This is a genomic window from Pseudomonas sp. HP_08 (assembly GCF_055284095.1).
The window spans coordinates 1-57,478 of the sequence record NZ_JBTOQC010000013.1 but is presented as its reverse complement, the minus strand read 5'-3'; the positions used below and the strand labels follow the sequence as shown (position 1 = coordinate 57,478).

Below are 57,478 nucleotides of genomic sequence, written 5' to 3'. Positions count from 1 at the left end.
TGATGCAAGCGGTGGCTAATCAGGTGCGTCAGGTGGCCAGTCAGTTGCTGGCGCCGGTCTGCGCGATCGAAAACGACAAGGACGCCCGGGCAATGTTGCGCCTGTTGCAGGACAACGCCCGGCCGCTGTGCGTCTGGTGGCTCAAGCAACAGGCTACCGACCTGCGCGCCCTGCGTCTGAACCGTGCACTGCTGTGGTTGCCGATTGAAGTCTTGCCCGAGCGCAATGCCGAGCAGATCACGGCCTTGCGCGGACCGCCGGCCGACAAGCTGAAAACTTATCAAGAACGCTTTGCGGCGGGTCATTACGCCGACCTGCTGGTCGATCTGGATGCCAGCCTGGCCTGCGCGCCGTTCTGGTTCGACGGCCAGCGCATGGTCTGGGACTGCCTGCAACACCTTCGCGCCGAGCAAGCCATGCGCGAGGTCGAGTTTCATTTCGCGTTGTTATTGCAGCGCCTGCCGGCCCTGACCGGACTGCGCTTTCACGACGGCACGCCCTTCGCCGATCCGGCGACCCGTGCCTGGATCAACAGCCACGTATTGACCCATTTGCAGGCACCGGCCAGTGCGTCGGTTGCCACGGTTGAAGCCGGTGCGCTACCTCCCTGGGAACAGGCACTGCAAGCGGTCATGCCGGTGCTGGCCAAGGACGGCCTGAAGGCTGCGGTACAGCAGTTCAGGCAGGGACTGGATAGCGCACAAGGCGGACGTAACCGGGTTTTCTGGCAATTGAGCCTGGCCCGGCTGTGTTTTGAGGCCAGGCAATACGAACTTGCCAGGATCCAGCTCGAAAGCCTCGATCAGGTGCTCCAGCAAGCGGGCCTGCAAGCCTGGGAGCCGGAGCTGGTGTTGCAAGTGCTGCGCCTGATGTACGCCTGTTGCGAGTTGCTGCCGCAAAACCATGCGGTGCGAGAGCGCAAGGAAGAGATTTATCGCAGGTTGTGCCATCTCGATCTTGAGGTGGTACTCGAATAGGCCCTCGGGCCATCAGTACAGGAAAAAACACCATGGCCAAAGACGGCTCGGTAGCTCCCAAGGAACGCATCAATGTCACCTTCAAGCCCGCCACGGGCGGTGCGCAGGAAGAAATAGAGTTGCCGCTCAAACTGCTGGCAATCGGGGATTACACCTGTCGGGCAGACGAGCGCAAGGTCGAAGACCGCAAGCCCATCAGCATCGACAAGAACACCTTCGATGAGGTGCTGGCCAAGCAGGAACTGAGCATGACCCTGAGCGTGCCGAACCGGCTGCAGGACGGCAGCCCGAGTGATGAGCTGGCGATCGGTCTGCGTTTCAACTCCATGAAGGACTTCAACCCGGCCAGCCTGGTCGAGCAAGTGCCCGAGCTCAAGAAGCTGATGGAGCTGCGAGACGCGCTGGTGGCCCTCAAGGGACCGCTTGGCAATGCACCGGCCTTTCGCAAAGCCATTGAAGGGGCGCTGGCCGACGACCAGTCCCGTGCCCAGATCCTGAGTGAGCTGGGCCTGACCGCCGCCGCGTCCACCGACGCCTGAGCCATTTGCAGAGGAAAGCCATTTCATGAGTACCCAAGTCGCAAGCCAGAATCGCCCTGACCACAGCCAGGTCAGCATCCTGGACAGCATCATTGCCCAGACCCGCCTTAACCCCGAGGACGAAGCCTATGGCATTGCCCGGCGCGGCGTGTCGGCGTTTATCGAAGAGCTGCTAAAACCGCACAACAGCGCAGAACCGGTCAAGAAAGCCCTGGTCGACCGCATGATTGCCGAGATTGATGCCAGGCTCAGCCAGCAGATGGACGAGGTTCTGCACCACCCGGACTTCCAGGCACTGGAGTCGGCGTGGCGCGGCCTGAAGCTGTTGGTCGAACGCACCGATTTTCGTGAAAACATCAAGATCGAGATCCTCAATGTCTCGCGCGATGACCTTCTCGACGACTTCGAGGACTCGCCCGAAGTCATGCAGTCGGGCCTGTACAAACACATTTATACCGCTGAATACGGCCAGTTCGGTGGCCAGCCGGTCGCGGCGATCATCGCCAACTATTACCTGTCGCCCAGCGCCCCGGACGTCAAGCTGATGCAGTACGTGGCCAGTGTCTCGTGCATGTCTCACGCACCCTTCATCGCCGCCGCAGCGCCCGGCTTCTTTGGCCTGGAAAGCTTCACCGGGCTGCCCGATCTCAAGGACCTGAAAGATCACTTCGACGGCCCGCAATTTGCCAAATGGCAGAGCCTGCGCCAGTCCGAAGACGCGCGTTACCTGGCCCTGACCTTGCCGCGCTTTTTGCTGCGCACCCCTTACGACCCCGAAGAAAATCCGGTCAAATCCTTTGTCTACAAAGAGAACGTGGTCAGCAGCCACGAGCACTACCTGTGGGGCAACACTGCGTATGCCTTTGCCACCCGCCTGACCGAGAGCTTTGCCAAATTCCGCTGGTGCCCGAACATCATCGGCCCGCAAAGCGGCGGGGCGCTTGAAGACCTGCCACTGCACCATTTCCAGAGCATGGGCGAGATCGAGACCAAGATCCCCACCGAAGTCCTGGTCTCGGACCGGCGCGAATACGAGCTGGCCGAAGAGGGCTTCATTTCCCTGACCATGCGCAAGGGCAGCGACAACGCCGCGTTCTTCTCGGCCAGTTCGGTGCAAAAGCCCAAGTTCTTCGGTAACAGCAGCGAGGGCAAGACAGCCGAGCTCAATTACAAGCTCAGCACCCAGTTGCCCTACATGATGATCGTCAACCGCCTGGCGCATTACCTGAAGGTCTTGCAGCGCGAGCAACTGGGCTCGTGGAAAGAGCGCACCGACCTTGAGCTGGAACTCAACAAGTGGATTCGCCAGTACATCGCCGACCAGGAAAACCCCAGCGCTGAAGTGCGTGGCCGCCGCCCGCTGCGTGCCGCGCAGATTCTGGTCAGCGACGTAGAAGGCGAGCCTGGCTGGTATCGGGTAAGCCTCAATGTGCGCCCGCATTTCAAGTACATGGGCGCCGATTTCACCCTGTCGCTGGTCGGCAAGCTGGATAAAGAGTGAGGGCTGCACGCGCATGACAGGTTACGGCAGTCTTTTTGAACGCCTGGCCGGCGAGCCCGACCGCCGCGTCGGCCTGAGTCGTGAGGCGTGCGCCTTGCGCTCGGTGGCCAGCCATCTGTCACAGATGCTGGGCACTCGTGCCGGCAGTGTGCAGATCCAGGCCGACTATGGATTGCCGGACCTCAATGACCTGCGCCTGAGCCTGCAGGATGCCTTGAGCCAGGCGCGTGAGGCCATCGAGCGTTTCATCATCGCCTTCGAGCCGCGCCTGTCGCGGGTACGGGTCGTGGCGCTGCCGCGTGATCACGACCCGCTGCGGCTGGCCTTCAGTATCGAGGGCTTGTTGCAGGTGCCGGGCGTGCGCTGTCAGGTGAGTTTTCGCGCCTGCCTCGATGGCGGCGGGCGGGTCCTGATCGAGTCATGAAGTCCTCGCGCTTTCATCCATAGGTAAACGCTGTGTCTTTCAATCATTACTATCAAAGCGAGCTGAGTGCGCTGCGCCAGTTGGGGCAGCGCTTTGCCGATCGTAATCCGGCCATGGCGCCTTACCTGGGCCAGGCCGGTCACGATCCTGATGTCGAGCGTCTGCTTGAAGGCTTCGCCTTCCTGACCGGGCGCTTGCGTCAGAAGCTCGACGACGAGTTGCCCGAGCTGACCCATTCGCTCATGCATTTGCTGTGGCCCAACTATATGCGGCCATTGCCCTCTTTCAGCATCGTGCAGTTCGAGCCTTTGCAACAGGCCGGTCCCGCTCAGTATGTGGCGCGCGACACGCCCATGGAAAGCCGTCCGGTGGATGAGGTGCGTTGCCGCTTTCGTACCTGCTACGCCACCGATCTGCTGGCGCTGGAACTGCGCGCACTGAATTTCTCGGTCAAGGGCGAGGGCGCTTTGCTCAGCCTGCACCTGCAGATGAACTGCGCCGGTCATGTCGGCCAGCTGGATCTGCAACGGCTGCGTCTGCACCTGGCCGGCGAACGCTACATCAGCCAGATGCTGTACCTGAGCCTGTTGCGGCATCTGGTCGATATCGTCCTGGTGCCCTTGGGCGAAGACGGCACGCCGCTGTGCGATGCCGCTGGCGCTGCGTTGTCGCTGAAGCTGGCCGCAAAGCATGTGCAGCCGGTGGGCTTTGCCGAAGACCAGGCATTGATTCCGTACCCGCTCAATACCTTTCGCGGCTATCGCTTCGTGCAGGAGTACTTCGCCTTTCAGGACAAGTTCCTGTTCCTCGACATCGAAGGTCTGCAGGTGGTCAACAGCTTGCCCGAAGCGGTGCTGGGCAGCATGCATGGCTTTGAGTTGCGCTTTGATATTCGCAGCAAGGCGATCCAGCGCCTGCGCCCGACGGTGGACAACGTCAAGTTGTATTGCACACCCATCGTCAATCTGTTCAGGCAGGACGCGATACCGATCCGTGTCGATGGTCGCCAGGACGAATACCTGCTGCTGTCCGGCAATCAGGGACCGGAAGGCTGCGCAGTGTTCTCGGTGGACTCGGTGAGTGGCTGGAATTCCGGTGGCCTGGGCCATCGCAACTATGTGCCGTTCGAGTCCTTCGAGCACGATCCCAGCTTCGACATCGCCCATAGCCAGCCGCATTACAGCCTGCGCCAGCGACCCTCACTGCTGCATGAGGGGCTGGACACCTGGATGAGCTTCGGCGGTATCGACAGCCAGCCGGGCGAGACGGCTGACGAAAATGCAGGCGAAACCCTGTCGCTGGAGCTGACCTGCACCAACCAGAACCTGCCACGTCGCTTGCAGGTCGGTGATATCGACCAGTCCTGCGAGGGCACGCCGGAGTTCGCCACGTTTCGCAATATCGTGCCGGCCACCGCCAGCCATGCCCCGCCCTTGAACCGTGGTTTTCTCTGGAAGTTGATCAGCAACATGTCGCTCAACTACCTGTCGCTGGCCAATGTCGAGGCGCTCAAGGTCATCCTCGAAACCTACGATTTGCCGCGCTATCACGATCCGCATGCCGAAAAAGTCAGCAAACGCCTGCTCGCCGGGCTGCAGTCGGTACGCCATGAACAGGTTGACCGGCTGCACCGCGGATTACCGCTGCGCGGGGTGTGCACGGTGCTGGGCATCGATGCGCGCAACTTCATCGGTGACGGCGACCTGTTCGTGTTTGCCTCGGTCCTCAATGAGTTTTTTGCGCTTTACGCCAGCCTCAATTCCTACCACGAGTTGCGGGTCCAGACCACACAGGGAGACGTCTACCGATGGACGCCACGTATGGGCCAGCAACCCCTGCTTTGAGCAGGCTTGCCAGCACAATCCGCGAGTACTCGCTGTTCCAGGCCATACGAATGGTCATCGAGCGGCTGCGCGAGCGGCATCCCGAACTGGATGACGAAGCACTCTATGACCTGCTGGAATTTCAGGCGAACCCGAGCCTGGGTTTTCCTGGCAGCGATGTCGACCGTGTGGAGTTTTTCGAAGAGCACGGCCGGCTGCGCGCCCGTTTGCGCCTGAACCTGATCGGTCTGGCCGGTGCCAGCTCGCCGTTGCCGACGTTCTACGTCGAGCAGGCCTTGGGTGACAGTGAAGAGGGCAACCCGACACGGATCTTTCTCGATCTGTTTCACCATCGCTTGCAGCGCCTGCTATTGCCGATCTGGTCCCGCTATCGCTACCAGGCCAGTTTCAAAAAGGGCGCGCTGGACCGTTTTTCCGAGCAGCTGTTCGCCTTGATCGGTCTGGGAGGCGAGACCATTCGCCAGTCGCAGTCGCTCAACTGGAAGCGCCTGCTGCCCTACCTGGGCCTGCTCAGCCTGCGCGCCCATTCGGCGGCGCTGATCGAGGCGGTACTGCGTTACTACTTCAAGCATGCCCGGCTGTACATCGAGCAATGCGTGGCACGGCGCGTGAGCATTATCGACGAGCAACACAACCGTCTGGGGCTGGGCAACAGCCAATTGGGCGAGGACCTGGTGCTAGGCGTCCGGGTTCACGATTGCGGCGGCAAGTTCCGTATTCATGTCTGCCAGCTGGACTGGCAGCGCTTCCACGACTTTTTGCCCATCGGGACCGGTTACCAGCCGTTATGCGCGCTGGTGCGCTTCACCCTGCGAGACCCGCTCGATTACGACCTGCGCCTGGAACTGCGCCACGAAGACATTCGCGACCTGCGCATCGGCGCCGCCAACGAGTGCCGTCTGGGCTGGACCAGCTGGCTGGGCCGCGAGCGGGCCGACGGCCTGGTGACGCTGGGCAGCAAGATTCTTTAAAGGACTTATAAGCATGATCAATCTGGACCTGCAAAAACTCATTCAGGCGCTGGACGCCGATACCCGCCGCGACCTTGAGTCGTGTGCCGAGCGCTGTGTGATTCGTGGCGCCAGCCAGGTGCTGGTAGAGGATTTGCTCCTGTGCCTGCTGGAGCGTCCCGAGGGCTTGCTTGAGCGCGGGTTGCGCGATGCCGAGGTTGACCCCGGCCAGTTGCGTGATGCCCTGCAACCGCTGGGCGGGCAGAGCACTTCGCGCAACCCGGTGTTTGCCCAGGAACTGGTGCAATGGCTGCAAGAAGCACTGCTGGCGGCCAACCTCGATCTGGGTCAGTCCTGGGTGGGAGAGGCCGCCTTGCTGCTGGCTTTGTTGCGCAATCCGCTGGGGCATGCCGGCAGCCGTTACCAGCCATTGCTGGCACGAATGAACATCGAGCGGCTCAAGGATTTTGCCCTGTCCCGGCATAGTGACCCCGCCGCGCCACAGCCTGTTCGGGGCGATGACTCCATGTTGCAGCGCTTCACCCACGACCTTACCGAGCAGGCGCGCGAAGGCCGGATTGACCCGGTGTTGTGTCGTGATACTGAAATCGGCCAGATGATCGACATCCTTGCCCGGCGCCGCAAGAACAATCCCATCGTGGTCGGTGAGGCCGGGGTGGGCAAGACCGCGCTGGTCGAAGGCCTGGCGCTGCGCATTGCCGCCGGCGAGGTGCCGCCGGTGCTCAAGGATGTGCGCGTATTGAGCCTGGACCTTGGCCTGTTACAGGCCGGTGCCAGCGTCAAGGGCGAATTCGAACGGCGTCTCACTGGGGTCATCGATGAGGTCAAGGCTGCGCCGCTGCCGGTAATTCTGTTTATCGATGAAGCCCACACCTTGATCGGTGCCGGCGGCAATGCGGGTGGCTCCGATGCCGCCAACCTGCTCAAGCCGGCGCTGGCGCGTGGCGAACTGCGCACGATCGCCGCGACCACTTGGGCCGAGTACAAGAAATACTTCGAGAAAGACGCAGCCCTGGCGCGGCGTTTCCAGCCGGTGCAGGTGCATGAGCCCAGCGTGCCGCAGGCCGTGACCATCCTGCGTGGCCTGTCGCAGGTCTATGAGCAGAGCCATGGCATTTATGTACGCGACGATGCGCTGGTGGCGGCTGCCGAGCTATCGGCTCGTTACCTGTCCGGTCGCCAGTTGCCGGACAAGGCTGTCGATGTGCTCGACACCGCCTGCGCCAGGGTGCGCATCAGCCTGGCCAGCGCGCCGCACAGCCTGGAGCTATTGCGCGGCGAGCGCGCCGAAGGGCATCGCCAGTTGCAGGCCCTGAACCGCGATGAACAATCGGGCCTGAGTGTCGATACCTGTGCCATGGCGACGTTGCAGGCGCGCCTGATCGATGTCGAGCGTGAGCTCGACACACTGCAAACCGAATGGCACATCCAGCGCGGCCTGGCCGAGCGCCTGCTGGCGTTGCGCAGCCAGCTGGCTCAGGCGCGCAATCCCTTGCCGGACGCTGAGCAAGGCACTGCGTCGGTGGCCAGTCTGGAAGCCGAGTCGAGTGAAATCCGCAGTGCCCTGGAGCACGCCCAACAGGTGCAGCGGCTGGTCAGTTTTGAGGTCTGCCCACGGCTGGTCGCCGAGGTGGTGGCGGCCTGGACCGGCGTGCCGCTGGCGCAACTGGCCCGTGAGCACAACACCCGCATTGCCAGCTTCGCCACTGATCTGCAGGCGCGCATTCGCGGCCAGCAGCAAGCGGTACAGGCTCTGGACCGGGCGATGCGCGCTGCCGCTGCCGGGCTTAATCGCGCAGATGCGCCCGTGGGCGTGTTTCTGCTGGTGGGCCCCAGTGGTGTGGGCAAGACCGAAACCGCGCGGGTACTGGCCGACCTGCTGTACGGCGGCGAGCGTTTTCTGACCACCATCAACATGTCCGAATTTCAGGAAAAACACAGCCTGTCGCGGCTTATCGGCTCGCCGCCGGGTTATGTAGGTTATGGCGAAGGCGGCATGCTCACCGAAGCGGTCAGGCAAAAACCTTACTCGGTGGTGCTGCTCGATGAGGTCGAAAAAGCCGACCCGGATGTCCTGAACCTGTTTTATCAGGTCTTCGACAAGGGCATTGCCAACGATGGTGAAGGGCGCGAGATCGACTTTCGCAATACCTTGATCCTGCTGACCTCCAACCTGGCCAGCGAGCAGATCGAGGCCTTGTGTGCCCAAGACGCGCGACCCGATCCACAGGTGCTTGAAGCCCATATCCGGCCAGTGTTGAGTCGGCATTTCCGCCCGGCGCTGCTGGCACGCATGCACGTGGTGCCGTACTACCCGGTCAGCGGGCCGGTGCTGGCAGAGCTGGTTGTCCTCAAGCTTGAGCGCCTGAGCGAGCGGCTGCACCTGCGCCAACTGACGCTCAGCTATACGCCGCAACTGGTCGAGCACCTGGCCGACAGTTGCCAGCAGAGCCCGAGCGGTGCGCGGTTTATCGATCACTTGCTCGACACCCTGTTGATGCCGCAGCTGGTCGACCGGCTACTCGATGCCATGGCCGGTGGCACACCACTGAGTACGGTTCACGTCAGCCTCGACGATCAGGCCCGTGTCGTCTGCGGGTTTGCCTGACATGCACGGTTTTGCCGAACAGGCCGATGCCTTGTTGACCCATTGCGTGCAACTGGCGCGTGGTGACTGTGAACAGACCCTGTGCGACGACTTGCTGCGCGCGGCGCTGGCGGTCAGTGAGTGTGAGCTGGCACAAGTCTACTTGTTCGAGGCACCTGGTCGCGGCCTGTACCGGGCCGGTGAAACGCTGAGCGGGCGCTACACACCCGGCGAAAAGCCAGGTCAGACGCTGAATGATCATGGCTATCCGTTGTTGCAGTTTGTCTTGCAGCAGAACCGTCGATTGAGCCTGACGGACATCGATCCGGGGCTGCACGACACCGGCTTTTTGCCTGGCTCGGCGCCGCCCTGGCAATCGTTGTTGTGCGTGCCACTGCGCAATGCAGTTCCGCACGTGGCGGGCTTGTTGCTGTGTGCCACCGGCCAGCGCCGCGAGCTTCAGGGGCTGGCCGGGCCGCTGGAGCAATTGGGCGCGTTGATGCTTGCCCGCCTGGACATGCTCCAGCACAGTCGACTTTCCAGTGAGACGCCGGCCGCTTGCGCTGCCTTGCCGCAGGCGCAAGGCTATGGACTGATTGGCACCAGCGCTGCCATCGAGCAGACCCGCCAGTTGATCGGGAAGGTGTTGAACAGTGCCTGCACGGTGCTGCTTGAAGGTGAAACCGGCACCGGCAAAGAAGTCGTGGCACGCGCCATTCATGACCATGGGCCGCGGCATGGCCGGCCGTTCGTGGTGCAGAACTGCGCAGCCTTCCCGGAAAGCTTGCTGGAGAGCGAGCTGTTCGGTTATCGCAAGGGGGCTTTTACCGGGGCGGTGAAAGACCGCGCCGGTCTGTTCGATGCGGCCAACGGTGGCACCTTGTTGCTCGACGAGATCGGTGACATGCCGCTGGTACTGCAGGCCAAGCTGCTGCGGGTGTTGCAGGAAGGCGAAATCCGTCCGCTGGGCGCCAACAGCACGCACCGGATCGACGTGCGAATCATCGCCGCCACCCACCGCGACTTGCGTAAGCGGGTCAGCACCGGACGCTTTCGCGAAGACCTGTATTACCGGCTGGCGCAATTCCCCATGCACTTGCCAGCCCTGCGCCATCGCGAAGGCGACATTGCGCTGCTTGCCCGCCATTTTGCTACCCAGGCCAGTGCTGCCCTGCAGCGCCCGCCCGCCCAATGGTCGTCGGGCGCGCTTACCTACCTGAGCGGTCTGGGGCTGCCTGGCAACGTTCGTGAGCTCAAGGCGCTGGTCGAGCGTGCGGTGCTGTTGTGCGAAGACCCGCCACTGCGGGTCGAGCATTTCAGCTGTCACCCCGGCACGTTGCCGATGCCAGGTTCGACCATCCTGCGCGAACGCATGGCGCAGGTCGAACGTGCGCTGCTGATCGAAAGCCTGAACAACAACGGCGGCAACCGCACCCTGACCGCCCGCGAACTGGGGGTTGCCCGGCGCACGCTGCTGTACCGCCTGCAACGCCTGAACATTCAGGCAGGGCAAGGCTATGGCTAGCGGCGCGCACGCGCAAAACAGTCGCGCCGTACATCGCCATACCTCATTTCTCTCTAAAGGAACTCCCCTTATGTGTGCACGCCATTGGCACGCAGCACTGCTGGTCCTGGCCGTTTTCGTCGGCCTGGCCGGTTGCAGCGGCAATTACACCTTCGATGACAACGAGTACCGCCCTTTGGGTGATTCCCAGGCACTCAAGCGCGGCCAGTGAGCCCAAGGAGCAGCATGCAACTGGTTCTGGAAATTCGTGACCCCAGGCAACGCGAGTGGGTAAAAACACCGGGCAAGCGCTTTGCCGAGCATGGCGGTGTCATCGGTCGGCATCCCGCTTGTGACTGGATACTGGCCGACCCGCAACGGTATGTGTCCAAACAGCACGCGCTGATCAGTTATGAGGACGGCAGGTTTCTGCTGACCGACACCAGCCGTAATGGCACGCACGACGGGCTGACCGGGCAGCGCCTGCCCAAGGGCGTGGCGCAACCCATCGAGCAGGGCAGTTGCTACCTGTTCGGTCATCTGCGCATCCATGCCCGGCTGGAAAGTGACCTGCAAATTCAGGATGTACCTGTAGGGCAGCCAACGCAGGCTGGCAGTGTCATTCCTGACAATGCCTTTCTTGAATTCAACCCGCTTGCTAGATGCCCTGAGGAACAGCCTGATCTGTTGGGACGTCTGTTGGCCGTCGAAACATCGCGATTACCCGCGCTGCCGTCCGCGCTGGACGGGACCGGTGTCGATACGGAGAACCTGACCGTACCGCGCTTGATCACTGAAGCACCCGCGGTGACCAATACGCCGGACACTGCTGTTGCCGCCGGCCCCGATGAAACGTTCTGGAAGGGCTTTGCAGCAGCGCTGGGTGTGTCACTCGATGACCTGGCTCTTGCTGAGCGCGAACAACTGGCACTGACCGTGGCAGCGCTGTTGCGCCAGAGCCTGACCGGTCTGCAACACAGCTTACGGATTCGCAATGAACTGAAGAACGAGCTGCGCCTGGGGCTGAGTGACGCCTTTGTCGCCGGCCAGAACCCCCTCAAGCACGATCTGCACAGCACAGGGTTGCTGGCCTTGCTGCGCCGTGAAGGTTCACCTGGCCAGCCCGGTGCCGCGCAGTTGGCCGTAAGCCTGGCGATGCAGACCCTGCAAGCGCATCAGGTGGCGTTGCTCAATGCCAGTCGCACGGTCTTGCGCAGTGCTCTGGAGCAGGTCGCGCCGCAGCGAATGATCCAGCAGATGGAGCGCGACAGCCGACCCTGGCTGACCACCGATGGCCGACGCTGGCGCGCTTATGTGCGCCATCACCAGGGACTCAGCCGCGACGATGACTGGACCGAGCGCTTGCTGGCCCGGGATTTCTCCCGCGCCTACGCCGAACAGGTTCGCCTGATTACGGCCGTGCAAACCGACGCTTTTCATACCGAGTCCCTTCATACCGAACCCCTTCATACCGAACCTAAGGGATAACCGCCATGCTCCGTTCCATGATCCTGCCGCCGCAGCTGATAGTCGCCTGCGCAGCCTTGATGCTGCTGGCCGGCTGTTCTGCGCTATCGCCGTATTCCAGCCTGACCAAGCTGGACCTGACCCTGACCGCCAGTGACCGGCTCAACCCGGACCTGCACGGTCGTCCTTCGCCAATCGTGGTGCGCCTGTTAGAGCTGCGTCATCCGGTCGCATTCGAAACCGCCGACTTCTTCAGCCTCTACGAACGTGCGCGCGACACCTTGACGCCTGATCTGATTGTCAGCGAAGAGCTGGAATTGCGTCCCGGTGAAACCCGAACGCTCAAGCTGCGCATCGAGCAGGGGCGTTATGTCGGCGTGCTGGCAGCCTATCGCGACCTTGGCGAAACGCGCTGGCGGCACGTGCTGACAATCGACAGCGGTGAGCGCACGTATTTCGACCTGACGCTGGATCAGGACGGTATCAGCGTAACCCGCACACCGCTGGGCGGCGAGGAGGGCACGCGATGAACGCACACAAGGTTATCTGGCAAGAAGGCATGCTGCTGCGCCCACAGCATTTGCAGCACAACGATCGCTACTACGACCACCAGCTCAAGACCCGCACGCTGATGCTGGGCGGTCATCAATGGGGCTTCGTCAGCCTGGAGATCGACGAGCAGTTTCTCAACATGGGCAAGCTGGTGATCAGCCAGGCCCGGGGGGTGCTGCCCGACGGCAGCCTGTTCGATCTGGCCGGCGCCCCGGAGCCCTTGAGCCTGGATGTGCCGCCCAATACCACCAATACCGCCGTGTACCTGGCCTTGCCGCTGGTAACCGGCAACCATATCGAGGCCCGACGCCTTGATCAGGCCGAAGTACTGGCGCGCTATACGATGTACCAGACTGAGGTGGCTGACTCCAATGCCGGTGAAGATGCCAGCAGCCAGGTCAATTGTGCCCGGCCCGACCTGCGGCTGATGCTCGGTGAGCAGTCGGGCGATCAGGCCTGGGTCAGGCTCAAGCTCTGCCAGGTGCAAGAGGCCAGCGCCGGTGGAGTCATCACGCTGGCGACAGAATTCGTGCCCAGCTTTGTGCACGTCAAGTCATGCGCCTGGATGCTCTCGTGCCTCAAGGAAGTCATCAGCCTGCTGGCCCACCGTGCCGACACCATTGCCGGGCGGATTCGCTCCAGCGGGACGGTTGGCAGCGCGCAGATCGGCGACTTCATGATGCTGCAACTGATCAATCGCAACGAACTGCTGTTGCGCCATTGCCTGGGCCAGGAGCAGGTCCATCCCGAAGCCTTGTATCGCCTGCTGCTGGGCTTGCAGGGCGAACTGGCGACCTTCGCCAGCGACAGCAAAAGGCCCGGCTTGACCTGCACTTACCAGCACAGCGATCAGGGCGCGAGCCTGCGGCCATTAATGGATGCGATCCGCCAGGTACTGTCGATGGTGCTGGAGCAGCACGCTATCGAACTGCCGCTCGAACTGCGCCAGTACGGGGTGCGCGTGGCGACGCTGCATGACCATACGCTGCTGACCACCTGCAGTTTTGTGCTGGCCGTCAGTGCCCAGTGCGACGCCGAAGAACTGCGTCAGCGTTTGCCTGCGCACCTGAAGGCAGGTGCCGTGGAGCACATCCGCGACCTGGTCAATCTGCACCTGCCGGGTATCCGTCTCAAGCCCTTGCCGGTAGCGCCCCGGCAGATCCCGTTTCACGCCAACAAGACCTATTTCATTCTGGAACCGGCGGCTGAAGACCTGGCGGTGCTGGAGCGTTCCGGCGGTTTTGCCTTTCATCTGGCCGGCGATTTCGCAGGGCTGGAACTGACTTTCTGGGCGATCAGGAACTGAATGATATGAGCAAACAAGACCTTCATCCGCAGGACGACATGACCGTCCTGCTCGACCATGCAGGTGTAGGCCCCGCGCAGGCCCCGCTGACCGATGCCAGTGATGCGCCGCGTTTTGGCCGGCTCGAGGAGCGTATGGTGTTTGCCGCCCGCATGCCGGGCACGCAACATTTCAGCCTGAGCCTGAATGTCCTAGTAGCCGCCGCATCGCCCTTGTTGTCGAGCCTCAGGCATATCAAGTACCAGTCAAACGGGCAGACCATCGGCACGCTCAACACCCAGTTGTGCGAGCAGATCATGCAGTTCGAGCGCCAGGCACTGACCGGTGGAATCGACAGCGATCAGGTGGGGATCGCGCGTTATGTGCTGTGTACGGTACTCGATGAAAGCGTGGTGACTACTTCCTGGGGCGAGCAGAGCGACTGGGCGCAGAACAGCCTGCTGAGCCGCTTTCACAACGAAACCTTCGGTGGCGAGAAGGTCTTCAGCCTGCTTGAGCAACTGTCGAAAAATCCGGTACGACATTTACCGCTTCTGGAGCTGATCTACCTGTGCCTGGCACTGGGTTTTGAAGGCAAGCACCGGCGTGGCAACCGTGGCGCGGCGGAGCTTGAATCGATTCGCGATGCGTTGTACCGGCAGATTCGGCAATTGCGCGGTGACCCCAGCAGTGAACTGTCGCCGCGCTGGCAGGGCCTGGACGACCCGCGTCGTGCAGCGCCGAACATTGTGCCGTGGTGGCTGGTGCTGCTGTTTACCCTGGTGGGCCTGACGATGATGTATTCGGGCTTTGCCTGGGTGCTCGGCGAACAGCGCCAGACCGTTCTGCAACCCTGGCAGCAGCTCGAAACGAGCCTGATTCCTACCCGCTCGTGAGACCTCCTCAATGAAAGTATTGCTAATCAAGACACTGACGCTACTGGGCCAGACCTGGGCCTGGAGCCTGGCGCTGGTATTGGCCGTTGCGGCACTGGTGTGGTGGGTGGGGCCGATGCTGGCCATCAACGACCTGCGCCCATGGGCTGAGGTCGCTGCGCGGCTGATCACACTCAGCGCGCTGTTTCTGCTGTGGGGGCTGAGCATGGTCTTTGCCGGCTGGCGCGCTAACCGTCGGCAGCAGGATCGCAACGAAAACCCGGACAACCATTCGCAGGTGCTGCACGACGAGCGTCTGGACGACGAAGCCAAAAGCCTGCAAACGCGCTTCAACGAGGCGCTACGCACCGTCGCCACCTCCGGGCTGTATCGCGATCACCCGCAGCGGGTACGTGACGAACTGCCCTGGTATTTGCTGATCGGCCCGTCAGGCAGTGGCAAGACCAGCCTGCTGGAATCCTCGGGCCTGGAGTTTCCACTCAATCGTGCTGATCCGGCGCAAACCGGCACGTACATGGCCACCGAGCACTGCGATTGGTATTTTGCCGAGCACGGGGTTTTGCTCGACACCGCCGGACGTTATCTGACCCAGCCCGACCCGGCCCTTGATGCGCATGCCTGGACAACGTTGTTGGGCTTGTTGCGCAAGCGTCGCCGGGCGTTGCCGCTCAACGGTGTGCTGGTCAGTATCCCCGTGCCGTTGCTGCTTGAAGGCCAGGATGCGCAGCGTCTGACACTGGCCAATCACCTGCGTACCCGCCTGCAAGAGTTGTATCGGGTATTGCATGTCCAGGTGCCGGTGTACCTGATCCTGAGCCAGGCCGACCATGTGCCCGGTTTCGATGCGTTTTTCGATGCCTTGAGCCTTGAGCAGAACCGTCAGGTGCTCGGCGTCAGCTTCAGCCGGGAAAAACCGGCCAGCGAGCCCGGTGTGGTACGCCAGGAGTTTGAAGGACTGCTGCGCCACTTCGACGGTCAGCTCATCAATCGCCTGCACCAGCAGCGTGACACCTCCCGACGTAGCCTGATTCTCGATTTTCCGCACCAGATGGGCGTGTTGGGGGAGAGCCTGTGCCAGGTGATCGATACCGTCTTCAACCATCACCGTTACCAGAGTAGCCATCTGCTGCGGGGTTTCTACCTTACCTCGACGCAGCATTGCGAGCGCCAGCCGGGCGATGCTCAGGTTCTGGCGCAGCCCGGGGAGCAGGCCTACACGGCCCCACACTTCAGGAAACGTGCGCGTTTTATTTTCGACGTGTTCAGCAAGGTGATTTTTCCAGAGGCGGGCCTGGTTGGCCTGGACCCTCGCGAACGGCGGCGTATTCACTGGGGGCAGCGTGCGCTATTGATCGGCGGGCTGGCCACTCTGGTGTTGGGTAGCGTGCTGTGGGCCAGCGGCTTTTCCGCCAACCACGAGCGTCTGGAAACGTTGCGGGTACTGGCGGGCGACTGGCAGCAACAGCACAAAACCCTCAACCCCGGCGATGACGCCATGGCATTGCTCAAGGTGCTGGAGATCAGCGGGCAGGCCAGTCAGGTATTCCCGGCAGCGGGTGAGGCAGCCTGGCACGAGCGTAGCGGGCTTTATCAGGGCGCGATCAGTCAGCCAGTATTGCGTGGCGTTTATGAGCGCGAACTGCTTACCCACTTGCTGCCCCAGGTCACGCAGCTGTTAGAAGCCAGAATCGCGGCCAGCCTGCACGACCGCGAGGCACTGCTGGGCAACCTGCGCGCCTACCTGATGCTCAACCTGCAGGCACGCCGCGAGGGTGTGTGGCTCAAGGACTGGCTTGGCGCTGAATGGTCGCGGCTGTATTCGGGTCATGATCAGGTGCAGAACGATCTGAATCGGCACTTCGAGCAATTGCTGAGCCTGTCGTTCAGTCAGCCGCTCAATGAGACGCTGGTGGCACGGGCCCGTCAGACACTGCGCAGCGAATCGCTGGCCAGCGTGGTCTATCGCGCACTGCGTGAACAGGCTCGCAGTCTGCCGGACTACCGCCTCAGCCAGCATCTGGGCCCGCAACGCGAATTGTTTGTCGGCGCCGATCAGGCGATTCCGGGGCTTTATACCCGGCAAGGCTACCGTCAGTTTTTCTCGGTACAAGGCACCGCCAGGGTCAGTGAGCTGCTGCGTGACAACTGGGTTCTGGGCGAAGGTAACGAGATCAGCGGCCGAGACCTGCGCCAATTGTTGGTAGAGCTTGAGCAACTGTACTTTCGTGATTACGCCAGCCACTGGAGCGAAGCGGTCGGGCGCCTTGGGCTATTGCCGTTCGGCGATGCCGGTGAAGGCGCCGACCTTGCCGCCGGGCTGCTGTCATCCAGTTCGCCGGTGGTGCAGCTACTGCTACAGATTCGTGAAAACACGCGATTCCCGTTGCCCTCCGATGCGGTTGACACAAATCTTGAGCCCGGCAATGACAACGTCGCAGTGCTGGGCAAGGCCGCGACAGCGGTGGCCAGTAAGGCCAGCAAGGCCATCGCCTTGCCAGACAATGCACGCCGGGCCATGCAACTGCGTTTTGAGCCGTTGCACCGTTTGCTCGACGACAAGGACGCGCCGAGTGCCGACCTTGCCGTCGCCTTGCAAAACCTGGATGAGGTGCAACAGCAACTGGCCAGCCTGGCGCGGGCCAGCCAGCCCGAGCAGTTCGCTTTCGATATGGCCAAGGCCCGCATGGGCGGCCAGCGCGATGCCTTGAGCCAGTTGCGCAATAGCGCCGCGCGCCTGCCGCGTCCGGTCAGTGGCTGGTTCAACCTGATGGCTGAAGACGCCTGGCGGCTGGTGCTGGGCAATGCCTATCAGCACCTTAACCAGCGTTATCAAAGTGAGTTGCACAGCTTCTACGCCAAAGCCATCGAGCAGCGCTACCCGTTCAACGCGCACAGCGCCAGCGATGTGGCACTCAATGACTTTCGTGAGTTCTTCAAAAGCCAGGGCGTGCTTGAAAGCTTTTTCGAACAACACCTGAAAGCCTTTGTCAGTGGCCATCCGGGCAGCTACCGGCTGCGCAGTATCGATGGTCACAGTCTGCCAATGTCCCGCGTGCTGCTCGACCAGATGAGCGCCGCACACGCGATCCGCCAAGGCTTTTTTGCCGAAGATCCGAGCCAGCCGCAGGTGCGTTTCAAGCTCGAACCCTACAGCCTGGACAGCACGGCCAACCGCACCGAATTCCGCCTGGGCGAGCGTTTGCTCGAGTATCGCCATGGTCCTATCGTGCCCATGACCTTTACCTGGCCCGATGAAGCCGGGCAGGGCGGCGCCAGTCTGGTGGCCGAGCGGCTGGTCGGACGTCCTGTCGGCATCGAGAAAAACCTGGGGCCCTGGTCGTTGTTCCGGCTGCTTGACCTGATGCAGATCGAGCCGCTGAGCGGGCGTGATGTGCTGATACTCAAGGCTGATCTGGGCGGCTTGCGCGTCAATTACCTGTTGACCAGCCAGCGCATGCCCAATCCGTTCGACGTCAGCGCCTTGCGCAGCTTTCGCTTGCCGGCGCAGCTATGACACCGCGTGCCAACGTGTTCAAAAGTGCCGCCGGCAGCGAGTGTGGCAAGGTGCGGGCGCGCAACGAGGACGCCTTTCTCGATGCCCCGCAGCAGGGGCTATGGGCGGTGGCCGATGGCATGGGCGGTCATCACGGCGGACACATCGCCAGCCGGTTGATCGTCGATACCCTGGCCGGGTTGCCGGCCGAACCACGCCTGGACGTGCAACTGGCACAACTGCGTGAGCACATGCAGGTGCTCAATCGCCGCTTGTGTCTTGAGTTGACGCAAAGCCAGGGGCAGCCGCGGCGCATCATCGGCAGCACCCTGGTGGCGCTGTTGCTGCAGGGCGAACAAGGCGCCTGCTGCTGGGCAGGCGATAGCCGTTGCTATTTATGGCGTGGCCGGCGCCTGTATCAACTGACCCGCGATCACTCGCACGCCCGCGCGCTGACCCGCGCGGTGGGTGCCCGTCACCCATTGCAACTGGAACTGCTGCAGTGGCGAGCGCAGCCTGGCGACACGTACCTGCTGTGCAGCGACGGCCTGTATCAGGCACTGGACAGCGAAACGCTGGGCCAGGGCTTGAGCCAGCCGACAGTGGCCGCAGCGTTGGCGTTTTTATTCGCGCGCGCCTTGCAGGGACCGGCGAAAGACAACATCACCTGTGTGGTGGTACGCGCATGAGCCACCTTGTCGATACACCACAAGTGTTGTGCGGCCGGTATCGTCTTGACCGCTTGCTTGGGGTTGGCGGCATGGGCCTGGTATGGCGCGCCCGCGATCTTCTGCATGAGCAGTACGGCAATCCTGCACCGGACATCGCGATCAAGCTGCTTGGTGAAGCCTTTGATCAAGTGCCGGATGCCGGCTCTTTGCTGTACGGCGAATTTGCCCTGACTCGGCATCTGCACCATCCCGGCGTGGTGCGCTGCTACAGCTTTGAAGTCGACACCCGCCGCCCATGCGCGTTCTTCACCATGGAGCTGATGCACGGCCTTACTCTGGATCACTGGCTTTGCGACTGCCCCATGGGCCTGCCGGTGCGGGAGTTGTTCGAAGTGGTGCTGCCGCTGCTTGACGCTTTGTCCCACAGCCATGCCTGCGGCGTTCTGCACGGCGACCTTAAACCAAGCAATGTCATGCTCAGCGAAGAGGGGCTGCGCTTGTTCGATTTTGGCTTGGGCCAGGCGCAACCGGGGATTCTGCCCGGCCTGCCACAACTGCGTCGCGACACGTTCAAGGCCTGGACCCCGGCTTACGCCGCTCCGGAGCTGCACGATGGCGCGCCGTTATCCGAGGCATCGGACCTGTATGCAGTGGCGTGTCTGATTTATGAATTGGCCAGTGGCAAGCACCCGTTCGGGCGCTTGCCCGGCGACCAGGCCCGTGCAGCCGGGCAGGATCGCACACTGCCGATTCCCGGCCGCCTTCCCAGGCACTGCTGGCCAGCCTTGCGTCAGGCCCTGGCTTTCGACCCGGTGTGTCGGCCGAGTGCGGTGCAATTGCGCGATGCATTGCAAACCCGACCTGGCTGGTGGCACAGGATCTTGTCTTGATTCAATTGCTTATCCTGAAGATATTCAGGTGCTGATTAGCTGTCTCTTTGACGTGCTGTTACGAAAAAAGAGCTCGCCATGAGGTGTTTATAGGAAGAAAAGATTACGTCTTTCCGGGAGGCCAGGAACGAAAAGCCCGGCAAGATGCCGGGCTATCAGAAATCATCTAAAAGCTAGTTGCCCAGGAATGCCTTGGTCATCCCAAATGTAATAGCACAGGCCAGGCCGGTCATCGCGATGGCTGTACCCACGCACCATTTCAGCATGCCAAGTTCTGTATTGGCAAGATCCGCCTTGGTGGCAGAATGCTTATCGATAGAATCCACCTTGGCCAGGATCGCAGTGAGCTTTTCTTTGATATCTGGCAGGGTTTTCTCAAGATCGGCAACGCGCTTTTCCATCTCATTTCCCTGCGGGGGCTCAGATCCGCCTCCGCCTTTTCGTGTGTAATCACCAGCCAAGTCAGATGATATTTGCCTGTACTCATCCTTAAGGTAGCTCACTTTATCAGTCATGAGTAGCCTCCTGCTTTTTGTCCTGGATCTCCATTCCACGGAGCAACATACCGATACGCTCATCAAATTTATCAATGGCCTCGAAAATGTTACTCAACTCGTCAAAGGACTTGACTGCCTTGGATCTGCTCTCGCCATCGGGAAGTTCGTGAATGTGTAGTGCCAATGAGTTCATTGATGCACCGAAAAGCGTGAGTGCTGCGGAGCGCAGAGGCTGCACCAAAAGAACCAGGTCCATGCGTGACGCTGGCCCCTCCAGGAATGTTGCAAGCTCGTCGGTTATCTCAATGGGATTATCATCGTCGTCCATGCTACTCAAAGCTCCTGTCACTCATCATCGAGAAGGTAGTTTAAGAGGGAGCGAGAGCCGAGCTTGCGCAAGTCCAAATCCCTGTTGATCCAAAGTATCACCAGATTGACCGCGCACTCTAAACAAACAGTATCGAGTCTTGACTGCTCGGCCATTACGCCGGCAATTGCCCCGCCGGCCCGAAAAACTCGTAATGACTCTGCGCCTCGGGCACGCCCAACGCCTTGAGGTCGCGCCTGACGCTGGCCATGAACCCGACAGGGCCCAGAAAGTAAGCGTCTACATCGCGATTCTGTGGCAGCCAGCTGCCCAGCACTTCCTGATTCAGGCGGCCTTGAGCATCGAAGCGGTCACCGTTTTCAGGCTGGCTGTAGCAGAAGTGGCAGGCCAGTTGCGGGTGCTGGTCTTGCAACGCTTCAAGCCATGGCCGGAAGGCCTGGGCACTGGCATTGCGGGCACTGTGAATGAAGGTGATCGGCCGACCAGTTGGCAGAGCCGCTTCCAGCATCGCCAGTGTCGGGGTGATGCCGACGCCGGCGCTGATCAGCACCAACGGCCGTGTTGATGCCTGCAAGGTAAAATCCCCGGCCGGCGGGAACAGCTCGACACGGTCGCCCACCTGCACGCGGTCATGTAAATGCCTAGACACCACGCCCTGACCATCACGCTTGACGCTGATCCGGTAGCTGCGCCCGTTGGCCTGCGCCGACAACGAATAATTGCGCCGCACTTCCTGGCCATCGATGTCCAGCTTGATACCCAGGTACTGGCCTGGTGCATAGTCGACCACCGCGCCGCCGTCTTCAGGCTCGAAGTAAAACGAGGTGATCTGCGCGCTTTCCTGCTCTTTGTGCGCCACCTTGAACACCCGCGCACCGCGCCAGCCGCCCTTGGCGCTTTCGTTATGCTGATAGGCGGCCTCTTCGGCGCCGATCAGGATGCCGGCCAGTTGGCCGTAGGCCTCGGCCCAGGCGTCGATCACTTCATCGGTGGCGATCTCGGCACCCAGCACTTCACGAATGGCACGCAACAGGCAGGTGCCGACAATCGGGTAGTGCTCGGGCAGAATCTGCAACGCCACGTGCTTGTTGACGATCTGCCCGACCAGTGGCCCCAAGGCCTCAAGGCGGTCGATATTGCGCGCGTACATTAATACCGCATTTGCCAGGGCACGCGGCTGGGCGCCAGTGGCCTGGTTGGCCTGGTTGAACAGCGGCCGCACTTCGGGGTATTCGTCGAGCATCATCTTGTAGAAATGGGTGGTCAACGCTTCGCCACCCGACTCCAGCAGCGGGACAGTGGCCTTGATGATCGCGCGTTGTGGGTCAGTGAACATGGAAGCACTCCTCGGCAGTTAACAGTTGCCTGTACAGAGTCAACTTCCGTGCCAGAGCGTAAAGGCCCGGGAATCAAGGGTTACGCGAAGTCAGTGTCATAAAGACCACAAGGCCTTTGGAGTCGAAATGACTTCGATTGGTCATTTTGACTCCAGTGCTGCGAGCGCCCATCCTCATCTTGAGCGTCGCCCTTATCGTCGTGGCCCTTTAACGCTACGATGCCCGCTCTCCATCCCCTTTGGGCAATCACCCCGGATGTTCGAACTCTCCAGCTACCTGGGCCTGTTCCTTGCCGCCTTCGGCGCCGCAACCTTGTTGCCGATGCAATCGGAAGCCGTGCTGGTCGCCATGTTGCTGTCCGGGCATTACCTGACCTGGCTGCTGTTGCTGGTCGCCACGGCAGGCAACGTGCTGGGCTCGATGCTCAACTGGCTGATGGGCCGTTCGGTCGAGCGCCTGCGCCATAAGCGCTGGTTTCCGGTCAGTGAAAAACGCCTGGACCAGGCCCGTCGGCACTACGCCCGCTACGGCTACTGGTCGCTGCTGTTGAGCTGGGTGCCGGTCATCGGGGATGCGTTTACCGTGGTGGCCGGCGTCATGGGTGAGCCGCTGTGGCGCTTCACCCTGATTGTCACCGTCGCCAAGGGCGTGCGTTATCTGGTGGTGGCGCTGGTCACGCTGCACGTAATTTAGCGCGGTGGCGTCAGCGCAGCGTCAAACCATCCGGTGGCAAGGGCAGGGCGGTCTTGTACAGCACCTGCTTGAGCGCAAAGCTGGAGCGGATATTGGCCACGCCCGGCACTTTGGTCAGGTGCTCAAGAATGAAGCGCTCCAGCGCATGGATGTTCGGCACCAGGATGCGCAGCAGGTAATCGGCGTCCCCGGTCATCAAATAACACTCCATCACCTCCGGGCGTCCGGCCACGGCCGCTTCGAAGCGCTGCAAGGCGCCTTCGTCCTGCTTTTCCAGGCTGACGTGAATGAACACGTTGAGGTCCAGGCCCAGCACTTTCGGGTCGAGCAGGGTGACCTGGCCCTTGATCAGCCCGGCTTCCTGCATCGACTTGACCCGGTTGAAACACGGCGTGGGCGACAGGTTAACCGAGCGGCCCAGCTCGGCATTGGTGATGCTGGCGTCACGCTGCAGGCTGTCGAGCAAGCTGATGTCGGTACGGTCGAGCTTTTTCAAGAGAATAAACCTCTGCGAAATCGTATAGGCGCAGATTTTAATGCTTGAAAAACCTCAAGCGAAAGGTAAAGCAGGAAAAAAACTCTTGCGATGCTTGAATAAAATTCCCCTCTGACAGTAATCAGCCGTTTAGAGGGCAGCATGATCAACGCAAGCAAAACTGACACTGCAGTGCCCATGGACGGCATGCCCGCAACCAGTGGCCCGTGGACCTCGCCGCAAGCCAAGGGTGTGGCGCTGCTGGTGCTGGCGATCCTGATCTGGGGCGCCAACTGGCCCGTGATGAAAACCGGTCTGCAGCACATCACGCCGATCTGGTTCTCGGCTTTGCGCTTTGCCGCTGGCGCCTTGTGCCTGTTCGCCTTGCAACTGGCCACCGGCACGTTGCGCATCCCGACCCGCCGCGATCTGCCGTTGATCCTCAGTGTCGGCCTGTTGCAAATGCTGACGTTCACCGTGCTCGGTGCCATGGCCATGACCGAAGTGCCGGCCGGACGCTCGGCGGTGCTGGCCTACACCACGCCGCTGTGGGTGACGCCGATTGCCGTGACATTTTTTGGTGAGCGCCTGTCCCGGCGCCAGCTGGCCGGCACGCTGCTGGGCGGCATTGGCGTCGGTGTGCTGTTCAACCCACTGACTCTGGACTGGAGCAACACTGCGCTGCTCAAGGCCAACCTGATGTTGATCGGCGCCTCGTTGTGCTGGGCGCTGTGCATCCTGCACTTGCGCCACTCGCGGCCCGAAGCCAGCGCCTATCAACTGGCACCATGGCAGATGCTCACCGCAACTGTGCCGTTGCTGGTGCTGGCCTATAGCGTGGAAGGCGCGTTTACCGGCGACGGTTCCTGGGCGCTGTGGCAGATCATGTTGTTCATGGGCCCGCTGGCTACTGCGTTCTGCTTTTGCGCGGTGAATGCCGCGAGCATGTGGTTGTCCAGCACCAGCATGTCCACCGTCATGCTCGGCGTGCCGGTGGTGGGCTTGCTGATGTCGGTGGTGTTCATGGGCGAGCAACTGACCAGCGCACTGATCGTCGGATTGCTGGCGATTCTCGGCGGCATCCTCATCGTCACAGTCAAGCGCCCTCAGGCGTAGATCACTCAACCTCCGCCAACGGACTCTGTGTCGTACTCACGATCAAGGCCAGCCCAAAACCCGTAGGAGCGAGCGCCAGCTCGCGAAGGCTAAGGTGCAGTCACCGCAAATGTGTTGATTTCACTGGCGCTTTCGCGAGCTGCGCTCACTCCTACATAACTTGTGTCGTACTCAGTATCAAGGCCAGCCAAAAACCCGTAGGAGCGAGCGCAAGCTCGCGAAGGCTAAGGCACATTCACCGCAAATGTGTTGATTTCACTGGCCCTTTCGCGAGCTGCGCTCACTCCTACATAACTTGTGTCGTACTCAGTATCAAGGCCAGACCAGAACCCGTAGGAGCGAGCGCAAGCTCGCGAAGGCGTAGGTGCAGTCACCGCAAATGTGTTGATTTCACTGGCGCTTTCGCGAGCTGCGCTCACTCCTACATAACTTGTGTCGTACTCAGTATCAAGGCCAGCCCAGAACCCGTAGGAGAGAGCGCCAGCTCGCGAAGGCGTAGGTACATTCACCGCAAATGTGTTGATTTCACTGGTGCTTTCGCGAGCTGGCGCTCTCTCCTACGGGCCGGTGTTTGCGGCGCGACAGTGCGGCGAGTGATCCGCTACCGGTTTTGTGCAGTGCGCAGCCCAGCCATTTGGCAGACCAACTATAAATTTCGCTGAATCTATTCATCAGCCTCAGGTCGACTCAAGGGACCGGTTACTGGACAGGCTGCGACACGTATCGCAGCCCGCCGACCCCATGCGCCTCGTGAGCGCACCCTTGAACGGTGATCCTGATGAAAGAAACGCCACAGTCTCCCCCTCTGCAATCTTCCCGTCGCCGCTTCCTGCAGGTCGGTGCCTCGGGCATTGCCGTCGCCGGCATCGGCACTTGGGTGCCGGAGCAAACTGCACAGGCCGCGCAAACGCCGCCCGCCCCTGACAGCAACCACGGCCCAGCCCCCGGCGAGCAGACGATCGTGCTCAAGGTCAACGGCCAGAGCCATCGCCTGAATGTGCCGGCCAACGCGATTCTGCTTGATGTGTTGCGTGACCGCCTGTTACTGACCGGCACCAAGAAAGGCTGCGACCACGGTCAGTGCGGTGCCTGCACCTTGCTGGTCAATGGCGTGGCGATCAATTCGTGCCTGTCGATTGCGGTGCAACACGACGGCGACGAGATCACCACCATCGAAGGGCTCGCCGAAAACGGCAAGCTGCACCCGGTGCAGGAAGCCTTCTGGGAGCACGATGCCTACCAGTGCGGTTACTGCACCTCGGGGCAGATCATGAGCGCGGTGGCGATTCTCAACGACCCGAACATTCCCGCCGATGACGCCAGCGTGCGCGAGGCCATGAGCGGCAATATCTGCCGCTGTGGCGCCTACAAGAACATCCTCGCCGCCGTGCAGTCGGCGCGGGGCAAGCTGGGGAGGGCGGTCTGATGCGCACTTTCGACTATGCCCGCGCCGCCTCGCCGGCCCAGGCCGTGACCGCTGCCGGCGAGCAAAGCGTTTATCTGGCCGGCGGCACCACGCTGCTCGACCTGGTCAAGCTCGATATCATGCAGCCCGCGCAACTGGTGGACATCAATCGCCTGGCGCTCAAGCAGATCGAGCCACTCAGCGACGGTCGCCTGCGCATCGGCACGCTGGTCAGCAATACCGAGCTGGCCAACCATGCCAGTGTGCGTGAGCACTACCCGGTGCTGGCCCAGGCCATTCTGCAGGGTGCCAGCACCGCTTTGCGCAACAAGGCCACCACCGGAGGCAATGTCATGCAGCGAGTGCGTTGCAACTACTTCCGTGATGGTATTTCGGCCTGCAACAAGCGTCAGCCGGGCTCCGGCTGCGCCGCCATCGACGGCTTGAACCGCAGTGTGCACGCGGTGCTGGGCACCAGCGAACACTGCATCGCCAGCCATCCTTCGGACATGTGCGTGGCCATGGCCGCGCTGGGCGCGCAGGTCACGGTGCAGGGCAAGCAAGGCACGCGTGAGATTCCCTTCAGCGATTTTCACCTGCTGCCAGGCGACACGCCATGGCGCGAACACGCGCTGCAACCGGGCGAGTTGATCACTCACGTGACTCTGGATGCACCGCTGGCCGGCAGCCGCTCGGCCTACCTGAAATTGCGCGACCGCACCTCTTACCAGTTCGCTCTTGCTTCAAGCGCGGTCGTGGTGGTACTCGACGGCAAAAAAATCACCGATGCCCGCGTGGCACTCGGCGGCGTCGGTACCAAACCCTGGCGGGCAGTGGAAGCGGAACGTGCGCTGATCGGCCAGACAGCGTCGCTGCAATTGTTTGAAAAAGTCGCGCAAATCGCCTTACAAGGCGCCAAGCCTTACGAGCACAACGCATTCAAGATTCCGCTCGGCCAACAGGTCATCGTTCGCAACCTCCGTGATCTCACGGCCAAGGAGTTGTCATGAGTCAGTCCCCCATTGGTAAAGCCCAGAAGCGTATTGACGGGCGGCTGAAAGTGACCGGCAGTGCGCGCTATGCGGCGGACTATCCGCAGGACGGCATGCTGTTCGCCTACGGTGTCTACAGCACCGTGGCCCGCGGCCGTATTCTGGCGATCGATGACGCCGCCGCGCGGTCGATGCCCGGTGTGGCCGAGATTCTTCATCACGGCAACATCCCGCGCTTGCACCGCACGCCGGAAACCGCGATGAGCTTCGACACCATTCTCAGCGCCAGCAAGACCGATGAGCACCGCCTGCCGTTCGAGGACGATCAGGTTTACTACCCCGGCCAGTTCGTTGCCCTGGTGGTGGCTAACAGTTTCGAGCGGGCCCGCGCTGCCGCCCGTGCAGTGAAGGTGCGGTATGAAGCGCAGGACGCGGTCAAGTCGCTGGAGCAGGGCATGCGTGTGCACGGTGCCAAGGAAGCCGATGGCACGCATAAACGTGGCAAGCCGGATGACGCCTTCAAGGGCGCGGCCAAGCGCATCGACGTGACCTACACCACGCCGGTCGAAACCCATAACCCGATGGAAATGCACGCCACCACGGCGCGTTGGCAGGATGGCCGGCTGTACGTCGAAGAAAGTACCCAGGGCGTGGTCAATCACCGCAACTTTCTGGCCAATGTCTTCGACCTGAATCCTGAACAGGTCGAGGTGCGTGCGCCGTTCATTGGTTCGGGGTTTGGCGGCAAACTGTGGCCATGGCCGCACTCGATTGCAGCCTGCGCGGCGGCCAGGGTTACCGGTCGCCCGGTGCAGTTGATGCTGCCGCGTGCGCAGATGTTCAGCACCGTCGGCCATCGCCCGGAAACCCGCCAGCGTCTGCGCCTGGCCACCGATGCGGCCGGCAAGCTGGTGGCGCTGAGTCACGAGTCGTACAACAGCACCTCGACGGTGGATGTCTACACCGAGACCTGCGGTTCGGTGAGCAAAAGCCTTTATAGCTGCCCTAACGTGCTGGTCAGCCACCACACCAGCCCGGTCAATCGCGGCACGCCCACCTCGATGCGCGCACCGGGTGCTGCGCCGGGGCTGTTTGCCCTGGAGTCGGCCATCGATGAAATGGCCCTGGCCGCCAATGTCGATCCGCTTGAGTTTCGGACCCGCAACCTCGCCAGCCGCGATGAAAGCAGCGACCTGCCGTGGTCGAGCAATCACCTGCCCGAGGCCATCGAAAAGGCCGCCAAGCAGTTTGGCTGGCAGCAGCGCAAGCCGCAGGTCGGCGCCATGCGTGACGGCGACGAGATCATCGGCTACGGCATGGGCGCCTGTAACTGGGAAGCCTTTCAGGTGCCGACCGAAGCGCGGGTCAGCCTGCAGGCCAACGGCACGGCACTGGTGCAATGTGGCGTGCAGGATATCGGCACCGGCACATACACCATCGTCGCCCAGACCATCAGTGAGCTGACCGGCCTGCCAATGGACAAGGTCGAGGTGCAACTGGGCAATTCGTCCTTTGTACCGGGCCCGGTGTCCGGTGGCAGCTGGGTGACCGCCAGCATCATGCCGGCCCTGGCCGGTGCGACTCGCCAGGCGCTGGACAAACTGCGCAGCTATGCGGTCACCGAGAAAGGCTTCTTTGCCGGCGAAAAACCGGAAAGCCTCGAGGTGCAGGACGGTCATCTGGTCAAGGGCGAGCGCCGTATCAGCTTTGCCAAGGTGCTGGAGCAGCAACGCCTGGCCCGCGCCGATGGCACGCACCACAGCGAACAGAAGAATGCCAAGGAATTCTCGTTCCGCTCGTTCGGTGCGCATTTTGTCGAGGTGCGCTGGGACCCGGGCATCTCGCGCCTGCGCGTGTCGCGGGTGGTCAGCGCCATCGATGTCGGCAAGGTGGTCAACCCGCTGGCGGCGCGTAACCAGGTCGAAGGCGCAATTGTCATGGCCATCGGCATGTCGCTGTTCGAGGCCACCGAGTACGACCCGCGTACCGGCCTGGCGGTCAACGACAACTACGCCGAATACGTGGTGCCGGTGCACGCCGACCAGCCTGAAATCGACGTGATCCTGCTTGATTACCCGGACCTCAACCTTAACGAGTTCGGTGCCCGTGGCATTGGCGAGATCGGGATTACCGGGCTGGCCGCCGCCGTGGCCAACGCGGTGTACCACGCCACCGGCAAGCGCATTCGCGATTTGCCGATCACCAAGGAAAAACTCATGGCCGGGGTCTGACGCCGATGAAACAGCTCGACTTGCAAGTCGTGCAACAGGCCCGCGACTGGTTGGCCGCGGGCAAGCCGGTGTGGCTGTGCACCGTGCTCTCGACCTACGGCTCCGCGCCGCGCGGGCCGGGGGCGATGCTGGTGGCGCTGTCCAGCAGCGAGCATCGCGGCTCGCTGTCCGGTGGCTGCATCGAGGAGGATTTTCTCGAGCGGCTGGCGCAGGGATCGTTTGCGCCCACCAATCAGCAGGTGCGTTATGGCGCCGGCGGGCTGGCGCCGAACCTGGCCTTGCCGTGCGGCGGGGTGCTGGATGTGCTGGTCGAGTACCTGACGCCCGGCGACGCGATTCAGGCGCACTTGGCCCAGGTCGAACAGGCCTTGAGCGGTCGCGGGCTGCTCAAGCGCGTGGTCGGGCTGGGGCAGGGCAGCGCGCTGCCGTCGCTGAAGCCTGGCGAAATGGGCCAGGCGCGGATTCAGGTCGACAACGATACCGCGACCATCCGCATCGGCGCCGTGCAACGCCTGCTGCTGGCCGGGTTGTCGCCGGTCGCCGAGTTCTGTGCAGGCTTTGCCCTGAGCATGGGCTATGAAGTCATCGTCTGTGACCCGCGTCCCGAGGTGCTGGCCGGTTTTTCATTACCCGGTGTCGAGGTGTGCCCGGTGCTGCCGGCGGTGTATATCGCCGACGGCGGCTGCCATGCCTCCACGGCGGTGGTGGCGTTGACGCACGACCCGCGCCTCGACGACCTGACCTTGCTCGAAGCGGTGCGCACCGAAGCGTTCTATATCGGCGCCATGGGTTCGCGGCAAACCAGCCACAAGCGCCTGGAGCGGCTGACGCGCATCGGCAATCTGGACGAGACGGCGCTGGCGCGCATTCATGCGCCCATCGGCCTGAATCTGGGCAGCAAGACACCGGCCGAAATCGCTCTGGCGGTGATGGCCGATGTGTTGCGTACCGCCAATGGTGTTGACCGCTTACAGCTCTGAAGCAGCCGCAAGGACGTCCGGTGTGTCGGCATCCAGCAGCACGCCGGGGTCATCCGTCTGCATACGGATGCAGGCTTGCGCATGAGCGGCGATCACTGCCTTGGCGCCTTTGTCGCCGGTCAGGCCTTCGAGCAACGGCCAGAATGCCCGGCCGATGATCACCGGATGGCCTTGTTGTCCGTCATACACCGGCATGACGATGCGCTGCGGGTCGGCATGCGCAGCCAACTGCAATAACGTTTCGCGGCGCAGCCACGGCATGTCGGCGAGCAAAATGGCCACCGCCTGTGCATCCGAATCGCCCAGCGCTGCAATGCCACTCGCCAGGCTGTGGCCCATGCCCAGATCGGCCTGCGGGCTGCGCACCACCGGCACCGTCGCGGCGATGCCCAATGCGTCGATATCGTCGGTGTCGCGCAGCACCACATGCACCTGACTGAACACCTGCAATGCCGTGTCGAGACTGGCCTGCAACACGCTGCGCCCGCACGGCAGGCGTGCCTGACGCTTGTCGCTGCCAAAGCGCCGGCTGCTGCCAGCGGCCAGCAACAGGGCAATCACAGGTGTGGAAGGGATGTCATTGTTCATGATGGAAACGCTCTGAATGGCTGCACCTGTGGCATCTTTGCAGGTCTGAACAAGACTGCACATCCCGAGAGAGTATTGATGAACCCGCACATTCGCCCCGTCGAGCTGGAAAAAGCCTACCGCCTGCTCAACCATGGCCCGACCGTTCTGGTGTCGGCCACTCACGCCGGTGTCGACAACGTCATGGCCGCCGCCTGGGCCTGCGCGCTGGATTTTTCCCCGCCGAAAGTCACCGTGGTGCTCGACAAGATCGCCCATACCCGCCGCCTGGTCGAAGGCAGCGGCTATTTCGCCTTGCAGGTGCCGAACCTTGCACAGTTGCAACTGACCCAGGCCGTGGGCAGCCAGAGCCTGGCCGATGAGCCGGACAAGCTGGCGCGTTGTGGCGTGGACTTGTTGCACATGGAAGGGTTCGACACGCCGCTGGTGTCGGGTTGCTCGGCCTGGCTGATCTGCAAAGTGATCAATGAACCGCACAACCAGCAGGCCTACGACCTGTTCATCGGCGAAGTGGTCGCCGCCTGGGCCGACGACCGCGTGTTCAAGGACGGCCACTGGCAGTTCGAACACGCCGACCCGCAATGGCGCAGCCTGCACTACATTGCGGGCGGGCATTACTACGCCATTGGCGACGCGGCTATCGTCAGGGCTGAATGAACGCGCAGGACCTCGTAGGGGCTCGTAGGAGCTGCTTTAGCTGCGAAGGGCAACACCATAGATTTATGTCGCCTGCTTCCCGACTAAAGTCGGTCCTACGGTCCTGCGAAGCGGCAACCCGGGTTGCTTGTCAGTTGCGGTCCAGCCATACGGTCTGGGCGTTGCAGAACTCGCGCACGCCAAAGTGCGACAGCTCGCGGCCGAAACCGCTCTTCTTCACCCCGCCAAAGGTTACCCGTGGGTCGGAAGCGCTGTAGCCGTTGATAAACACACCACCGGTTTCCAGTTGCTCGGTCAGTTGCTCGGCACGTGCTACATCAGCGGTGTAGATCGTCGCGGTCAAACCGAACTCGCTGTCGTTGGCCAGCTCCAGTGCATGCTGGGCGTCGCGGGCGGTGATGATCGACGCCACCGGCCCGAACAGTTCCTGGCGGAACGAGGTCATCGTGTCGGTCACATCGCCCAGCACGGTCGGGGAGTAGAAGTTGCCGCTCCCGTCAGCCTTGCTGCCGCCCAGCAGCAGGGTCGCGCCTTCGCTCAAGGTGGCCTGCACTTGTTGGTCCAGTTCGTCACGCAGGTCGAAACGCGCCATCGGGCCGATATAGGTCGCGTCGCTCAATGGATCCCCGACCACCAGTTGCTGCGTCGCTTCGACAAAGCGCCGGGTAAATTCCTCGACCACGCCTTGTTCGATGATCAAGCGCTTGGCCGCCGCGCAGACCTGGCCGGTGTTCTGGTAGCGGCCGATGACGGCTGCCTTCACGGCTGCGTCCAGGTCGGCATCGTTGAGCACGATGAACGGGTCGGAGCCGCCCAGTTCCAGCACACATTTCTTCAGTGCGGCACCGGCCTGCGAGCCGATGGCGATGCCGGCGCGCACGCTGCCGGTCAGGGTCACGGCGGCGATGCGCGGGTCGGCAATGGCGCTGGATACGCCGTCCGGCGTGACGTTGATCACCTCGAACACGCCGTCGGCAAAGCCGGCTTCCTGCAAGGCATCACGCAGCAGGTAGGCGCAGCCCATGATGTTCGGCGCATGCTTGAGCACATAGGTATTGCCGGCCAGCAAGGTCGGCACCGCGCCGCGCAGCACCTGCCAGAACGGGAAGTTCCACGGCATCACCGCCAGCACCGGGCCCAGTGGCCGGTATTCGATCCGCGCCTTGCCGCCGGGCACTTGAGTCGGTTCCGGGGCCAGCATGGCCGGGCCGAATTCGGCGTACCACTCGCACAACTGCGCGCACTTCTCGATCTCGCCACGCGCCTGGGTGGCCGGCTTGCCCATTTCCAGAGTGGCCATGCGTGCCATCTCATCGGCCTTGCTGCGCAGCACTTTTGCCAGCGCCTGGATCAGTTCGACTCGTTGCGCCAGGGGTTTGCGTTTCCATACGCCAAAACCTGCCGCTGCCCGCGACAGCGCAGCGTCCAGTGCTGCGTCGGTTTCATAGGGATAGGCACCGATCTGCTCGCCGTTGGCGGGGTTGATCGAAATCGCGTGGGTCTGGCTGGAAACGCTGGTCATGGCCGCCTCATCATCGTGTCACAAGTGAAAGTGCGATCAGATTAGGGCCATGCTAGAGTCTTGAAAACTGAATAATACTGAGCAACTCGTTCACGTTTGGAGAATGATGTGGATCTGGTCCAACTGGAAATCTTCAAGGCTGTTGCCGAACACGGCAGCATCAGCGCCGCCGCCCAGCACATTCATCGGGTGCCCTCGAACCTCACCACGCGCATCAAGCAGCTTGAAGAGGATCTGGGCGTCGAGCTGTTCATTCGCGAAAAACACCGGCTGCGCCTGTCACCGGCGGGCTGGAATTTTCTCGATTACACCCGGCGCATTCTCGATCTGGTCGACGAGGCGCGCATGGCCGTGGCGGGCGATGAACCGCGTGGCCCGCTGGCGCTCGGTTCGCTGGAAAGTACCGCAGCGGTGCGTATTCCAGCCTTGCTGGCCGGCTATAACCAGGCCTATCCCAAGGTCGAACTGGCGCTGTCGACCGGCTCGTCGGGGACCATGATCGACGGCGTACTGGCCGGGCACCTGGCGGCGGCATTCGTCGATGGTCCGGTGCTGCATCCGGCGCTGGAAGGGGTGGCGGTGTTCGAGGAAGAAATGGTCGTGATCGCGCCGCTCAACCACGCCCCGATCGACACCGGCAGCGACGTCAACGGCGAACACATCTACGCCTTTCGCGCCAATTGCTCGTATCGCCACCATTTTGAAAGCTGGTTCAGCCACAACGCCGCCGTGCCGGGCAAGATCTCCGAAATGGAGTCCTACCACGGCATGCTCGCCTGCGTCAGCGCCGGTGCGGGCCTGGCCCTGATGCCGCGCAGCATGCTCGAAAGCATGCCCGGCTGCAGCACCGTCAGCGTCTGGCCGCTGTCCGAGCAGTTTCGTTATTTGCAGACCTGGCTGGTATGGCGCAAGGGCACGGTGTCACGCAGCCTGGCCAGCTTTATCGAGAGGCTGGAACAGCGCGTATAGGAGGCAGCAATTGTCTTTGCCCATGCCGGCCTCTTCGCGAGCAGAGCTCCCTCCCACAGGTCATGTGCCTGCCGCCGAATGGGTGGTTAACACCAAGCCTGTGGGAGGCAGCTCTGCTGTGGGCGGCACTCCGGCGAAGGCTGACGGCAAGCCACAGTATCGTTCAGACAAAGCGCCCATAGCGGCCGTTTGAGTACAGCAATGGTTCGCGGTCCGAGTACCAGCAATGCTCGACACGGCCGATCACCACCAGGTGCGAGCCCACGTGCGACAGCTCGGTCACCGTGCAGTCGAACCCGGCGCTGCTGGCGTCCAGGGCCGGGTTGCCGCTGGGCAGACGTTGCCAGGGATGCCTGGCAAAACGCTCCTCGGGCGGCAGGCCGCCGGCAAAATCGCTGGACAATTGCACGGCATCGGCTTGCAGCACATTGACGCAAAAGCGCCTGTGCTCAAGCAGATGCCGATAAATGCTTGCGCCGCTGTTCACCGCGATCAGCACGGTGGGCGGGTCGGCCGTCACCGAGCTGAACGCGGTGGCGGTCAGCCCGAAGTCACCCTCGGGCCCGCCACAGGTAATGATATTCACCGAGGCAGCGGTATTGCGCATGGCCAGCTTGAAAGCCGCCGCGTCGAAGGCCGGGGCCAGGGGTTGTTCGACAACAAGAACAGTCATGAAAGACTCACGCAGAGTTATAAGGGGGCCTAACGAAGGGCCAGGCGCTGGGCGCGCAGCGTATCGGCGATACGCTCGCGACCGTGCAATGCATCGATACTTTTCAGACGATTGAGCACCTGCTCGCTCCACGGCGGCGTGTTCTGCCCCTGCTCGCGGCTGAAGGCGCCGGCCACCGCTTCATAAGCGGCAATCCGTGCCGGCTCCTCGGCGGCCACCTGATAATGCTCGCGGTGCAGCACCACGCTTTGCGGCAGGCGCGGCTTGATCGCCGCCGGGCGCTCGGGGTCGGCGTAGCCCACGCACAGGCCAAACACCGGAAACACCAGCGGCGGCAGTTGCAGCACATCGATCACTGCTTGCAGGTTATTGCGCAGCGCGCCGATGTACACCGTGCCCAGGCCCAGCGCTTCGGCGGCGACTACCGCATTCTGCGCGGCCAGCGCGGCATCGAGACTGCTGACCAGCAAGCTGTCGAGCAGGGCTGGTACTTCCAGTTCGATGCCCTGTTGGTCGGCAATGCGCTGGGCGCGCGAGAAGTCTGCCAGCCAGACCAGAAACAGCGGCGCCTGGCGAATATGTTCCTGGTCATTGGACAGCGTCGCCAGGCGCGCCTTGTGCGCCGGGTCCTCGATGGCCAGCAGGCTCCAGGCTTGCAGGTTGGACGAGGTGGACGCCGATTGCGCAGCAGCCAGCAAAGTCTCCAGCGTGCCGGCGGGCAGTGGCGTGTTCAGGTACTGGCGCACGCTGCGGTGGGCCAGCAGGTGATCGATGACCGGATTGTCGACTGCCGGGGCGGCGGCAATCGGGTCGCGATAGCGTTGTTGCCAGAGGGTGTGCAAAGAGGTGTCGGGCATGAGGCTCACTAAGGTTCGGCGTTAGTCGCTCACCTTAGTGGCCTGGCCCATGCTTGTGAAATAACCAGTTGCGATATGTTAATAATGCTATTTATTTTTTATGCGTTTTTCTGATTTTGTCGCGGCCCGAATCACAGCCGGGCCTTGAGTGACTCGCCAAACAGAATGGAAACATCCAGTGCCTTGGCTATTTCCTGCTGCCCCAGCCAGAAACCGACCTCCTGTTGCAGCCCATCGCGGGCTTTCTGGTCGGGAGTGATGACCGTGCCGGTGTTGCGGGTGGTCAGTTCCAGGGCGATGTCCACAGGGATTTTGGCCAGTCTGGCGCTGGCTTCAGCCAGTTGTTGCGGGTGTTCGTTGGCATAGGCGCGGGCTTGCTTGAGCCGGGCGAAGTAGTCCTCTACAGCCTTGGCTTTGGCGCTGTCATGCAGGGATTTATTGCTGACCAGGTGCAGGTAATCGCTGACGTAATAATCGCCCAGCCAGGCCAGCAGTTGCGCATCGTGTTGGCGCTGGGCCATGGCCCGTTGCGGGTCCCAGGTCAGCCAGGCGTCGACCGTACCGTTGATCAATGCGGCCAGCGCTACATCGTTGGGCACGAACGACAGCTCGATATCCTTGAAGCTCATGCCGTGTTTTTCCAGCACCAGCGCCAGTTGATATTGCTGCAACGAGCCGCGCAGCAAGGCCACACGTTTACCCTTGAGGTCTTCGACGGTTTTGATTGTCGAACCGCTGCCGGTGAGGATCGCTTGCGAGCCTTTGGCGCTGCTGCGGGTGACCGCGACCACGCTGAAGTTGCGCGTGCCGGCGTTGGCGGCCTCGAAAATGACCCCTGTGGTGCCGCCCGCACCGATATCGATACTTTCACCGCGCAAGGCCTCCATCAGCGCAGGCGTTGCCGAAAACTCCGACCACTCGAGACGGTACGGCAAGTCCTTGTCCAGGCCCGCCGCCTGCAACAGCGCGCGGTCACCAAGTTTGTTGGGGATGCCGACCCGCAGCACGACCTCTTCGGGTTGGCTGCAGGCGGCCAGAAACAGCCCTGCAAGCATGCATAGCAAAACACGCAACATAGTGAGAATCCTTATGCCTGGCGGGCGGTGGAAAAATGATTGTGCGGCCTGTCGAGGCCCAGGTGCTCGCGCAGCGTGTTACCGCTGTATTGCTTGCGGAACAAGCCACGCCTTTGCAGTTCAGGCACCACGTGGGTGGCAAACTCTTCGAAGCCTTGCAGCAGCAGCGGCGAGAACAGCACGAACCCATCGGCCCCGCGTTCGACGAACCATTGCTCCAGGTCATCGGCAATCGTGCGGGTGTCACCGATCACGGTGTGATGGCGGTAGGAGTTGGCGACTTTGAGGTACAGCTGGCGAATGCTGAGGTTCTCGCGGCGTGCAATATCAATGGCAATCTTTTGCTGGCTCTTGGATTGATTGGTCTCGGGAAGCTCGGGAAACGGGCCGTCCAGCGGGTACTTCGACAGGTCGACGCCGCAGATGCTTTCCAGGGTGTTGAGCCCCACCTCCGGGTGTACCAGCGCCTGGATCTGCTGGTATTTGTCTTCGGCTTCCTGAGCGCTGGCGCCCCAGATCACCGAGGCGCCCGGCAGCACCTTGACCGCCTCGGGGTCGCGGCCAAAGCCTTCGGCCCTGGTCTTGATGTCGCGGTAGAAGGCTTGCGCCTCGGCCAGCGTCTGGCTGGCGGTGAAGATGATGTCGGCGGTGCGTGCGCCCAGCAGCTTGCCCGGTTCCGAGGCGCCGGCCTGGGAAATCACCGGATGTCCCTGCACCGGGCGGGCGATGTTCAGCGGGCCACGCACGGAAAAATGCTCACCCTGATGGTTGAGGGTGTGCAGCCTTGTGGGGTCGTAATACTGCGCGTGCTGTTTGTCATGGACGAAGGCGTCGTCTTCGAAGCTGTCCCAGAGCCCCTTGACCACATCGATGAACTCGCTGGCGCGCTCATAGCGTTTTGCGTGCGGCAAGTGGGCGTCGCGGCTGAAATTGAACGCCACTTCAGGGTTCTTGGTGGTCACCAGATTCCAGCCGGCCCGGCCACCGCTCAGATGGTCCAGCGAGGCCAGTTGCCGGGCGACGATGTACGGTTCGGTGTAGCTGGTATCGGCGGTATAAATCAGGCCGATCTTGCTGGAGAACGCCGACAGCACCGACATCAAGGTCAGCGGGTCGAACACGCTTACCCCCGGCAAGCGCTGGGTGACCGCCTTGTCGGCAGCAAACCCGCCATTGGAGTCGGCCATGAACACCGCATCGAATTTTGCCTGTTCCGACACCGCCAGGACTTTCTTGTAGTACTCAAGGTCCAGCGCGTTATCGGCTTGCACCGCAGGGTGGCGCCAGGACGAGGCCAGGGCGCCGGTGAACAAAAAGGTTGCCAGGTGAATCTGGCGGGTAGAGGTGGTCATGATCATCGTTCCTGATGAGCTTAAAACTGGATATCCAGGCGCGCGTAGTAATAACCCCCGGTCAGGCCGAAGGGCGAATACATGCCGTAGGCGCCTTGACCTGTGGTGTTGGGGTTGTCCTGTGCGCTTTTCTTGCGCGGGTAAACGTCGAAGAGGTTGTTGCTGCCGACGGCGACCTTGACGTTTTTCGACAGGCGTCGCTGGATATCCAGGTCGGTGATCCAGCGGGCGCCATAGTCGTAGTCCTGGCTGCTGATGGTCCCGTGCTCGGTGTATTTGCCATAGCGTGTCAGGCGCGCGCCGAGCTGCCAGGCATCGAGTTTCCAGTCCAGGCCCAGAGTGAATTTGTCCCGGGGTGTGGCGCCTTCGATAATCCCCTGGTTCTGTTGGCCGAAATACACGTAACTGCTGCCCAGATTACGCAGGGCCTCGGGTGTGTCCTTGATATCGGTGATCTCGGTCTTGTTGTAGTTGAAGCCCAGGCTCCATTTCAGGCTGCCGTATTGCTCCAGCGTTTGCAGATAAGAACCGGTCAGGTCGAAACCGTAGGTGCGCGTATCGATGCCGTTGGTGAAATACGAGACCAGGTCGGCCGGGCCGTTGTAACCGGCAGGACGGCCGAGCAACTGATTGACGGCATCGCCGGTGATCTGGCTGGTCGACACGATGCGATCGGCCAGCTCGATGTAGTAGTAATCGGCGGTGAAATTGAGATTGCGCGCCGGCTCATAGGTAAAGCCGAAGCTCAGGTCCCTGGACTTTTCCGGTTTCAGTTCCGTGGCGCCCAGCGCTTTGGAGACGGCATTGTCGGGCCTGAGGATCAGGGCGGTGACATCCTGCTCGACACCGTCCTGAATCCGCACCGCCGCATTGACTTGCTGGAAGGTCTGCACGGCCAGCGAAGGCGCCTTGAATCCGGTGCCCAACGAGGCGCGAAACGCCAGTTCAGGGCGTATCTCGTAACGGCTGGAGGCTTTCCAGGTGGTCGTGTCGCCCGCCGAGTCGGTGTAACGCTCATGGCGGCCGGCAAAGCCCAGGTAAAGCTTTTCGGTCGGGTTCAGGCCAACATCGAAATACACCGCATACACGTTGCGACCCTTGCTGCCGGCATAGTCATCGGTGACCAGTTGCACGCCCTGCGCATACGGCGAAACGCTCATGCCGGCATAGCGGCCGCTGCTGACCCGGTAATCACCGGCCGCCCAACCCAACGGGTCGCCCGCGCGCTGCTCATAGCTTTCGTGGCGCAGGTCCAGGCCGGTCGCAAACTGCAGCGGTTGCGCCAGGCCGATGTCGAAGGCATTGCTGAAATCGAGGTTGTTGACCCATTCGGTGCGCTTCTGGCTGCCGGCACTGAACGAGGTCGGGGTATCGGCGCCCAGCGAAGGGTTGAGGGTTTCAAAGGCGTTGTAGGTGCTGTCGCTGGCGCCATAACTGGTGCTCAGGTCCCACTTCCAGCCGGCCTGCAGATCACCCTTGGCCCCGGCCACGAACTGATAGTCCACTTCGTAGACTTTGACCTTGGGCGTGAAACCATCGGGATAGACTTCGGGAATGCTTTGCCGGTTACTGGGGACCCGAGGCGTGTACGGAATAATCGCGTCGCGATAACCCAGGGTCGAAAACGAATACAGCAGGGTGTCGTCGCCGACGGGCAATTCAAGGTTGTACGAGGCGTCGTAGGTTTCGTTGCGCGTCGAGCCGTAGCCTTCATACAGATTACGGTCGGCGGTCAGGTCGCGTTGGTCGCCATACAGGCTGCCGCGCGTGGGTGTGGAGCGATCGGCCCAGTCCTTGCGCTTGGCGGTCAAATCAAAGCTCAAGGCACCGCCGTCGCTGCCCAGTGCCAGCCCGCCGCTGAGTTCCTGCTGGACGCTTTCGCCATCGCCCTCGTAGTTCTGGCCGACCAGGCTGCTGGATTTGAAACCGTGGTCGTCGGCCTTGAGGATGATATTGATCACGCCTGCAATCGCGTCAGAACCATATTGCGCCGACGCCGCCTGGCGCATGACCTCGATGCGTTCCACCGAGGCACTGGGAATACGGTCCAGGTCGACCGGATTGCCCATGTTGATCCCGGCCCAGATGAACTGGGAAGAGGAGTGGCGTCTTTTACCGTTGACCAGAATCAGCGTGCGCTCAGGCCCGAGCCCGCGCAGCCCGCCGGTCCTGACGCTGGCTTGTGGAATGCCGGTGCTGACGATGGCCGGAATGTTGAACGACGGAATCAGCTTCTTGAGCGCATCGCTCAAGGTCGCCTCGCCGGTCAGTTTCAGTTGTTCGGTGCTGATCACATCGATGGGCACCGGGCTTTTCAGTGCGGTGCGTTCGACATTGGTGCGGTTACCGACCACCACGACGGTGTCCAGGCTCTCGGCTTCCTGGGCCCGGACATCAAGGGCGGCAACGGAAAAAACGGCGCAGGACACCGCGACTGACAATCGCGATCTGTTCTTCTTTGGGCAGGGCTGGACATCGGGAGGGGCAGGGCAGGCAAAGCGTTGCATGTGCGCTCATTCTCGTTTGGATCTACTGGCCGGCGTTGAATGAAGGACGTGCGGCCAGAGTGCAGTTAGGCGTAGCGTACGAAGGGATAACCTCCACCGGTAAGGGGTCGGAGCAGAGTTGTAGAATGTCGGGGTTTAGCTGGCGACAGCCTCTTCGCGTGGCGCCTGGGTTGCTTCAGCGGTTGCGCGCGTATGCCGATTCACCGGCACATCCAGCCCCAGGTGCCCACGCAACGTCGTGTGCTCGTACTCCTCACGGAACAGGCCGCGCTCGCGCAGGATCGGCAATACTTCATCGGTGAAACGGGCAAAGTCGGTGGGCGTGCCGACATGGATATTGAAACCGTCCACCGCGCCTTCGTTGAACCAGCGCTCGATTTCATTGGCCACGGTCAGCGGCGAGCCGACAAAGCTCGAGTACGGCTGACCAAAGCGCAATGCGGCCTGGCGCACGCTCAGTTGCTGTTCGCGGGCGACTTTCTTGATGCGTTCGGCGTGGCCGCGATAACCGTTGCTGCCCAGATCGCCCAGCTCCGGGAACGGCGCGTCCAGGTCGTACTGGCTGAAATCGTGGTAGTTGAACGGCCGGCCCAGCTGCACCAGCGCCTTGTTCAAGTCCAGCGTGCCCTTGCGTTGCAACTGAATGGCCTGGGCCTGTTCATCGGTGTCGGCAATGATCGGGTCGATGCCCGGGAACAGCTTCACCTGCTCAGGATTACGCCCGGCCTCGGCGGCGCGGCGCTTGATGTCGGCGTAGTACTCGCGGGCATCGTCGAAGTTGTCGACGCCGGCAAAGATGCCCTCGGCAATCGAGGCGGCCAGGCCGCGACCGGATTCCGAGACGCCGGCCTGGAAGATCACCGGCTGGCCTTGTGGCGAGCGCGAGATGTTCAGCGGGCCGGTGACCGAGAAGAATTCGCCTTGGTGATCGAGGCGGTGTTGCTTGCTGGTGTCGAGAAAGCGCTTGTTGGCGCGGTCACGCGGGAAGGCGTCGTCTTCATAGGAATCCCACAGCCCTTGCACCACTGCGACGTGCTCATGCGCGCGGCGGTAGCGCTCGCCGTGATCGATATGCTGTTCGAGGCCGAAGTTGCCGGCAGCGCCTTCAAGGCCGGTGGTGACGACGTTCCAGCCGGCACGACCACGGCTGATCTGGTCCAGCGAGCCGAACTGGCGGGCCACGTTGAAGGGTTCGGTGTACGAGGTGGTCAGGGTGGCGACCAGACCGATCCTGTCGGTGGCCCCGGCCAGCGCCGAAAGCAAGGTCAACGGCTCAAGACGGTTGAGAAAGTGCGGTGCCGAATCGGGTGTGATGTACGGGCTGTCGACGATGAATACAAAGTCGAATTTCGCCGCTTCCGCCGCACGGGCCTGCTGCTTGTACCAGTCGATATCGATGCTGGCGTCACCGGGGATTTCAGGGTTCAGCCATTCATGCTGGCTGGTGCCGACACCGGTGAGAATGGCGCCGAGGTGCAGTTTTCGTTGAGTCATGAGGGGCAATCCTTTGATGGCTGGGTGTGCTGTACCCGTAGGAGCAGCTTTAGCCGCGAATGGCACCACCCCCGAAATTGCGGTGTATGCGTTCCCGGCTAAAGCCGGTCCTACGAGGTCTGTGTCAGGCTTGAAGTCGTGTTAGCCGACCTTCACGGTACGCGCCGATTCCTGTTGCGCGACCAGCGCACGAATACGTGGCAGCAGGTCCTGGCCATATTCGGTGGCGTCGCGCAGTTGCTCGAAGCCGCGGAACAGGAAGGTGCTGACGCCTGCGTTGTAGTAATCCAGCGCGGACTCGGCGACCTGGTCGGCGGTGCCCACCAGCGAGGTCGAGTTCCCGGCCGCCCCGGTCAGCGCGGCGATTTCGGTCCACAGGCGCTTGTCGTGCACCTTGCGCTGGCTGGCCAGTTCTACCAGGCGTGCGGAGCCAATGTTGTTGATGCCGACCTTGTCGCGGCGCTTGCCCTGACGCAGGCCGATCAGGTGGCGGGCGTCTTCAAGAATGCGCTCGGCGCGCGCCCAGGCTTCGGCCTCGGTGCCACCCAGAATCGGGCGCAGCGACAGGCTGAAACGAATGTGCTTTTCGCGACCATAGTTAGCCGCCGCCTTGCGCACCTTGGCGATGCGCTCGCGCACCTGCTCCAGCGGCTCGCCCCACATCATGTAGACATCGGCGTGTCTGGCCGCGACTTCGACAGCGGCGTCCGAGGCGCCGGAGAAATAGATCGGCACGTGCGGCTTCTGTACCGGCTTGACCAGAGTCAAATTGTCCTCGACGCGGTAATGCTCGCCGTGGTGATTGAACGGCTCGGTGCTGGTCCAGGTCTTGCGGAAAATATCCAGGTACTCGTCGGTGCGCGCGTAGCGGGCGTCCTTGTCGATGAAGTCGCCATCGCGTTGCAGGTCGCCGCTGTCACCACCGGTGATCACGTTGATCGAGGCGCGGCCATTGCTCAGGTGATCCAGGGTCGCAAACTGCCGTGCGGCAAAGGTCGGCGCCTGAAAGCCCGGACGGTGTGCGACCAGCAGGCCGAGTTTTTCGGTGAAGGCGGCCGCATAGCTGGCCAGGATCATCGAGTCGGCGGAGCTGGTGCTGACCGCCAGCAGGGCCTTGTCGAAACCGCCATATTCCTGGGCTTGCGCGAGTGCCTTGACGAACGCCACGTCGACCACCGGGCCACGAGGTGCCTGTGATTCGCTGCCTTCCTGAGGGCCGATCAGGCCGATGAATTCGAGACTCATTACGAGGGAAACTCCTGTTGATTCGTTGGGGCGCCATCCTCATGGGGGCGGCGTCAGAGCGCACGGCAAAGCATGGATCGATACTAGGAGGGTCGGTTGTTGTATGCAAAGAACGTATAAAGATATGGTTATATCGGTTTCTATTTTTATATTAAGTGAGGTTCGCAATCAGTGCCCGGCAAACCCGCGTGGCACTGGCTTGCGCAGGCCCAGGTGCTCGCGCAGCGTGGTGCCTTCGTACTCGGTGCGAAACAGCCCGCGGCGTTGCAGCTCGGGCACTACCTGGTCGAGGAAACGCTCCGCGCCGCCCGGCATGTACGGCGCCATGACCACGAAGCCGTCGGCGGCGCCCTGTTCCAGCCAGGCTTGCATCTGGTCGGCGATGGTTTTGGGCGAACCGATCATTTTCGCGAAGGCCAGGCTTGAGGCGTACCAGCGGCCCAGTTGCTCCAGGCTCCAGCCGGCTTCGATGGCGTTGCCGATGACCACATCGAAACGGCCCTTGCTGCCGCGAATGTGCTCGCGGATGTCCGGCACCGCGGCTTTGGGGTCGTGCTGCGACAGGTCGTAGTTCATGCTCGCCGACATGAACGCCAGGCCGGTGAGGGGCAAAATCAGCTCGTCCAGTTGTGCCGCCAGCGCCTGCGCTTCTTCGTCGGTGTCGGCCACGATCGGGTACAGGCCCGGCAGCACCTTGACGTCGTCGGGGCTGCGGCCGGCATCTACCACCTGCTGCTTGAAGGTGCGGCAGAAGGCCTGGCCTTTTTCCAGGGTCGACTGCACCGGAAAGATCACCTCGGCATTTTGCGCCGCCAGCGACTGGAAGGCCGGCGAGACACCGGCCTGGATCAGCACCGGATGGCCCTGCGGCGGGCGCGGCAGGTTCAGCGGGCCGCGCACCTTGAAGGCTTCGCCGTGGTGGTTCAGATAGTGCAGCTTGCTGGCATCGGTGTAGCGTCCGCTGGCCTTGTCGGCGACGATGGCGTCATCTTCCCAGCTGTCCCACAGGCCGCGCACCACATCGAGAAACTCGGCGGCGCGGGCATAGCGCTCGGCATGCCCCAGGTGCTGGTCGAGGCCAAAGTTGCGCGCTTCGCCGTCGTTGACCGAGGTCACCGCGTTCCACGCCGTGCGCCCGCCGCTGAAGTGGTCGATGGTCGCGAACTGGCGAGCCACGTGGTACGGCTGGTGATAGCTGGTCGAGATGGTCGCGCCGAGGCCGATGTGGGTGGTCAGCACGCTGAGCGCCGAGAGCAATGCCAACGGTTCCGGTGAGCCATTGGGCCGCCAGGTCACGGCAGCGTCGAACGAGCCGCCGTGAATGTCGTCCAGCGCCAGTTTGTCGGCGACAAACAGCATGTCGAGCCTGGCCGCCTCGGCCTTTTGCGCGAGCTTCTGATAGCCGCGAATGTCCAGCGGGTTGACCGTCTGCGCCTGTGGCAAACGCCAGCCTGCGAGGTGTGAACCTGCGTGGCTGACGAACAATGCCAGTTTGAGCTGACGGCTCATTCGCCCGTGCCTTCTGCAAGCTGTGCTGGGGCAACGGGCTTGCGCACGCGGTGCGGAATGTCGTCGTCGGCGATCAGCACCCGTTCCATGGCGCGCTCGAAATCGCCGTAGTTGTAGACCGGGTAGTGCAGCAACGCGCGGTTGTCCCAGAACGCCACGGTGCCCGGCGTCCACTTGAAGCGCACGTGGTACTCGGGGTTGCTGAATTCCTTGAGCAATTCGGCGACCAGTGCGCGGCTGTCTTCGACCGACCAGCCGATGAACTGCGGCGACATCGAGAAGTTGATGAACAGCGCGTCTTCGCCGGTTTCGGGATGGGTGCGCACCAGCGGGTGGGCGAGGATCGGGTAGTGGTAGCCGACCTTGTCCAGCGACGACTTGAAGTTGTGGGTGACGAACAGGTTATCGATGCGCGCCTTGAGCTCGTCGGACAGGCCGCGATAGACCAGACCGCTGTCGGCCCACACCGTGTCGCCGCCCAGCTCCGGCAACGAGATGGCGCGCAGCACCGCGCCCCAGGTCGGTTTCAGCAGCCAGCTGGTGTCGGTGTGCCAACGGCCCTTGGGCGCATTGCCGTAAGCTTCGCGGGCTTCTTTGGCCAGAATCAGGTGCGCCTGCGGTTTGTTGCTGTCCTGCTTTTGCGTGGTCGGGTGCTCGTACAGCTCACCGAACTGCGCGGCGAAGGCGATCTGCTGTTCGCTGGTGATGTGCTGGTCGCGGAAGAACACCACCTTATGCTTGAGAATCAGCGCATGAATTTCATCGCGCTGCTGGGTGCTCAACGGACGGCTCAGGTCGACGCCGCTGATTTCTGCACCAACAGTGGGTTCCAGCGCCTTGACGCTGAGGGTCTGGGTGATCGAGACAACGTTTTCTGCGGGCATGGTGTGGTTCTCCTGTTGTTATTACCTGTTATGGCCGACACACCCCTGTAGGAGCGCGCTTGTCCCGCGACCGAGTGCGTAGCGCTCGCAAAATCTCGGAAACGCTGAAAATTTACGACTGCTAACGCAGCCGGTCGCGGGACAAGCGCGCTCCTACAGGGTGTCAGCCTGCTGTCACCAGTCATACGAAACCCGGGCGTAATAGAACGCGCCGTTCAAACCGTACGGGCTGAAGTTGCCGTAGGCGTCGGGGTTGTTGATTTCGCTGGGGTTGGCGCTGCCCAGCCCGGTCAGCGATGGGGTCGGGTTCTGTTTGTCGGGGCGGATGCCGAACAGGTTGTTGGAACCCACCGACAGCGACAGGTTGTCGGTCAGCAGGTAGGTCACGTCCAGGTCGGTGATCCATTTGGCGCCGAACTGCTGGTCGGCCGCTGCCGTGGTGCCGGCCTCGGTGTACTTGCCATAGCGGGTGGCGCGCAGGTCGGTGATGAAGTCGCCCAGCCGCCAGTTGCCGCCCAGCACCAGCTTGTCGCGCGGCGTGCCCTTGGTCAGGTCGGTCTGTGCCTGATGGCCGAAAATCACATAGTCGCTGCCCAGCAGGCTGTTGACCGTGCCGTTGCGCTGGATGTCCTGGATCGTGGTGCGGTTGTAGCTGTACAGCGCCGACCAGCGCACCTGGCCGAAGCGGCCGTAATCCTTGTTCAGTTCACTGACCAGGTCGATGCCGTCGGTGCGGGTGTCGACGCCGTTCATGTTGTACTGCGCCGAGTACAAATCGTTGATACCCAGCGAAGCCAGGGTGTCGCGCACCCGCGTCGAGGTGCCGGTGTCGCGGATGATCTCGCTCTTGACGATGCGGTCCTTGATCTTGATGCGGTAGGCATCCAGGGTGATGCGCGCATCCCGGGTTGGCTCCCATGACAGGCCGACGCTGAAGTTGGTGGATTTCTCCGGCTCCAGATCCTGCGCACCCAACGCCTGGGCGGCGGTGCTGCTAGGCGGCAGATAGCGCGCCAGCAAGGATTCGGTGCTGCCGTCGGCCAGGCGCACGGCCGTGTTCTGGGTCACCGAAAAGGTCTGCTGGGCCAGCGACGGCGCGCGGAAACCGGTGTTGAATGTGCCGCGCAAGGCCAGCCCCGGCGCCAGCTCATAACGGGTCGAGAGCTTGCCGCTGGCGGTGTTGCCCGAGCTGTCGTCGTAGTGCTCGAAGCGAAACGCCGCGCTGGTGTACAGGCGCTCGGTCAGGTTGGTGCCGGCATCGAAATAGAACGCATAACTGTCGCGATCCAGTGCCCCGGCATCGGCCACCGAGGTGCCGGTGAACGACTGCAAGCCTGCGGTCGGCCGCTGCCCGGCACGCGGGTGGCCGGCGGGGTAGACATAGCCGCCGTCACGATAGGAGTCCGGCTCGCCGGCGGTCTGCACGTACTTTTCCCAACGGTGTTCGATGCCGGTCGAGAACTGCAACGGCTTGGCCAGGCCGACATCGAAGGCGCGGGTGAAATCGAGGTTGGTGGTCCATTGCTCGAACTCCAGCGCGCCCAGGTAGAACGAGGTCTTGCTGGTCGGGCCGATCGAGGAGTTGAGCGTGTTCTGCGCGCCCAGGCGTACATCGTCCTTGCCGTAGGTGGTGCTCAGGTCGGCGTCCCAGCCGGCGACGTCGCCCTTGCCGCCGAAGGCCACCTGAAAGTCCTGCTCGTCGATCAGCCGCTGCGCGTGAAAGCCATCGGGGTAGATTTGCGGAATCGACGACACGCTGGTGGCGCGATAGCTGCCACGGGTGTCGACGATGTTGCGATCGCTGTAGGTCGAAAACGAGTAAAGCGTCAGGTTGTCGTGAATCGGCAGTTCGGCGTTGTACGAGAAGTTGTAGGCCTCGTCGCGGTTGGAGCGCCCGTAGCCTTTTTCCAGCAGGCGATCAACCGAACCTTCGCGTGGGTCCGGTTGCGCACCAGCGGTGCCGAATGGCACGGACTGGCCGTTGACCACCGGGTAATACCACGGACCTTGCGCATCGCCTGCGGTGTACGACGGGCCTTGCAGGCGAATGTCCAGCGAGGTGTTGAAGAAGCCGCCGTTTTCACCCAGGGCAAAGCCGCCGTTGAGGGTGGTCTGGTTGAGGTCGCCGGGCTTGTCTTCCTGCTGGCCGGTGGTGACGCTGGCGCTGCCGCCGCTGTCCTGGCGCTTGAGGATGATGTTCAAAACGCCGGCGATGGCGTCGGAGCCGTATTGCGCCGAGGCGCCGTCGCGCAGCAGTTCGATGCGCTCGATGGCCGAGGTCGGAATCAGGTCCAGGTCCACCGGCACGCTGCCGCTGGCGATGCGTGCAAAGTTGTTATAGACGGCGGTGTTGTGCCGGCGCTTGCCGTTGACCAGCACCAGCAGGTGATCGCCGGACAGGCCGCGAATCGACACCGGCCGCACCGATGACGAAGTACCGCCACCGGCCTGCGCCGGGGCGCTGAACGACGGCACGATGCTGCCCAGTGCTTCACGCAGGCTGGCCTTGCCGGTCTTGCGAATCTGATCGCCGCTGATGATGTCGATGGGCGAGGGGCTTTCGGCCACGGTCAGGGTATTGCCACGGGTGCCGGTGGAGATCACCGACACGGTGTCCAGCACGGTGTCCGATTGTGCGGCGTGCACCGCGCTGGCCAGGCCGCACAGGAGCAGGCCGCAAACCGCGGGCGAGCGTGGGCCTGACTGCATGCCAATCAATGCATTCATGGATCATTTCCTTATGGGACGGGACGTGTGTGCGACGTTGTTTACGATGCGTTCAAGAACGGGTAATCGATGTACCCCGCATCCCCACCCACATAAAAACTCGCTTCATCCGGCGCATTCAGCGCGGCCTGTTGTTGCAGGCGCTCGACCAGGTCGGGGTTGGCGATAAACAAGCGGCCAAAGGCGATGAAGTCGGCGCGCCCTTGTTCGATGGCGCGCAAGGCGCTGTCGCGGTCGAACTCGGCGGCCAGGATCAAGGCGCCCTTGAAACGCTGGCGCAAATCCGGCGCCAGGCGCTGCCCGGCCGGTGTGCTGTCCGGCTCGATCAGGTGCAGATAGGCAATGCCGCGTGCCTGCAGTTGATCGGTGACATAGGCGTACAGCGCCGCAGGGTCGCTGTCGCCGCTGCCGTCGACAGTAAAGTGCGGCGACACCCGCACGCCCACGCGCTCGGCGCCGAGTTCTTCGATGGCGGCATCGACAATCTGCAGCAGAAACCGCGCGCGGTTTTCCACGCTGCCGCCGTAATCGTCTTCGCGCTGGTTGCTGGCATTGCGCAGGAACTGGTCGATCAGGTAACCGTTGGCGGCATGAATCTCGACGCCGTCAAAACCGGCGCGGCCAGCGTTACCGGCGGCGCGGCGAAAATCTTCGACGCGCTGGGCGATTTCTTCACGTAGCAGGGCGCGTGGCACCGGGAACGGCTGCGGGCCTTCAGGCGTCGGCACCTCGCCACGCGCGGCAATCGCCGACGGCGCGATGGGCAATTCGTTGTTGGGCAGGCGCGACTGATGCGCCTTGCGGCCCAGGTGAAACAGCTGCTGGAAGATCCGCCCGCCCGCGGCATGCACCGCCTCGGTGACCGGCTGCCAGGCCTGCACCTGAGCGTCGTCATGAATCGCCGAACCGCCGGGACGGCTGACGCTTTCTGCCGAGACGTGAGTGGCTTCGGAAACAATCAGGCCGGCACTGGCGCGCTGGCGGTAATAGGTGACGGTGCGCGGCAGCGGCTGGCGGGTGTCGACGTCCGAGCGGGCGCGCCCCAACGGTGCCATGACCAGGCGGTTGGCCAGTTCAAGCGTGCCCAGGCGGCCGGGTTGAAAAAGGCTCATTGCTTGTGCTCCGCGTGGGCTGTTTGCGCGGCGGCCGCGACTTGCGTCGACAAACCGCGAACGCTGTTGAACGTTGGATCGAAGCCTTTGGAGACATCCACCGGGCGGCTGAGAATGCCTTCCTCGCGGTAGATGTCGGCGGTCACTTGCAGGTTGGCGATGACCGCGTCGGTGATCGCCACTTTCTGGAAATCAGTCGCCTCGGCGCTGGCCAGGTGCACCTCGAGCGGCAGGCCGGTGACCTTCGCCTGTGCCTGCGCATATTCTTTGGGGTGCGTGTTGACCCACGCCCAGGCGCGGTCCAGGCGCTGCACGAAATCATCGAGCTGCACCCGTTTTTCGGTGATCGCCTTGCTGGTCGCGGCGGTGTACAGGTGGTTGGTCAGCAGGTCATCGCCCTTGCGCAAAATGCGAGCGCCGTTCTGGGTGATGGCGATGGTGGTGTACGGGTCCCAGGTCGACCAGGCATCGGCGTTGCCGCTTTCCAGCGCACTGCGCGCATCGGTGGGCAGCAGGTTGACGAAGGTCACGTCGCTGCTTTTCAGGCCGACATCACGCAGCGCCTTGATCACCAGATAGTGGCCGATCGAGCCCCGGTTGGTGACGATGCGCTTGCCCTTCAGGTCGGTCACGGTTTTCAGCGGCGAGTCCTTGGGCACCAGAATCGAGGTCGAGAAACGCCCGTCGGCGTGGGTGATGCTGACCACTTTCAGCGGCGCACCGGCGCCCAGGGCAAACACATAAGGCGCATCCCCGAGCCCGCCGACATCCACGGCCCCGGCATTCAGGGCTTCGCCCAGGGGCGCGGCGGCGGCGAATTCGGAAAACTCGATTTTGTAGGGAACATCTTCCAATTCGCCGGCCGCTTCGAGCAGCAGCTTGTAGGAAGACTTCTGGTTGGCGACTTTCAGTGGCGCAAGTTCGGCGGCCTGAACGCTGGCGCCAAAGGCCAGCGTACCGGCAATCAGGGTGGCTAGCAGGGAACGTAGCAGCATGCGGGACTCTCCTGGGTCTGGCCTTGACGGCCTGGACGGGTCGTGGAAAACGGCCTCCACCAGGAAAGGGGTCGGGTCTGAAACAGACCTTATCTCTATAAGAAATGGCTGTGAAAGTCTTTTTAGCTCTAAGCTAATTATGAAAAATTGTTATTTATAGGTTTGGTAAACATTAATTGCTTGTATTTAAAGGGCGTGGCGAAAAGCTATTGCTCAGGCCTCGATCGTCAACCACGGCCAGCGCGCCTGATAGCTTCGGGCTTTATGCTCGAACAACTCTCGTTCGGGGTTCAGCGGGTTGATACGCAAAATGCCTTGCTCGACATCGCTCAGGCCATAAGTGGCATAGACCTCACCGGTCTCAAGCTCCAGCCCGATACAGGTGCCGGCGATCAGATAACGGTCGATGCCGTCGCGGGTCGATTGAAGCTGGGGATAAGGCCGGCCGAAGTGCTCGCCGTACCAGAGGTGGACGCGCGCCTGATTGCGGATTTCGATCTCGGCGTTCAGGTCCTTGAACAGGCTTTTGGCGTGCTGGATAACGGCATCTTCGGCTTCCCACGACAGGTCGGGGTCGAAATAAAACACATCGTAATCCTTGATGCCCCAGCCCGGCGGCCGCTGCGCCTGCTGGTTCCAGACCGCCTGAAACAGACAGCCCGCGACCAGTGCGCACTGGCTCAGCCCCAGCGCGGGCAAGCGCTGGATGAGTGCGGCATTGATCGGATCGGCGCGGGCGATGTCGAGCAGTTGTTGCGGGTTCAAGGCCATGGCCATGTCCATATGGAAAAAAACGCCACCTTGAACCGGATTCAGCGCGGCGGCAACTCACACACAAACGAATCGCTGCTGTTCAGATCACCTGTACCGCGATAGCGGGCTTCTTGCGGATAGGGACATAACGGACGACTGCGCTCGGGAAACGCGCTGCCGGTGGCGATCAACTGTTGCGGTGCCTGCTGCCGGTCTTGCCAGTCTTGCAGGGCTTGCAGCGGGTCGAAGTTATCCAGCGCAGGACCGTCGCCGCAGTGGGTCATGCCCGGCACGATAAACAGGCGCGCCCATTCGCCCAGTTGCTGCGTGCCGCCGTTGTCGTGGCTCAGGCGGTCCCAGTAACGGCGCAAATCGTTGGCCGAGAACACCGGGTCGCTGTTGCCCTGTACCACGATCAGCTTGCCGCCGTTGGCGATGAAGCTCGACAACTGGGTGCCCGTCGGATCGTTGATTGCGCCGGTTTCGGCCACCGCATCTGCGGCCTGGTCGAAGTCGACATCGGCCAGGGTCAGCGTAGGGTTGGGCGGGGTCATGAAGTAATACCCCAGCGATTTGGGCGTCAGCGTCGCATTGCGTGCATTGGCCTGGCCGGTTTGCGAGTTGCCCAGTTTCCAGGCGCGCCAGCCATCGCTGGCAATCCCGGCATCCCACGGCCAGTCGCTGTACAGGCTGCGACCCTGGCTGTCATGCGCGCCTTCGAACACCCGGCGCAACGCCTGAACCTTGATGCTGGACAGGCATTCGCCCTGGCTGCCGGCCGGGCATTGCAGTTCGCTGGGGTCGAAGCGGCACTGGCTCATGGCGTCGATGCTGCCGTCCTTGGCGCCATCGAGGGCGTCGCAGCGATCGAGCACTTTGCGTGCAACCAGGGCTTGTTCGTCGGGCGTCAGGGCCTGGGCCAGAATCGGCTCACCGTTGGCCGTGCGCGGTGCGGCGGCCTCCAGCGCCCGAGTGTCCCAGGCCTGCGCCACGGCCGCACGCGACAAGCGCAGGCCGGGGTTGCCGGCGATGATGCCGTCGAATTCGGTCGGGAAACGCTGGGCGGCCATCAGTGCCGCACGTCCGCCGTTGGAGCAGCCCATGAACACGCTGTGCTGCGGACCGCGGCCGTAATGCGCGTTGATCAATTGCTTGGCCTGGCGCGTCACCTGGCCAATCGCGGCGTAGGCATAGTCCAGCCGGGCCTGTTGATCGAGATCAAAGCTGGCATCGCTGCTGTCCTTGCCGGCATGTCCCGAATCAGTGGCGACCACCGCGTAACCACGGTTGAGGGCGGGCAGGGCCGTGGCGCCGCGAAACGGAATCGCCCCCAGCGCCTGATTGACCACGCCGTCCATGCCGCCGCCGCCCTGGAACAGAAAATGGCCGTTCCAGTCTTGCGGCATGCGCAGCTCGAAGCCGATGGCGTAGTCCTGGCCATCGGCGCCTTTGCGCGGGTTGATCTGTCCTTCGACCAGACAGTGCGCGGGCATTGCAGCCTTGGACAAGGCTTGCCCTGTCAGGGCGGCGCGACCGGGGTTGGCCTGGGGGATCTCGCCGGCCGGTATGGAAGTGGTCTTGAGCAGGCGTACTTGAGGATCAAGGCTTTGCAAGCCGGTGCAGGCATCCGCGCCGGCCTGTGCGCCCGTGGCCAGGCCAAGAAGGGGCAGGCTTGAGAAGATAAGACGGGTAACCAATGTCATTCAGCATTCCCTTTGCTTGTTGTGATGGGTGGGGAAATCGAGCTATAAAGTTAATAGTGTTAACTAAATGTCCGGTCAAGTTTTTTCATCGCAACGTCACTACAACAAGAAGGAGTCTTACCCATGCGTCACGCCATCGCCTTGTCGCTCGCCTTGCTGGCTGCCCACGCGCAAGCGGCCGAGAGTCCGCCGCCGCGTACCGAACTGGTCTATGAAGCGATTGTCGATATCGCGCCCTCGGTCAGCCTCGGCCAGGGGCCATTGGGCGAGCGGCGCATGGTGCCGATCACCGGCGGCGAATTTCACGGTGCCGGGCTATCGGGCAAGGTACTGGCCGGCGGCGCCGACCGGCAACTGATCCGCAGCGACGGCGTGCGCCAGCTCGATGCGGTGTACGAGATGCAGACCGACGACGGCGTGATTCTCAGTGTACGCAACCAGGTGCTGGTACGCGGTGAAGGCGCCAATCGCTACGCCTTCTCGCAGATCACCATCGATGCGCCGCAAGGGCGTTACGAATGGCTCAATCAGTCGTTGTTCATCGGCACGCTGACCAGCCTGAAACCTGAACGCAATGCCGTGTCGATTAAAGCCTGGCGGGTGTACTGACAGACCGCGAATCAGTCGTCGCGGGTCAGCACTTCCAGCAGCTCGATCTCGAACGTCAGGTCCGAATGTGGTGGAATGCTGCCGACCTGACGCTCGCCATAACCCAGCGCCGCCGGCACCTGCAGTTTGCGCTTGCCGCCGACGCGCATGCCCATCAGGCCCTGGTCCCAACCCTTGATCACACGACCGGTGCCGATCACACACTGGAATGGCTTGCCGCGCCCGGCCGAAGAGTCGAACACACTGCCATCGTCCAGCCAGCCGGTGTAATGGGTGGTGATCAACGCGCCCTTGACCACGGCCTTGCCGTCGCCTTCGTGCAGGTCGGTAATGTGCAGGGTATCGGTCATGGGCGTGCTCGTGTGGGGAATGAAGGGCGGGCTTTTTCGCAGGAAATCGTTGTGGATGCAAGTCTGTCTGTCGCTACGTCAACTGCCGCCCTGCAGGTGCCCCAAAGGCACCGGCGTATTGGCCTTGACCTCGCGAATCACCACCGCCGAGCGAATCTCGCTGACGCCGGGCAACTTGAAGATCACCTTGTGCAAAAACTCGTCGTAGTGGGCGATGTCGGTGGTCAGCACTTTCATGATGTAGTCGGCCTGCCCGGTGGTGCTGTTGCATTCGATGATTGCCGGGCAATTGCGCACCGCCTCTTCGAACGCTTCAACCACGTTTTCGACATGTTTGGACAGGTTGACCTCGGCCAGTACACAGTTGCCCAGGCCGACCTGCTGGCGGTCGACGATGGCGGTGTAGCGTTTGATATAGCCGTCCTGTTCCAGGCTTTTCAGGCGCTTCCAGGTGGGCGTCGACGACAGGCCGATGCGCTCGGACAAGTCTTGCACCGACAGGCGGGCGTCGGCTTGCAGCGCATCAAGAATGCGGATGCTGTAGGTATCGAGGCGATCTTTCTTCATTTGTTTTTATTCGGAGAATGAGCGTTCTCGATTCTCGCCAAAGGTCGAAAAAATAGGAAGCACATTCTCCGCCGCCGTCCATAGGATTTGGGTAAGGCAAACGCGCCGTTCGGCGACGTACCGCTCAACCGCAAGGACAACAATAAAATGACGGTGATCCAACGCACACCTGCCCGCACAACGCCGGCCAGCCCGCATGACGCGCCTGTCGACTGGCGCCGGGCAGCTTTTCTGATGATGGTCTCGCGCCAGCTAGACGCGCTGGAAGAGGGCACGCTGGTGCCGCAGAAAAAGGTGCTGTATCAGTTTTCCGCACGTGGTCATGACATGGCGCAGATTCTTCTGGGTTTGCACCTGAACGACCCGCATGACGCCGCCTGCGGCTATTACCGCTCGCGTCCGCTGTTGCTGGCGCTGGGCGTCGATCTGGCCGATGCGCTGGGTTCGTCGATGGCGCGGGCCGGTGGTTATTCGGACGGCCGCGACATCGGCGTGGTGTTCAATTATCCCAATCCGGGCGGTGTCGCCGCGCTGCCGATGTGCGGTGGCGTCGGCGCGCAGTACACGCCGACCGCCGGCTGGGCGCAGGCGCTGGAGTATCGCGCCAGGGTGATGGACCAGGCCGAATGCTCGCGGGCGATCAGCGTGGTACTGGGCGGCGACGGCTCGGTGGCCACCAATGGTTTCTGGTCGGCGCTGACCATCGCCACCACGCAAAAACTGCCCATGCTGTTCTACATCGAAGACAACGGCTTCGGCATTTCCGTGCCCTCGACCCTGCAAACCCCAGGCGCCGACATCGCCAAAAACCTCGCCAGCTTTCAGGGCCTGGAGGTGATTTCCGGTGATGGCTGCGACCCTGAACACAGCGCCGCCTTGATCGCCCGTGCCGTGAACCATGTGCGCGAGCGCCAAGGGCCGTGCCTGCTGCGCCTGACCGTGCCGCGCCTGCAAGGTCACAGTTTTCAGGACACTCAGGCGTACAAATCCGCAGAACTGGTCGATGCCGAATGGGCCCGCGATCCGCTGCCAAAACTGCATGAATTTCTGGTGCCTGCACGGCTCAGCGAGGCGCAGTGGCAGCAACTGCAGGATGATGCCACGCAGGTGGTGCAACAGGCTTGCGAGCAAGCCGAAGCGCGTCCGGTCAGTGATCCGCAACGGGTGACCGATAACGTGTTTTTCGAGGGTGAGTTGCAGCAGCGTGGCGGGCAATGGACCGATGGTTATCAGGCGCCTGCGCAACACCTTGAGCCCAAGCCGCAAGGCCCGCGCCTGAACATGGTCGCGGCGATCCGGCGCACCCTCGACCATGAGCTGGCCATCAATCCGCGTGTGGTGGTGTTCGGTGAAGACGTCGGCCCCAAGGGCGGCGTGCATGCGGTGACGCTGGGCCTGCAAGACAAGTACGGCAGTGATCGGGTGTTCGACACCAGCCTGTCGGAAGAGGGGATTATCGGCCGCGCGGTGGGCATGGCACTGGGCGGGCTGATGCCGGTGCCGGAGATTCAGTTTCGTAAATACGCGGACCCGGCCATGGAGCAGATCAACGACTGCGGCACCATGCGCTGGCGCACCAATAACCGCTTTGCCGCGCCGATGGTGGTGCGCATTCCGGGTGGTTTCTTCAAGTGCGGCGATCCCTGGCACAGTCAGACCAACGAGGTGCAGTTCGTCCATTCGCCAGGCTGGAAAGTCGCCGTGCCGTCGAATGCCGAAGACGCGGTGGGCCTGTTGCGCTCGGCCTTGCGCGGTAACGACCCGGTGATCTTCTTCGAGCACCGCGCGATGCTCGACGCCGCCAGCGCGCGGCGCAGTTACCCCGGTGACGACTATGTGCTGCCGTTCGGCAAGGCGCGGCTGGTCACGCGCGGCAATGACCTGACGGTGGTGACCTGGGGCGCGATGGTCGAGCGTTGCGAACAGGCTGCTGAAGGCCGCTCGGTCGAGGTGATCGACCTGCGCACCCTGATGCCTTGGGACCGTGAAGCGGTGCTGGCCTCGGTGTCGCGCACCCATCGCTGCCTGGTGGTGCACGAAGACCTCGGCACGGCAGGCTTTGGCGCCGAGATTCTTGCGGTGGTCGCAGAGCAGGCATTCATGGAACTGGATGCGCCGGTGGCGCGCCTGACCATGCCGGACATTCCCAGTCCTCACCACCCGCTGCTGATGGAACATGCCTTGCCGTCGGTGGAAAAAATCCGCGCCAAAATTGATGAAATGATGGGGTTTTGAGATGAATGACATGACCCTTGATAGCGCTGTACAGAACGCCGCACAAAACATAGCCGCGCCGTTGCAGCAGGAAGGCACCAAGGCCGTGTTGCGCACCTGGCTCAAGGCGGCGGGCGCGGCGGTACGCTACGACGAGCCAGTGGTCGAACTGGAAACCGACAAGGTCGTGGTGGAAGTCTGTGCGCCGTGCGATGGCGTGCTGGAGATTGTCCTTGAAGAAGGCCAGGACGCTGCGCCAGGCGCGCTGCTGGGGCGCGTGGTGGCGACACGGCCTGCGCCCGTGGCCGTTACGTTGCCAGGCACTGAACCCGCAGAGCCTGAGCCTGCCGAGACCGAATCCGCAGAAATCGAATCCAGGCTGTCGCCGGCCGTGCGCCGTCTGGTGGCCGAGCATGATCTGGACCTGGCTGAACTCAAGGGCTGCGGCACCGGCCGCGGCGGGCGCCTGACCCGTGAAGATGTGGTCAAGGTTGTGCTGCAACACAAAGAGCACCCTGTCAAAGAGCAACCCGTCAGCGAACCCGCGCCAGCCTCGAGCGGACCTCGGGTGGCCGAGCGCATCAAGCATTCGGGCATGCGCCGCAAGATTGCCGAGCACATGCAGCATTCGGTCAGCGTCGCCCCGCATGTCACGGCAGTGTTCGAGGCCGACTGCACCGCGATCATCCATCACCGTAACCGGCACAAGGCACGCTTTGCCGAGCAGGGCGTGAACCTGAGCTTCACCGCGTATTTCGTCGCCGCTGCCGTGCAAGCGATGCAGGCTGCGCCAACGGTTAACAGCCGCTGGCATGAAGATTTTCTTGAGGTGTTCAGCGATGTGAACATCGGTGTCGGTGCGGCCTTGGGCGATCAGGGCCTGATCGTGCCGGTCATTCACCGTGCGCAGGAACTGTCGCTGTCGGGCATTGCCAGCCGTCTGCAAACGCTGACCGAACAGGCCCGTACCTCACGGCTGAAACCGGCGGACGTACACGGCGGCACATTCACGATCTCCAACCACGGCGTCTCGGGGACATTGCTGGCCACGCCGGTGATCATCAACCAGCCGCAGTCGGCGATTCTGGGCGTCGGCGCGTTGCAAAAGCGCGTGGTCGTCAAGGAGGTCGATGGCGTGGACAGCTTTCAGGCCCGGACCATGGCCTATGTGTCGCTGACCATCGACCACCGCGTGCTGGATGGCAGCCAGACCAATGCCTGGCTGCGCCGGTTTGTGGAGGTGCTGGAAGGGTGGAGTGACTGACGCTGTCCAGTCGTGAAGTTTCAGCGTTTCATCCATTTTTGTGAGCGCTAACGCACTCAATCGCGGGCAAGCGCGCTCCTACAGGTTGATCTGCACCCCAAAAGTTGGACACCCATCTGACTTCTTGGGGTGTTTTTTCATGGGCAAGTACTCTACGCAGTTCAAAATCACAGCGGTCAAGGACTACATCGATGGC

The 57,478-nt window shown here is 62.3% G+C and carries 49 protein-coding genes (1 of these 49 cut by a window edge); 27 read left to right on the top strand and 22 right to left on the bottom strand.

All coding sequences use genetic code 11. From position 1 onward, the window contains the following. The 16 genes from tssA to ACYAS9_RS14320 all read left to right on the top strand — a co-directional run. Positions 1-977, top strand: partial view of a type VI secretion system protein TssA gene (gene tssA / locus ACYAS9_RS14395; RefSeq protein WP_463568981.1) — the 3' portion only. It extends 583 nt beyond the left edge of the window; the window shows 977 of its 1,560 coding nt (coding positions 584-1,560); its start codon lies beyond the left edge, outside the window; it ends in the stop codon at positions 975-977. A gap of 32 nt (positions 978-1,009) precedes the next feature. Beyond that, positions 1,010-1,516, top strand: coding sequence for a type VI secretion system contractile sheath small subunit (gene tssB, locus ACYAS9_RS14390; protein ID WP_463568980.1), 507 nt, complete (start codon positions 1,010-1,012; stop codon positions 1,514-1,516). Between the two features lie 25 nt (positions 1,517-1,541). Then, positions 1,542-3,017: a type VI secretion system contractile sheath large subunit gene (tssC, locus tag ACYAS9_RS14385; protein WP_463568979.1), complete on the top strand. Its 1,476-nt coding sequence runs from the start codon at positions 1,542-1,544 to the stop codon at positions 3,015-3,017. Between the two features lie 13 nt (positions 3,018-3,030). Further along, positions 3,031-3,441, top strand: coding sequence for a type VI secretion system baseplate subunit TssE (gene tssE / locus ACYAS9_RS14380; protein ID WP_463568978.1), 411 nt, complete (start codon positions 3,031-3,033; stop codon positions 3,439-3,441). A 32-nt stretch (positions 3,442-3,473) separates the two neighbouring features. After that, entirely contained in the window at positions 3,474-5,285 is a 1,812-nt protein-coding gene (gene tssF, locus ACYAS9_RS14375) for a type VI secretion system baseplate subunit TssF (RefSeq protein WP_463568977.1), read from the top strand. Then, the gene (gene tssG, locus ACYAS9_RS14370; protein ID WP_463568976.1) at positions 5,249-6,256 is read left to right on the top strand and encodes a type VI secretion system baseplate subunit TssG; all 1,008 of its coding nucleotides are present in this window, start codon (positions 5,249-5,251) and stop codon (positions 6,254-6,256) included. The genes tssF and tssG overlap by 37 nt, the downstream gene beginning before the upstream one ends. 13 nt (positions 6,257-6,269) lie before the next feature. Beyond that, positions 6,270-8,864, top strand: coding sequence for a type VI secretion system ATPase TssH (tssH, locus tag ACYAS9_RS14365; RefSeq protein WP_463568975.1), 2,595 nt, complete (start codon positions 6,270-6,272; stop codon positions 8,862-8,864). A gap of 1 nt (position 8,865) precedes the next feature. Further along, on the top strand, positions 8,866-10,368 hold the full coding sequence (locus ACYAS9_RS14360; protein WP_463569032.1) for a sigma-54 interaction domain-containing protein: 1,503 nt from the start codon (positions 8,866-8,868) through the stop codon (positions 10,366-10,368). A gap of 70 nt (positions 10,369-10,438) precedes the next feature. Further along, the gene (locus ACYAS9_RS14355; RefSeq protein ID WP_463568974.1) at positions 10,439-10,579 is read left to right on the top strand and encodes a type VI secretion protein; all 141 of its coding nucleotides are present in this window, start codon (positions 10,439-10,441) and stop codon (positions 10,577-10,579) included. 14 nt (positions 10,580-10,593) lie between these two features. Beyond that, a complete protein-coding gene (gene tagH, locus ACYAS9_RS14350; protein WP_463568973.1) occupies positions 10,594-11,835 on the top strand; it encodes a type VI secretion system-associated FHA domain protein TagH in 1,242 nt (413 codons plus the stop codon). 5 nt (positions 11,836-11,840) lie between these two features. Then, on the top strand, positions 11,841-12,344 hold the full coding sequence (gene tssJ / locus ACYAS9_RS14345; RefSeq protein WP_463568972.1) for a type VI secretion system lipoprotein TssJ: 504 nt from the start codon (positions 11,841-11,843) through the stop codon (positions 12,342-12,344). After that, on the top strand, positions 12,341-13,672 hold the full coding sequence (gene tssK / locus ACYAS9_RS14340) for a type VI secretion system baseplate subunit TssK (protein ID WP_463568971.1): 1,332 nt from the start codon (positions 12,341-12,343) through the stop codon (positions 13,670-13,672). The genes tssJ and tssK overlap by 4 nt, the downstream gene beginning before the upstream one ends. A 5-nt stretch (positions 13,673-13,677) precedes the next feature. Further along, positions 13,678-14,547, top strand: a complete 870-nt coding sequence (icmH, locus tag ACYAS9_RS14335) for a type IVB secretion system protein IcmH/DotU (protein WP_463568970.1) — start codon at positions 13,678-13,680, stop codon at positions 14,545-14,547. A gap of 10 nt (positions 14,548-14,557) precedes the next feature. Beyond that, positions 14,558-18,061, top strand: a complete 3,504-nt coding sequence (gene tssM, locus ACYAS9_RS14330; RefSeq protein WP_463568969.1) for a type VI secretion system membrane subunit TssM — start codon at positions 14,558-14,560, stop codon at positions 18,059-18,061. Next, on the top strand, positions 18,058-18,729 hold the full coding sequence (locus tag ACYAS9_RS14325) for a PP2C family protein-serine/threonine phosphatase (protein ID WP_463568968.1): 672 nt from the start codon (positions 18,058-18,060) through the stop codon (positions 18,727-18,729). Before tssM ends, ACYAS9_RS14325 begins: the two co-directional genes overlap by 4 nt. Then, positions 18,726-19,601, top strand: a complete 876-nt coding sequence (locus ACYAS9_RS14320) for a serine/threonine-protein kinase (RefSeq protein ID WP_463568967.1) — start codon at positions 18,726-18,728, stop codon at positions 19,599-19,601. The genes ACYAS9_RS14325 and ACYAS9_RS14320 overlap by 4 nt, the downstream gene beginning before the upstream one ends. Positions 19,602-19,774: 173 nt before the next feature. On the opposite strand, the gene ACYAS9_RS14315 is transcribed toward ACYAS9_RS14320, so the two are convergent. The 3 genes from ACYAS9_RS14315 to hmpA all read right to left on the bottom strand — a co-directional run bounded on the left by ACYAS9_RS14315 (position 19,775) and on the right by hmpA (position 21,762). Continuing rightward, positions 19,775-20,116 (bottom strand): hypothetical protein, encoded by a 342-nt coding sequence (locus ACYAS9_RS14315; RefSeq protein WP_463568966.1) that lies wholly within the window; start codon positions 20,114-20,116, stop codon positions 19,775-19,777. Then, positions 20,109-20,426, bottom strand: a complete 318-nt coding sequence (locus ACYAS9_RS14310; RefSeq protein ID WP_463568965.1) for a hypothetical protein — start codon at positions 20,424-20,426, stop codon at positions 20,109-20,111. The genes ACYAS9_RS14315 and ACYAS9_RS14310 overlap by 8 nt, the downstream gene beginning before the upstream one ends. 154 nt (positions 20,427-20,580) lie before the next feature. After that, a complete protein-coding gene (gene hmpA / locus ACYAS9_RS14305; RefSeq protein ID WP_463568964.1) occupies positions 20,581-21,762 on the bottom strand; it encodes an NO-inducible flavohemoprotein in 1,182 nt (393 codons plus the stop codon). Between the two features lie 256 nt (positions 21,763-22,018). On the opposite strand from hmpA, the gene ACYAS9_RS14300 reads away from it, so the two are divergent. Continuing rightward, positions 22,019-22,456: a YqaA family protein gene (locus ACYAS9_RS14300; protein WP_463568963.1), complete on the top strand. Its 438-nt coding sequence runs from the start codon at positions 22,019-22,021 to the stop codon at positions 22,454-22,456. A gap of 10 nt (positions 22,457-22,466) precedes the next feature. On the opposite strand, the gene ACYAS9_RS14295 is transcribed toward ACYAS9_RS14300, so the two are convergent. Next, complete coding sequence (locus ACYAS9_RS14295; RefSeq protein ID WP_459744695.1) at positions 22,467-22,952, bottom strand: Lrp/AsnC family transcriptional regulator; 486 nt, start codon at positions 22,950-22,952, stop codon at positions 22,467-22,469. A gap of 141 nt (positions 22,953-23,093) precedes the next feature. Here ACYAS9_RS14295 and ACYAS9_RS14290 point away from each other — a divergent pair, with 141 nt between their 5' ends. From ACYAS9_RS14290 to ACYAS9_RS14270, 5 genes are all read left to right on the top strand, one after another. Continuing rightward, a complete protein-coding gene (locus tag ACYAS9_RS14290) occupies positions 23,094-24,047 on the top strand; it encodes a DMT family transporter (protein ID WP_463568962.1) in 954 nt (317 codons plus the stop codon). A 778-nt stretch (positions 24,048-24,825) separates the two neighbouring features. After that, positions 24,826-25,473: a (2Fe-2S)-binding protein gene (locus ACYAS9_RS14285; protein ID WP_463568961.1), complete on the top strand. Its 648-nt coding sequence runs from the start codon at positions 24,826-24,828 to the stop codon at positions 25,471-25,473. Beyond that, positions 25,473-26,462 carry an FAD binding domain-containing protein gene (locus ACYAS9_RS14280; RefSeq protein ID WP_463568960.1) on the top strand — a complete coding sequence of 330 codons (990 nt, stop codon included), beginning with the start codon at positions 25,473-25,475 and terminating at the stop codon, positions 26,460-26,462. The genes ACYAS9_RS14285 and ACYAS9_RS14280 overlap by 1 nt, the downstream gene beginning before the upstream one ends. Further along, the gene (locus tag ACYAS9_RS14275; RefSeq protein ID WP_463568959.1) at positions 26,459-28,675 is read left to right on the top strand and encodes a xanthine dehydrogenase family protein molybdopterin-binding subunit; all 2,217 of its coding nucleotides are present in this window, start codon (positions 26,459-26,461) and stop codon (positions 28,673-28,675) included. The genes ACYAS9_RS14280 and ACYAS9_RS14275 overlap by 4 nt, the downstream gene beginning before the upstream one ends. A 5-nt stretch (positions 28,676-28,680) precedes the next feature. Next, positions 28,681-29,655, top strand: coding sequence for an XdhC family protein (locus ACYAS9_RS14270; RefSeq protein WP_463568958.1), 975 nt, complete (start codon positions 28,681-28,683; stop codon positions 29,653-29,655). Here the strand turns inward: ACYAS9_RS14270 and ACYAS9_RS14265 are convergent. Then, complete coding sequence (locus ACYAS9_RS14265) at positions 29,644-30,243, bottom strand: nucleotidyltransferase family protein (protein WP_463568957.1); 600 nt, start codon at positions 30,241-30,243, stop codon at positions 29,644-29,646. The two genes, ACYAS9_RS14270 and ACYAS9_RS14265, sit on opposite strands and share 12 nt — an antisense overlap. Positions 30,244-30,321: 78 nt before the next feature. Between ACYAS9_RS14265 and ACYAS9_RS14260 the strand changes: the two genes are divergently transcribed. After that, complete coding sequence (locus tag ACYAS9_RS14260; RefSeq protein WP_463568956.1) at positions 30,322-30,900, top strand: flavin reductase family protein; 579 nt, start codon at positions 30,322-30,324, stop codon at positions 30,898-30,900. A gap of 130 nt (positions 30,901-31,030) precedes the next feature. On the opposite strand, the gene ACYAS9_RS14255 is transcribed toward ACYAS9_RS14260, so the two are convergent. After that, positions 31,031-32,422 (bottom strand): aldehyde dehydrogenase family protein, encoded by a 1,392-nt coding sequence (locus ACYAS9_RS14255; protein WP_463568955.1) that lies wholly within the window; start codon positions 32,420-32,422, stop codon positions 31,031-31,033. 108 nt (positions 32,423-32,530) lie between these two features. On the opposite strand from ACYAS9_RS14255, the gene ptrR reads away from it, so the two are divergent. Further along, positions 32,531-33,391 (top strand): putrescine utilization regulator PtrR, encoded by an 861-nt coding sequence (gene ptrR / locus ACYAS9_RS14250; RefSeq protein WP_459744680.1) that lies wholly within the window; start codon positions 32,531-32,533, stop codon positions 33,389-33,391. 163 nt (positions 33,392-33,554) lie between these two features. Here ptrR and ACYAS9_RS14245 read toward each other — a convergent pair whose 3' ends face one another. From ACYAS9_RS14245 to ACYAS9_RS14180, 14 genes are all read right to left on the bottom strand, one after another. Further along, positions 33,555-34,064 (bottom strand): flavin reductase family protein, encoded by a 510-nt coding sequence (locus tag ACYAS9_RS14245; protein ID WP_463568954.1) that lies wholly within the window; start codon positions 34,062-34,064, stop codon positions 33,555-33,557. Between the two features lie 29 nt (positions 34,065-34,093). Next, a complete protein-coding gene (locus ACYAS9_RS14240) occupies positions 34,094-34,921 on the bottom strand; it encodes an NADPH-dependent oxidoreductase (protein ID WP_463568953.1) in 828 nt (275 codons plus the stop codon). Positions 34,922-35,052: 131 nt separating this feature from the next. Beyond that, positions 35,053-35,997 carry an ABC transporter substrate-binding protein gene (locus ACYAS9_RS14235; RefSeq protein ID WP_463568952.1) on the bottom strand — a complete coding sequence of 315 codons (945 nt, stop codon included), beginning with the start codon at positions 35,995-35,997 and terminating at the stop codon, positions 35,053-35,055. 11 nt (positions 35,998-36,008) lie between these two features. Further along, positions 36,009-37,349, bottom strand: a complete 1,341-nt coding sequence (locus ACYAS9_RS14230) for an LLM class flavin-dependent oxidoreductase (RefSeq protein ID WP_463568951.1) — start codon at positions 37,347-37,349, stop codon at positions 36,009-36,011. Positions 37,350-37,369: 20 nt separating this feature from the next. Beyond that, positions 37,370-39,778 (bottom strand): TonB-dependent receptor plug domain-containing protein, encoded by a 2,409-nt coding sequence (locus ACYAS9_RS14225; protein WP_463568950.1) that lies wholly within the window; start codon positions 39,776-39,778, stop codon positions 37,370-37,372. Between the two features lie 213 nt (positions 39,779-39,991). Continuing rightward, on the bottom strand, positions 39,992-41,350 hold the full coding sequence (locus tag ACYAS9_RS14220) for an LLM class flavin-dependent oxidoreductase (protein ID WP_463568949.1): 1,359 nt from the start codon (positions 41,348-41,350) through the stop codon (positions 39,992-39,994). A 141-nt stretch (positions 41,351-41,491) separates the two neighbouring features. Continuing rightward, positions 41,492-42,595 (bottom strand): LLM class flavin-dependent oxidoreductase, encoded by a 1,104-nt coding sequence (locus ACYAS9_RS14215; protein ID WP_463568948.1) that lies wholly within the window; start codon positions 42,593-42,595, stop codon positions 41,492-41,494. A 168-nt stretch (positions 42,596-42,763) separates the two neighbouring features. After that, on the bottom strand, positions 42,764-44,104 hold the full coding sequence (locus ACYAS9_RS14210) for an LLM class flavin-dependent oxidoreductase (RefSeq protein WP_463568947.1): 1,341 nt from the start codon (positions 44,102-44,104) through the stop codon (positions 42,764-42,766). Then, positions 44,101-44,988, bottom strand: coding sequence for a TauD/TfdA dioxygenase family protein (locus ACYAS9_RS14205; RefSeq protein ID WP_463568946.1), 888 nt, complete (start codon positions 44,986-44,988; stop codon positions 44,101-44,103). The genes ACYAS9_RS14210 and ACYAS9_RS14205 overlap by 4 nt, the downstream gene beginning before the upstream one ends. A gap of 174 nt (positions 44,989-45,162) precedes the next feature. Beyond that, entirely contained in the window at positions 45,163-47,715 is a 2,553-nt protein-coding gene (locus ACYAS9_RS14200) for a TonB-dependent receptor plug domain-containing protein (protein ID WP_463568945.1), read from the bottom strand. A 41-nt stretch (positions 47,716-47,756) separates the two neighbouring features. After that, a complete protein-coding gene (locus tag ACYAS9_RS14195) occupies positions 47,757-48,827 on the bottom strand; it encodes an alkene reductase (RefSeq protein WP_463568944.1) in 1,071 nt (356 codons plus the stop codon). After that, the gene (locus tag ACYAS9_RS14190; protein ID WP_463568943.1) at positions 48,824-49,822 is read right to left on the bottom strand and encodes an ABC transporter substrate-binding protein; all 999 of its coding nucleotides are present in this window, start codon (positions 49,820-49,822) and stop codon (positions 48,824-48,826) included. Before ACYAS9_RS14190 ends, ACYAS9_RS14195 begins: the two co-directional genes overlap by 4 nt. A gap of 213 nt (positions 49,823-50,035) precedes the next feature. Beyond that, positions 50,036-50,593, bottom strand: coding sequence for a nucleotidyltransferase family protein (locus ACYAS9_RS14185; protein ID WP_463568942.1), 558 nt, complete (start codon positions 50,591-50,593; stop codon positions 50,036-50,038). Between the two features lie 41 nt (positions 50,594-50,634). Then, entirely contained in the window at positions 50,635-52,278 is a 1,644-nt protein-coding gene (locus ACYAS9_RS14180) for a tannase/feruloyl esterase family alpha/beta hydrolase (RefSeq protein WP_463568941.1), read from the bottom strand. 123 nt (positions 52,279-52,401) lie between these two features. Here ACYAS9_RS14180 and ACYAS9_RS14175 point away from each other — a divergent pair, with 123 nt between their 5' ends. After that, a complete protein-coding gene (locus ACYAS9_RS14175) occupies positions 52,402-52,887 on the top strand; it encodes a DUF3237 domain-containing protein (RefSeq protein WP_463568940.1) in 486 nt (161 codons plus the stop codon). 11 nt (positions 52,888-52,898) lie between these two features. Here ACYAS9_RS14175 and ACYAS9_RS14170 read toward each other — a convergent pair whose 3' ends face one another. Then, on the bottom strand, positions 52,899-53,237 hold the full coding sequence (locus tag ACYAS9_RS14170; RefSeq protein WP_463568939.1) for an FKBP-type peptidyl-prolyl cis-trans isomerase: 339 nt from the start codon (positions 53,235-53,237) through the stop codon (positions 52,899-52,901). 78 nt (positions 53,238-53,315) lie between these two features. Further along, entirely contained in the window at positions 53,316-53,804 is a 489-nt protein-coding gene (locus tag ACYAS9_RS14165) for an Lrp/AsnC family transcriptional regulator (protein WP_463568938.1), read from the bottom strand. A 147-nt stretch (positions 53,805-53,951) separates the two neighbouring features. On the opposite strand from ACYAS9_RS14165, the gene ACYAS9_RS14160 reads away from it, so the two are divergent. Both ACYAS9_RS14160 and ACYAS9_RS14155 read left to right on the top strand, forming a co-directional pair. Next, the gene (locus ACYAS9_RS14160; RefSeq protein ID WP_463568937.1) at positions 53,952-56,039 is read left to right on the top strand and encodes an alpha-ketoacid dehydrogenase subunit alpha/beta; all 2,088 of its coding nucleotides are present in this window, start codon (positions 53,952-53,954) and stop codon (positions 56,037-56,039) included. Position 56,040: 1 nt separating this feature from the next. Then, a complete protein-coding gene (locus ACYAS9_RS14155) occupies positions 56,041-57,282 on the top strand; it encodes a dihydrolipoamide acetyltransferase family protein (RefSeq protein WP_463568936.1) in 1,242 nt (413 codons plus the stop codon). The last annotated feature ends 196 nt before the right edge of the window (positions 57,283-57,478 follow it).

Excerpts from the sequence above, each read along its gene's own strand:
- tssB (WP_463568980.1), top strand. The coding sequence starts at position 1,010 with ATGGCCAAAGACGGCTCGGTAGCTCCCAAGGAACGCATCAATGTCACC.
- tssC (WP_463568979.1), top strand. The coding sequence starts at position 1,542 with ATGAGTACCCAAGTCGCAAGCCAGAATCGCCCTGACCACAGCCAGGTC.
- tssE (WP_463568978.1), top strand. The coding sequence starts at position 3,031 with ATGACAGGTTACGGCAGTCTTTTTGAACGCCTGGCCGGCGAGCCCGAC.
- tssG (WP_463568976.1), top strand. The coding sequence starts at position 5,249 with ATGGACGCCACGTATGGGCCAGCAACCCCTGCTTTGAGCAGGCTTGCC.
- tssH (WP_463568975.1), top strand. The coding sequence starts at position 6,270 with ATGATCAATCTGGACCTGCAAAAACTCATTCAGGCGCTGGACGCCGAT.
- ACYAS9_RS14360 (WP_463569032.1), top strand. The coding sequence starts at position 8,866 with ATGCACGGTTTTGCCGAACAGGCCGATGCCTTGTTGACCCATTGCGTG.
- ACYAS9_RS14355 (WP_463568974.1), top strand. The coding sequence starts at position 10,439 with ATGTGTGCACGCCATTGGCACGCAGCACTGCTGGTCCTGGCCGTTTTC.
- tagH (WP_463568973.1), top strand. The coding sequence starts at position 10,594 with ATGCAACTGGTTCTGGAAATTCGTGACCCCAGGCAACGCGAGTGGGTA.
- tssJ (WP_463568972.1), top strand. The coding sequence starts at position 11,841 with ATGCTCCGTTCCATGATCCTGCCGCCGCAGCTGATAGTCGCCTGCGCA.
- tssK (WP_463568971.1), top strand. The coding sequence starts at position 12,341 with ATGAACGCACACAAGGTTATCTGGCAAGAAGGCATGCTGCTGCGCCCA.
- icmH (WP_463568970.1), top strand. The coding sequence starts at position 13,678 with ATGAGCAAACAAGACCTTCATCCGCAGGACGACATGACCGTCCTGCTC.
- tssM (WP_463568969.1), top strand. The coding sequence starts at position 14,558 with ATGAAAGTATTGCTAATCAAGACACTGACGCTACTGGGCCAGACCTGG.
- ACYAS9_RS14325 (WP_463568968.1), top strand. The coding sequence starts at position 18,058 with ATGACACCGCGTGCCAACGTGTTCAAAAGTGCCGCCGGCAGCGAGTGT.
- ACYAS9_RS14320 (WP_463568967.1), top strand. The coding sequence starts at position 18,726 with ATGAGCCACCTTGTCGATACACCACAAGTGTTGTGCGGCCGGTATCGT.
- ACYAS9_RS14315 (WP_463568966.1), bottom strand. The coding sequence starts at position 20,116 with ATGACTGATAAAGTGAGCTACCTTAAGGATGAGTACAGGCAAATATCA.
- ACYAS9_RS14310 (WP_463568965.1), bottom strand. The coding sequence starts at position 20,426 with ATGGACGACGATGATAATCCCATTGAGATAACCGACGAGCTTGCAACA.
- hmpA (WP_463568964.1), bottom strand. The coding sequence starts at position 21,762 with ATGTTCACTGACCCACAACGCGCGATCATCAAGGCCACTGTCCCGCTG.
- ACYAS9_RS14300 (WP_463568963.1), top strand. The coding sequence starts at position 22,019 with ATGTTCGAACTCTCCAGCTACCTGGGCCTGTTCCTTGCCGCCTTCGGC.
- ACYAS9_RS14290 (WP_463568962.1), top strand. The coding sequence starts at position 23,094 with ATGATCAACGCAAGCAAAACTGACACTGCAGTGCCCATGGACGGCATG.
- ACYAS9_RS14285 (WP_463568961.1), top strand. The coding sequence starts at position 24,826 with ATGAAAGAAACGCCACAGTCTCCCCCTCTGCAATCTTCCCGTCGCCGC.
- ACYAS9_RS14280 (WP_463568960.1), top strand. The coding sequence starts at position 25,473 with ATGCGCACTTTCGACTATGCCCGCGCCGCCTCGCCGGCCCAGGCCGTG.
- ACYAS9_RS14275 (WP_463568959.1), top strand. The coding sequence starts at position 26,459 with ATGAGTCAGTCCCCCATTGGTAAAGCCCAGAAGCGTATTGACGGGCGG.
- ACYAS9_RS14270 (WP_463568958.1), top strand. The coding sequence starts at position 28,681 with ATGAAACAGCTCGACTTGCAAGTCGTGCAACAGGCCCGCGACTGGTTG.
- ACYAS9_RS14265 (WP_463568957.1), bottom strand. The coding sequence starts at position 30,243 with ATGAACAATGACATCCCTTCCACACCTGTGATTGCCCTGTTGCTGGCC.
- ACYAS9_RS14260 (WP_463568956.1), top strand. The coding sequence starts at position 30,322 with ATGAACCCGCACATTCGCCCCGTCGAGCTGGAAAAAGCCTACCGCCTG.
- ACYAS9_RS14255 (WP_463568955.1), bottom strand. The coding sequence starts at position 32,422 with ATGACCAGCGTTTCCAGCCAGACCCACGCGATTTCGATCAACCCCGCC.
- ACYAS9_RS14245 (WP_463568954.1), bottom strand. The coding sequence starts at position 34,064 with ATGACTGTTCTTGTTGTCGAACAACCCCTGGCCCCGGCCTTCGACGCG.
- ACYAS9_RS14240 (WP_463568953.1), bottom strand. The coding sequence starts at position 34,921 with ATGCCCGACACCTCTTTGCACACCCTCTGGCAACAACGCTATCGCGAC.
- ACYAS9_RS14235 (WP_463568952.1), bottom strand. The coding sequence starts at position 35,997 with ATGTTGCGTGTTTTGCTATGCATGCTTGCAGGGCTGTTTCTGGCCGCC.
- ACYAS9_RS14230 (WP_463568951.1), bottom strand. The coding sequence starts at position 37,349 with ATGACCACCTCTACCCGCCAGATTCACCTGGCAACCTTTTTGTTCACC.
- ACYAS9_RS14220 (WP_463568949.1), bottom strand. The coding sequence starts at position 41,350 with ATGACTCAACGAAAACTGCACCTCGGCGCCATTCTCACCGGTGTCGGC.
- ACYAS9_RS14215 (WP_463568948.1), bottom strand. The coding sequence starts at position 42,595 with ATGAGTCTCGAATTCATCGGCCTGATCGGCCCTCAGGAAGGCAGCGAA.
- ACYAS9_RS14210 (WP_463568947.1), bottom strand. The coding sequence starts at position 44,104 with ATGAGCCGTCAGCTCAAACTGGCATTGTTCGTCAGCCACGCAGGTTCA.
- ACYAS9_RS14205 (WP_463568946.1), bottom strand. The coding sequence starts at position 44,988 with ATGCCCGCAGAAAACGTTGTCTCGATCACCCAGACCCTCAGCGTCAAG.
- ACYAS9_RS14200 (WP_463568945.1), bottom strand. The coding sequence starts at position 47,715 with ATGAATGCATTGATTGGCATGCAGTCAGGCCCACGCTCGCCCGCGGTT.
- ACYAS9_RS14195 (WP_463568944.1), bottom strand. The coding sequence starts at position 48,827 with ATGAGCCTTTTTCAACCCGGCCGCCTGGGCACGCTTGAACTGGCCAAC.
- ACYAS9_RS14190 (WP_463568943.1), bottom strand. The coding sequence starts at position 49,822 with ATGCTGCTACGTTCCCTGCTAGCCACCCTGATTGCCGGTACGCTGGCC.
- ACYAS9_RS14185 (WP_463568942.1), bottom strand. The coding sequence starts at position 50,593 with ATGGCCTTGAACCCGCAACAACTGCTCGACATCGCCCGCGCCGATCCG.
- ACYAS9_RS14180 (WP_463568941.1), bottom strand. The coding sequence starts at position 52,278 with ATGACATTGGTTACCCGTCTTATCTTCTCAAGCCTGCCCCTTCTTGGC.
- ACYAS9_RS14175 (WP_463568940.1), top strand. The coding sequence starts at position 52,402 with ATGCGTCACGCCATCGCCTTGTCGCTCGCCTTGCTGGCTGCCCACGCG.
- ACYAS9_RS14170 (WP_463568939.1), bottom strand. The coding sequence starts at position 53,237 with ATGACCGATACCCTGCACATTACCGACCTGCACGAAGGCGACGGCAAG.
- ACYAS9_RS14165 (WP_463568938.1), bottom strand. The coding sequence starts at position 53,804 with ATGAAGAAAGATCGCCTCGATACCTACAGCATCCGCATTCTTGATGCG.
- ACYAS9_RS14160 (WP_463568937.1), top strand. The coding sequence starts at position 53,952 with ATGACGGTGATCCAACGCACACCTGCCCGCACAACGCCGGCCAGCCCG.
- ACYAS9_RS14155 (WP_463568936.1), top strand. The coding sequence starts at position 56,041 with ATGAATGACATGACCCTTGATAGCGCTGTACAGAACGCCGCACAAAAC.